The sequence below is a fragment of the Chryseobacterium sp. Leaf394 genome, assembly GCF_001424105.1.
Classification (GTDB): Bacteria; Bacteroidota; Bacteroidia; order Flavobacteriales; family Weeksellaceae; genus Chryseobacterium.
This window is the reverse complement of record NZ_LMQH01000010.1, coordinates 157,921-213,295: the sequence shown is the minus strand read 5'-3', so window position 1 is coordinate 213,295 and position 55,375 is coordinate 157,921. Positions and strand designations below refer to the sequence as shown.

Sequence of the window (55,375 nt, the reverse complement as noted above, 5' to 3'; positions counted from 1 at the left end):
CTCTTTCTCAATCTCAATAATAGTTTGATCAACTGGCTTAGGACATCCGTTGTATTCTGGAAGACCTGGAACCGTAGGACAAGCATCATCTTTATCTAGGATACCGTCGTTATCCTGATCTGGCCAAGGACAACCGTTGTTTTCTGCAGGACCTGCAACTGAAGGACAAGCATCATCTTTGTCGATTACACCGTCACCGTCAGTATCTGGCCAAGGACAACCTCCGTTTTCAACTGGACCAGCAACATCTGGACACTGATCGTCTTTATCTGGAACACCGTCACCGTCAGTATCAGGACATCCCTGGAATTCTGGTAAACCTGGTGTATCCGGACACAAATCGTCTTTGTCTAAGATACCATCTTTATCTCTGTCTCTGTTACCGAATCTGAAGTTCAATGAAGCAGAAGCTTGCCAGAAGTTTGCTACAGTAGATTTATCACCTGGAGAAGCTACATAATCACCCTGTACTCCTAAACCGAAGTTTTTGGTAACCCAGAAGTTAACACCTGCACCCCCAGCAACCATGAAATGGTTCGCTTTTCCAGTTTCATTACCGTTTTCACCGTTATTGATTACCTCAGCAGGGTTACCGTTAATGAACGACTGTCTTGGGAAAGTTAAAGATGTGTAGTCATGTCTAAGGTAGTTAGCTCCTACTCTCAAGTAAGGGTCAAACCAAGATTCTTCATCCCAAAGAAGACCTGCTGCTTTAGCCTGGAAACCAAGACCTGTCATCAACATGAATTCTTTACCCATGTTGAATCTTTTGTTTTCAACATTACCAACCGTTGTCTGCCAGTCGATTACCAAACCTTTACCGATGTTTCTCGCAACAGTAAGTTTAGATAGTGGTGGTGTTACTGAGAAATTGTTCATGTTGAACATATTCTTTCCTACATTAGAAGCAGATAGCGTGTTACTGAAGTTACCACGCTGTGCGGTATGGTTTTCCGCATGAGCACCAACTCCGATCAACCACGGATTGTTGGTAGTCTGGGCGAAAACAGTAGAGGCAACAGTAAGTGCCAATGCTGAAATTCCTAATTTTAGATTTTTCATAGAATTAAATGATTAAATAATTGATATTGCAAAATAAATATAATTTTTCTTTATAAACAAAGTTTTGAGTATGATTTTTAACTTTTCTTTAATATTCTGTCGAGGTTTCTTTTGTTTTCTCTATCCTTAATAGACTCTCTTTTATCAAAGAGTTTTTTACCTCTTGCCAAAGCAATCTTTACTTTAGCTCTGCCTCTGTCATTGATGTAAAGCTTCAAAGGCACTATCGTATTTCCTGCATCTTTGAGCTTTTTTTCAAGCTTTGCCAATTCTTTTTTGTGCAACAGCAATTTCCGTTCCCTTTTTGTTTTATGATTATAGAAGGTTCCCAACTTGTATTCATCGATCATCATATTAATGATATACAATTCACCACCGATAAACTGACAGAAAGATTCTGTAATAGAAGCTTTTGACGAACGCAGTGACTTGATTTCAGTTCCCGTGAGGACCATTCCGGCTTCAAGTTCATCAAGGATTTCGTACTCGAATCTTGCCTTTCTGTTTAATATATTGACTGTCTTTTCAATTTTCATTCTTCAAATTTTTCAGTTGACTATACAAATTTGATGCACTTGCCCAACTTGTATACTATTATATAAGAAAATACCGAAATTCTTTTTGTATTTTTGTGCCCAAATTTACAAACTTATATGTTAACAGTATCTAACTTATCTTTACAATTCGGAAAGAGAGTACTTTTCGACGAAGTGAACATCATGTTTACGAAAGGTAACTGCTACGGAATCATTGGAGCAAATGGCGCAGGAAAATCTACGTTTCTAAAAATATTAACCGGAAAACAGGATCCTACTACAGGACACGTATCACTGGAGCCAGGCAAAAGGATGTCTGTTCTTGAGCAGGATCACTTTGCTTACGATCAATATAACGTTCTTGAGGCAGTTTTAAGAGGAAACAAAAAATTATTCGAGATAAAAGAAGAGATGGACGCCCTTTATGCAAAGGAAGACTTCTCAGACGAAGACGGAATCAAAGCTGGGGAACTCGGTGTTGTTTACGACGAAATGGGCGGTTGGAACTCAGAATCTGATGCACAGACCATGCTTTCAAACGTTGGCATCAAAGATGACATGCACTGGCAGATGATGAGTGAGCTTGAGAACAAAGACAAAGTAAAAGTTCTGTTGGCTCAGGCCCTTTTCGGAAATCCTGACGTATTGATTCTTGATGAACCTACCAATGACCTTGATATCGACACTATCGCATGGCTGGAAGATTTCCTTGCAGATTATGAAAACACAGTAATTGTAGTATCTCACGACCGTCACTTCCTCGACACAGTCTGTACACACATCGGCGATTTAGATTATGCTAAATTGAATCTTTACACAGGTAACTACTCTTTCTGGTATCAGGCTTCTCAGTTAGCTACAAGACAGAGAGCTCAGGCTAATAAAAAAGCGGAAGAAAAGAAGAAAGAACTTCAGGATTTCATCGCAAGATTCAGTTCAAACGTTGCGAAAGCTAAACAGGCTACTGCAAGAAAGAAAATGATCGATAAACTGAACATCGATGATATTAAACCATCTTCAAGAAGATATCCTGCCATTATTTTCGAAATGGAAAGAGAGGTCGGAGATCAGATTTTAGATATCAAAGGTTTAGAAAAAACAAAAGACGGCGAACTACTATTTTCAAATATCGACCTTAACCTTAAAAAAGGAGATAAAGTAGCTGTGATTTCTAAAAACTCTTTGGCTATCACAGAATTTTTTGAAATATTAGCAGGAAATAACCAGCCTGACAAAGGAACTGTTGCCTGGGGAGTTACTACAAACCAATCTCACATGCCTTTAGATAATACAGATTTCTTCCAGGAAGACATTAACCTGGTTGACTGGTTGAGACAGTTCACTAAAAATGATGAGGAGCGTCACGAAGAATTCATGAGAGGATTCTTGGGAAGAATGCTTTTCTCTGGTGATGAAGCGTTGAAATCCTGTAAAGTACTTTCAGGAGGTGAAAAGATGAGATGTATGTTCAGCAGAATGATGCTTCAGAAGGCGAATGTTTTGCTTCTTGATGAACCTACAAACCACTTGGATCTTGAAAGTATTACAACATTAAACAACTCTTTATCAAACTTTAAAGGTAATCTGTTGCTTTCATCTCATGACCACGAAATGCTTCAGACAGTCTGTAACAGAATCATCGAACTGACTCCAAAAGGAATCATCGACAGAGAAACAACTTACGACGAATATCTTGCTGATAAAAAGATTAAAGAATTAAGAGAAAAAATGTATTCTTAATCTGAGAATCGTATTCAATACAGAAAAGTCTTCAAATTCAGTTTTGAAGGCTTTTTTTATTTAACTTAGATTTCCAAAATTATCCAGAAATGACACAAAAATATTTTTCTTTACTCCTGCTGATGCTTTTTATCAGTTTATTTTCTCAGAAACAGGATTTGAGATATGTTTCGAAGCCTTATGTAGAACTTCAACATCCTGAATGGTCGAAAAACGCAACCATTTACGAAGTCAATATCAGACAGTATTCCAAAGAAGGAACCTTTAAAGCCTTTGAAAAAGATCTGCCGAGAATACAAAAACTTGGAATTGATATCATCTGGCTAATGCCGATTCATCCGATAGGCGTGGAAAAAAGAAAAGGCAGTTTGGGAAGCTATTATTCTGTGAAAGATTTCCGTGGAGTAAATCCGGAATTTGGAGATATGCAGGATTTTAAAAGACTGGTTGATAAAATTCACTCGATGGGAATGTACATTATTATCGACTGGGTCGGAAACCATTCTGCGTGGGATAATCCTTTATCAAAAGAGCATCCCGACTGGTATACGAAAACCAGAGAAGGAAATTTTCAGCCCACACCATGGTATGACTGGGATGATGTAATTGATTTTGATTATGAGAATCCTAAACTTCGGGAATACATGACGGAATCTCTGAAATTCTGGGTGACGGAAGCCAATATTGACGGTTACCGGGCAGATACTGCAGGATTTATTCCGGTAGATTTCTGGGATGAGGCAAGAAAACAACTGGATGCTATAAAACCTGTTTTTATGCTGGGCGAATGGGAATCGCGGGATTTATTAAAAAATGCGTTTGACATGGAATATTCGTGGAGTCTCTTTGAGAAAATGAAAGACGCAACAACAAGAAATAAAGGAATTGGAAATCTTGTGGAATATCTGGCGCACGACGTCAATACTTTCCCAAGAGATGCTTACAGAATGACGTTTGTAGAAAATCACGATATGAATTCCTGGAACGGAACGCCACAGAAAAACTTTGGGGCAGGTCTGGAAACTTCAATGGTTTTCGCAGCCGTGATCAATGGAATGCCGCTCGTTTACAACGGACAGGAAGCCGGCTTAGACCGGAGTTTAAACTTTTTTGAAAAAGACCCAATTGTCTGGAAGGAAAGTCCGTATTTCGGGATGTATCAGAAATTATTTAAATTAAAACATGAAAATCGTGCACTGTGGAATGGTAAATTGGGTGGCGAAATGATTCGTGTAGTAAATAGTAAGCAGGATAAGATTATTTCTTTCTACCGCGAAAGCTCTGGCGATGCGGTTTTACCCATTTTCAACTTTTCAGGAGAGGATGTTCCTGTAAATCTCGACACGAAGTATTATAAAGGAAAATATGTAGAACTTTTTTCCGGAAAAGTGTATAATTTAAACGATCAGACTCCGCTTAAAATGAAGCCATGGGAATATCTGGTTCTTGTGAAATCCAAATAAAAAACCGGTCTGCATGCAGACCGGTTTTTGTTTATTTTGTAAGTTTTGTTGTCGGAATAGAAACTGTTCCGGGATCTTTCCATAAACCGTCTTTCTCTGCTTTTTTCTTTATAGCTTCAGCTCTTTTGTTGCTGTCGGGATGAGAATTAAACATTTTCTGAAATTTAGACTGAGCCGTACCGCCTACTGAAAGCAAAGCCAGTTTTTTGAATGCCGTATAAGCTCCTACAACATTGTATTTATTAGATTTCATGAAGTCGTATGAGTAATCATCAGCCTGATTTTCCTGTTTTTTACTGTGTGAAGCATCAAGAAATGCATTGGCCATTTTCCCAACCTGACTTTCACTCAATGTCGCAACTGCATTGGAAGCCGAAGAGGCCGCATCCATTGCAGCAGCTTTCAGATATGCTGATTTCATGGCATCTTTGGTATCTTCATTTTTAACGTGACCAATTTCGTGACCGATTACAGCCAATAATTCATCATCCGTCATGATATCCATCAGCGACGAAAAAACACGTACGCTTCCGTCTGCGCAGGCAAAGGCGTTGATATCAGCGACTTTATAAACCTTGTAATTCAGGTTTAAGCCATCCTGAGATTTGTGTTTTGCGAAGAGCTTGTTTAATCTCACCGTGTAAGGATCTTTCGGGCCTGCAACCGGATTGTTTTTATCCATGTAGTCAACCGATTCTTTGGATAATCTGATGGCATCGGCGTTGGAAAAAGTCAGTGCCTGAGCACCTTTAGAGACAACTCCAGCCGCTTTTCCTAAATTGATTTTCTGTGCATTGACTGATCCTACTGCAGCCAGAATGGCCAGCGATAAAGTAATTTTTTTCATTTTAATGTTAATTTTTCTACAGCCAAGATAAGCATTTCAAAAAACCTGAACAATATTTCTTTTCATTTTTGAAAGCTAATAATTTTCCCTATTTTTGTGAAATGAGTCATAAATGGATTTTTAAACCCGAACCCGATGAAGAAGTTGTAGACGGATTGAGCTCGTCGCTTGGTTTCGGAACTTTTGAATCTAAAATCCTCGTTATGAGAGGAATTGACAACTATCAGAAGGCGAGAGAGTTTTTTAAGCCTAACCTCAACGACATTCACAATCCTTTTCTGATGGCAGATATGCAGAAAGCTGTCGAGAGAATTGCCACTGCAATAGAAAATGGAGAAAAAATAATGGTCTATGGCGATTATGATGTCGACGGAACTACAGCCGTTGCACTAATGTACCTTTATCTCAGAAAAATTGTTCACAAAAGCTATCTTGATTACTATATTCCCGACAGAAATTCTGAAGGCTACGGCATTTCAACTGAAGGAATCGATTTCGCCAAAGAAAATGGTTTTTCCTTAATTATCGCTTTAGACTGCGGAATTAAGGCTTTGGATATGATTGATTATGCCTCAGGCAAAAATATCGATTTCATTATCTGTGACCACCACTTGCCGGGCGACGAAATTCCGAATGCTGTTGCTGTTTTGGATCCTAAAAGAGCAGATTGCCGTTATCCTTACAAAGAACTTTCAGGATGTGGTGTTGGGTTTAAATTGTGTCAGGGATTAAATACAATTTACAAAATTCCGGAAGCGGAACTGTTTGAACTGACCGACCTTTTAGCTATTTCTATCGCTGCAGATATTGTTGCAATGAACGGTGAAAACAGAGTTCTGGCAAAACAGGGTTTAAAAGTTCTGAGAAAAACCCGAAATATGGGTTTAAGACTTTTAATTCCCGAAGAAAAATTATCACATTTTGAAATTTCGAATATTGTTTTTGAAATTGCTCCGAAAATAAATGCTGCAGGAAGGATTTCTCAGGGAAAAGCTGCTGTAGAGCTTATGGTATCAGATAACCTCAAGCACGCCCATCAGATTGTTTCAGATATTATGAATCTGAATGATGAGAGACGTGAACTCGATATGCATTCTACTGAATCTGCTCTGAAACAGATCATAGAATCCCAGCAGGAAACAAAATACACCACCATCGTTTACCATCCGGAATGGAACAAAGGCGTGATCGGAATTGTAGCTTCAAGACTTATTGAAACCTATTATAAACCGACTTTGGTTTTCACAGACGGAAATAATGGCGAAATGGTCGCTTCCGCAAGATCTGTATCTGATTTTGACGTTCACGAAGCGCTGGACATCTGCTCTGAATATTTCCTCAAATTTGGAGGACACCACGCCGCAGCAGGACTTTCTATGGAGAAAGACAGGTTTGAAGAATTTAAAATTAAATTTGAACAGACGGTAGCAGAAAAAATACAGGAACATCAGAAAGAGCCTTCTATCACAATAGATTCTGTAATGGAAATTGACGAGATCAACCGTGAATTTATCAACTTCCACAGAAAGCTGGCTCCATTTGGCCCTCACAATATGAAGCCGAATCTGGTTTTAAAAAATCAGAAAATCGCCGGCTACGTCAAAACAATGGGAAAAGACAACAGCCACCTGAAATTTTACATCAGACAGGAATCTACAGGCAGAAATATAGAATGTGTAGGCTTTAAACTTGGTCAACATGCAGATGATTTCCGAACTAAAAATTTCGATATAGCTTTTACGCTTGAAGAAAATCACTGGAAAGGAAATGTGACGCATTATTTAAATATCAGGGATGTGAAGTTTCATGAAGATTGAGGTTAAGGTTGAGGCTTAGGTTGAGGTGAGTTGTGGAAAATTGTAGATTTTAGAAAAACTTAAAAAATATACAAATGATTAACGATTTTACTGAAATGCCGGTGTGGCAGAAAGCGATGGACATTGCTGAAGAATGCTTTAATCTAACTGAAAATCTACCACGAAAAGAAGATTATGCTTTAACTTCGCAGTTAAGAAGATCTGCAGAAAGTATCTCGGCGAATATTGCTGAAGGATTTGGAAGGAGAACCAGCAAAGATAAAAGCCGATTTTATGATATTTCCCGAGGTTCTGCATTTGAGACTAAAAGTCATTTAATTTATGGCGTAAGAGTAAAATATTTTCAGGAATCCGAATATCAGAAAATCAAAAAATTAATTGAAGAAGTGATTCACGAACTGAATAAAATAACCAATTTCTTAAACAAAACGCAACCTTAACCTTTACCTTAACCTCAACCTTGAAAAAAATCGGTCTCTTTTTCGGTTCCTTTAATCCCATTCACATCGGGCATTTGATTCTGGCAAATTACATTCTGGAAAATTCGGATATGGATGAGCTTTGGTTTGTGGTGAGTCCGCAGAATCCTTTCAAAGAAAAAAAATCCCTTCTGAAAGATCATAACCGTCTTGATATGGTAGAAATGGCAATAAAAAATTACCCGAAAATGCGTGCCTCGAATGTCGAATTTTCTCTGCCAACCCCCAGTTATACGATTGATACATTAACTTATCTTAAAGAAAAGCATCCTGATTATTCTTTCAGTTTAATTATGGGCGAAGACAACCTCAACGGACTTCATAAGTGGAAAAATTCTGATGTTTTAATTAAAAATCATCACATCATCGTTTATCCAAGAGTATTTGAAGGTGAGAAAAAAGATTCAGAATACCTTCAGCACGAAAACATTTCGATGATTGAAGCACCCGTGATTGAACTTTCAGCTACCGAAATCAGAAATATGATCAAAGCTGGGAAAAGTGTGAGACCGATGCTTCCGCCGGAGGTTTTTGAGTATCTGGATGGAAGTAGTTTTTACAAGTGATGGATGATGGATGATGGATACTTAAAATTAAATCTTTTTCAGGTATGAAATTTTCACTGCTTTTATTTCTCTTATTTTTCAGTGACACTTTTTTTGGTCAGACAAAAATATTGACTGTAAAATGCGATTCGGTTTATGATAAAAAAGGATATTCAGTTTCTCTGGAATTTAATCCAAAGCAGACCGTTACAGATGATGATAAAACAAATGCTGTTTTTTCATTCTCGAAATTGAACAATGGCAAAAAAACAGTTATTCATCAGGAAAAGCTATTCAGTAAAAGTAAAAACATTGAATTTATAGACTTTAATGGTGACAGAATTAAAGATATTTTAGTTGAAAACACTTCAGATGCCCGAAGTAATTTAACGTATCATCTGTTTATTTTTGATATTAAAAATCAGAAACTTCAGAAGATTAGAGGTTTCAATCAAATTAAAAATCCAAATTACATTAAGAAATATAACCTCATCGATTGCTATGTTCTGTCTGGAAGAAACTGGACAAAATTTTATAAAATCAAAGGCAGTTCCATTTATGATTTTGGATATATTCTACAGGATGGTGAAGATGAAGAAGGAAAAGACCTTAACTATGATAAAAATTATCAGCAGACACTGACAAAAATCTTACAATCAGAAAACAATAAAAAATGAATTTTCTCGAAAATCTATTTTCAAAATATCCCAAGGAAAAGGTAATAAAATGGTTTAAACAAATCTGTCTGGCAGAAGCCATTTCATGGTTTTTCCTCTTTTCAGCAATGATCTGGATCCGTACCGAACCGGAGAATATTCTGGCGATTATTTACATCAGCACCATTGGAAGTATTCATGGTTTATTTTTTACTTTATACCTTGTATTTCTACCATCTATCCGGAAAATATTTGACTGGGACGATGAAGACAGTGTTTTTGCACTGATCTCAGCATTTTTTCCTTTTGCCACCATCTGGATTGACAAGAAGCTGGCAAGATTCGACAGGGAATAATTACATTTTTTTAAATATTTTCGGTCCAGTTGTAACAAAATTGATGTTGCGGTTGTCTAATCTTTATAAAGATAGATCACCGCAATATTTTTTTTTGCACTGACTGTCAATTGTTTAAATCTTTAAAAAATTTTAATCAACTACTTTGTATTGCATAATACTAAATTTATTATATATCTTTGCAATGTAAAATAATAACCAATACCTATAACCTAACCTACCCCATTATGAAAACCTCACTATTAATCGCAGCCATCTTTTTTTCAGGGCTCAGCATGGCTCAACAGAAAAAAACAGACTCGGCAAAAACAAAAGATATTGAAGCCGTTGTTATCACCAAACAGGTTTTCAAAAAACAGTCTGACCGTTTTGTGTACGACGTCGCCGCATCGCCGGTTGCCAAAGGAAATACTACCTTTGACCTTTTAAGACAGACTCCTCTCCTTTCCACGACTGATGATAAGACCCTTAAAATTGCCGGTAAAAACAATGCATTAATTTACATCAACGGCAGAAAATCGAATATGGATGCAGAGTCTCTGGCCCAGTTTCTGAAAAACACACCTGCTGAAAATATCCAGAAAATTGAAGTGATCACCATGCCGGGAAGTGAATTTCAGGTAGAATCCTCAGACGGAATCATCAACATTGTTCTGAAAAAGAAAATGAGCGACGGCCTGAACGGAAACATGAGAATGTCTAACTCTCAGAACAAATACAACGCAAGCTCGGCAAGTTTTTCCGCAAATTACAGAAAAGATAAACTGGGAATCAGCGCCAATCTTTATGGAGGCGACAATATTCAGGCGCAGGAATATGTTTTGAAAAACGGAACGTCAATTCTTCAGAATGAATCGGTGGGGACAGTAGATGATCCCAATCAGTACATCGGTGGCTATCTCAATTTCGACTATCAGCTTAATGAGAAAAGCAACCTCGCACTGTCCTGGAATACCAATGCCACCAAAAGCTACGGTTCTTCTGTAAATCTTCTCAACACCCTGAGAACATTTGATAATAACGGAACGCTTCTCGAAACCAAGTTTAATAAATCTGATAATCTTGAAAATGCCAGAAACTACAATAATTCTGTAAACCTGAATTATGAGCTTAAAACGGATTCACTGGGAAGTAAACTTAATCTGAATGCTGCCTACCTCAATTTCAGAAGATTCCAGAATTCGGATAACCGAACGCTTGTGCCTGCTGCAGACGGAAATTTTTCTCAGCTCAGACAACAGGTTTTGCAGGATATTCCCCAGGTCATCAATAATTTTTCAGCGATGGCCGATTATATTCAGAAGTTTAAAAAAGATCTCACTATTTCCGTCGGCGGTAATTTTAACAGGACCAAGACTGATAACGACACCAAAAACTTCTTCTATTTTTATGATACAGCGGGAAATTTCGACAATCTGAGACCCGACCTGAACCACTTTATTTATGATGAAAACATCTATGGGTTCTATCTTACTGCCGAGAAAAAGTTTTCAGATAAATTTTCAGGAAAAATCGGTGCGAGATATGAAATTACCAAAAGTATGGGCACATCTGAAATTCCCGAAAAGCCGATGCAGGTTTTTGAAAGAGATTACAATAATCTGCTTCCCTACCTGAGTTTTAACTACGCCATTAATGACAAAAATAACATCTCCTACTCGTTTTCGAGCCGAATGAGAAGACCTAGTTTCTGGGAGCTGAATCCTGTGAAAAACATTCTTACCGAAGACAACTACACGCAAAATAATCCCTTCGTGAAAGCCTCAACGACGTATAATCAGGAGCTTACTTACATGTTCAAAAATTCCTATTTTTTGATTTTAAATCATTCTCTTTTCAAAGATGTGATCACTCAGGTTCCTTTGCAAAGAAATATTGAAAGGGACGGGAAAACCTACCGTCAGCTGGCGTATATCAGAACCAACTTCGGCGACAAACAGGAAATGTCTGCAATGATCGGAATGCAGAAAACGTTTTTCAAAAAGGCTTTGACAACCAATTTCAATATCGGAATACAGCATAACATCAACGACGGAATGTTAAGTACAGATCCTACCACAGGAATTGTTTTTGACACCTACATCAATAAAAACAAATCTTCAAGCCTTATCATCCAAACCAACAATACGCTGGCTTTAGACAAAAAGAAAACATGGTTTCTCGGCGTAAATTATTTCTACGTAGACAAACAGCAGATTGAACTGGGAATGCTGAAAGATCTGATGAGTTTAGATCTGAGCCTCAAGAAAAACTGGAACGACTGGACTTTTGCCTTAAATGTAACCGATGTTCTCAGAACCAATATTGTTGAGATTGAAGATTTTCAGGATAATGGAAATTACAATTATGTAAAAAACGACCAGTTCAGAAGAGGCGGAACGCTCAGCATCACGTACAACTTTGGAAACCAAAAAGTGAAAAAAGTGAGAGATATCGAAGGTGCTTCAGATGCCATAAAGAGCAGAACGAGATAAAATTTCATTACTTCATATTTCAATTATTATTGTTACAGGCTTGCCGGAAATGGCAGGCTTTTTTGTTGTCCGAAATAAAATGTGAATCATTAATTTTAATTTTAATAAAGTTAAATCGTAAAATCCATCAACAATTTTAGAATTATACACTTCAATAGCTCATCGTTTTTTTAATTTAGAGGAATGAATAAATTTGCTGTACTTCTATTACTTGCCATCACTCTTTTCTCATGTACTGAAAAAATAATTAAGTTTGAAAAAGGCATTTCATTTGAGCAACAGATCAACATTTCCTATGGTGACGATGCTGAACAGAAAATGGATCTGTATATTCCTGAAAAACGGGATTCAGTAAAAACAGTGTTTATTGTGATTCACGGTGGCGGATGGAAAGCGGGAAAGAAATCTGATCTTACCTATTTCACAACACAGATGATGAAAAAATTCCCACATTCTGCTTTCGCAAATATGAACTACCGGCTTGCTGACCAAACACAGTATGGACTTCCCAATCAGACCGAAGACATCAGAAAGGTGATTGATTATCTGGCAGGAATCGTTCCGGTAAAAACTAAATTTATTCTCCTCGGAAACAGTGCAGGCGGACACTTGTCTATGCTGTATTCTTATCGTTTTGACAAAGCAGAAAGGATAAAAGCTGTGGTAAATATTGTGGGTCCTTCAGATTTATCTGATCCCAATTTTAAAAATTATTCCGATTATTCATTCGTGGAAAATAGACTCGTTGATCCTTCATTTGTGCAAAATAATCTCAGCAAAGAGAAATTTGCCAGCCCTGTTGAATGGATTACCGAAAAATCTCCACCCACTATTTCTTTCTATGGAAATAATGATCTGGTGATTCCACTTTCGCAGAAAAAAATTTTAGATTCAGCTTTACATAAAAACAATGTTCTGAATGCATCTTACGAATTTCCCGGTGGACATCTGGACTGGGATAAAGATAAAGTCTCTCCTTTTGTCCTTGAAAAAACTGATGCTTTTCTGAAGCAGATTCAATAGAAAACGCCCTGAAAATTTCAAGGCGTTTATCTATTTTTTTTCTATTCTGCAGGATTCACAGCAATTTAAAATTCTGCTTAGATTCTACGGAATGACTAACTTGTTTTTGACTGTCATAAAAATCATTCCGACTTCACCACTTCCGTTCTCTCAGAAATTCCATTCGCATTGAACGCTTCGATCTGGAAATAATAAGAATCAACCCTATCGGCTCCGGTAAAGAAATATTCATTTTTTCCGTAAACCATAATGCTTCCGTACAATTTATCAGGAGATTTCCCCCAGTAAATAACATAACCGTCAGCTTCTAAATTCTGTTGCCACTTCATCCAAATGCTTCTTCTTTCACCATATTTTTTTGCATCAGCTCTTAATGGTACAAAATTCTGAACTTTTGCAGGCTTTGCTCCCGTTCCTTTTCCGAAGACTCTGAAACCGCTCAAAGCGAATTTTCCTGTCGGCATCTTCAGGTTTTCCATTTTTAAATATCTTGCTGAGGCAGGTTTTTCAAGTTCGATATAATCGTGAGGAACGTCTTTGGTATTTTTGCTTTTATCGACAATTACTTTCCATTTTTTACCGTCGTTTGAACCGTAGATTTTATACTGATGCATTTTGCCTTCGGTTTTTCCCATAAATTCTACATCCTGATCAGCATAATTAACCTGAATGGCATTAATGGTAGAAACCTCACCTAAATCCGTCTGAAACCATTCACCAGAATTTCCTGTTTTTGCACTCCAGTACGTTTTAATATCTTCATCCACCGCATTATTTGAATGATAACCACCTAAAGTTGAAGAAACCTGAACGGGTTTATTGTAATTCAGCAACATCCAATTGGTGAACAATCCTTTTGAGAAATCCTTGCCCTGAGCGAACTGCGGAAGTAAAGTCGGATAATCGCCGTAAGCGGTATTCGTGTACATCACATCATCCTTGTCGAAACCTGCAGGCCAAATCCCTAAACGTCTTTCAAAATTATTTTTAGTGGAAATAAAAATCGTTGAAATGTGCCACCAGTTTTTAAAATTATCTTCAAAAGTAGCTCCGTGCCCTGCCCCTCTCGCAAAACCGCCGGGCTTGTAGGAAAACGGATTGTGCTGTTGGTATTCATATCCTTCCAAAGGATTTTTTGAAACATAAACACCGTCAGAATATCCACTGAATTCCGTTGCCGGAGCACCGTACTGCATATAATATTTGTCTTTATACTTCGTCACCCAAGCTCCTTCCACAAAGGGCTGAAGGAAAACATTGTCATTGTATTCCCCGAATCTTTCCCAACCGTGATCTTCAGGTTTCAGTCTTAAAATCGGTTTTACAAAACCTTCGGACTGTAAATTTTTAACCTTCACCTCAGTTCCCAAAAGCGGCCATTCGTTGCTTGAGCCCCAGTAGAGATAGAGTTTGTTTTTATCTTCGTCATAATGAAAAGCAGGATCCCATGCGCCAACTTTCAGCGTATCCACCGCAATTTTCCAGTCGTCTACTGTAGGATTGGTAGATTTCCAGATTGGGAAATCAGATTCCCAGGTTGAGCCGTAAACGTATAGAGTATCTTTCATTGCCCAGACTGCGGGAGCGTTCAGATCGTGGGTATATTTGTTGTCTCTGAGGAATTTTCTTTTGACAAATTTCCAGTGGAGCATATTGTCGCTGTGCCAGTAGCCTTCCTGATTGGTTGAAAAAAGAAACAGTTTTTTCTGAAAATTAACGATCACCGGATCGGCTGTTGCGCGGTGTTTCCCCTGTTTTGAAAAAACTTCAAAAGGTGTATAACCATAATCGATGTTGATGGGGTTACAGAAGGTTTTCTGCTGGGCCTGAATGTAAAAGCCTAACAGAACCGCTAATAAAAAAATGTGTTTTTGCATTGGAATAATTTCTTGAAGACAAATTTAATTAAACATTTTGGGTTAAGTCTCAAGATGAGAAAATAATCGTGATATATAGCTAAAAGTAGGGAGAGAAATTCAAAATTTGAGGTGAGCACGAAGCGGTGGATTGGTAAAGAGGTGTAAAATTTTAATATTTTGTTGAAAAATAATATTACGAAATCATCTGTGAGCTAGTTGATTTTGTTTAAAAACTCTGTAAACCGTTTACAACAAAAGGTTTGTTAAATTAATAAAAAAGTTTTCCACATTTTACGGTGTAGTATTACAAAATATTCTAAATTTGACAAAAGAAAACCACCCCAAACTTGAGGTGGATAACTTAAAAAAAACCTAAAAAATTAGTTTTATTAACTCTGTTGCAAGCTTTGTTAATTCGACTATTGGTTTCAAAAGTTTAACTAGAAATTTTAGCTTGTTCATCGCTGCAAATTTTAATGTTAAACTGGATCAATATTAATCCAAGGACATGCAACTTGAATAAGACCTGCATATTCTTGGATTTATTGTTTTGTAAAGGTACTCTACTATATTTATTTTTGAAATAGCTAAAGCTTTTTTCTTTGAATTGCACACGGAAAAGTTTTCCACAATGACCCGAAACTTGCTTCAGTAAAGGATTACAAAGGTTTCGCAATTTTATTTGCAGTCCACCAAGCAATTACAACTTAAACACATTACACAAGCTATTCATAATCAGAATCATACAATTAAACATTGAAGATTTTTAAAATTTCATTACGAATTTATTTTTTAAAAAAATCCAACAGTTGCGGTACGAATTCTTTGTGTAGTCAGTCATCTTAGATATGATTTAATATAAAGTGATGTCAAACTAACCATTTTTAGGTTTACGCCAAATAAAACCATCTAATAAATAATGGGTAAGCTGAGGAACAACCAGTAAAGGAATTAACAATTGAAACCAAAATTCGGAAAGCTTAAAATCCCAGGATAAATGTTCACGCCAAACTAAAATCTCCCAAAGGAACTCTTCGAAAAAGGCGAATGTGAAAATGACAGCGATGAAAAGTAAAACTCCAAAAGTAGATTTAAAAACCGATAAATGATTTAACTGAGTCGGTTCTTTCTGCTTAATTTCTCTGATGTAGACTAATGCAACATAAGGAATTCCGTGCGAAATAACATTCAGAAGTGTAAAAACCACATCATTATTAAAGTAAACAATTCCAAAGTACCAGGACAGATAAGTCCCAATAATCAAAGCATTTTTAGGGAGATTAATTTGTTTGGTTTCACTGATTTCAATAACAGTTTTAAATATCCAGACTGAAAGGATAATGAAATATAAAATCCTGAGGAGAGGAACATAATCGGGTATATTCTCAAACCACTGAAATTCATTTTTAACAAACCAATTGAAATCTCTTTCTGTTTTAAACCAGTACAGCATCGGGAAAACTGTCGCTGAATAGATGGCTACTTCATCTGTTTTTTTGCTCCAGTTATTTCTTTCAGATCGGGCATAAATTCTCATGAAACCATACTGCTGTCTGATGAAATGAAAAACAGCAATCAACGCCAGAACCGACCAGAAAGTAAGACTTCCCAACTGGTATAATATTAATCCTAAAATCCAGCTCAGCAGAGGAATACCGTAGTATAGAAGTTTTCTTTTTTGAATTTCTGCTTTTACGAAATACGTTTTAAACAATGTTGAATAGACGTGTGCAACATCCACAAAAACAATCAGAAAAAGCCATGTGTAAAATGAATAATGATTTTCCAGTCCCTGAATCTGTTTCTGAAAAACGAAAATAACCAGTAAAATAATAAATGGTGGTGACAGAATGAACCAACCGTCTGTTTTCGCATTATGTATCCAAGGCTGTTTCATTGTATGTTATCGAATGGTTAAAAAAAGTTTCTATTGATCAAAATCACAACATTTCTTTTGCAGTTCTGATTCCCTGATAAAAGGCTTCCTCAAAAATTGAAATTCCTGATAAATCTGAATGTGCAAAGAAAATCCTGTTGTCAATAGACATTTTTGCTTTTTCGGTTTCTCTACCAAAAATCTGATTCGGAACTGGAGCAATCATCGCATGACCGATTTTGTGAAACTGTATTTCTACAATATATTCTTCGATTAAAGGATGTGCTTTTTTTAAATCTTCCAAAACCATATTCCGGAGCTGTTCTTCTTTCATAGAATACAGTTTCTTCCTTGCTTTTCTGCAATCGTCCGAAGAAAAACTTTTATAATAGGTGATGACTTTTTCGCCCGTAATCTGACCAATATTCTGATGCTGATCGTAAATGTATCCTAACCCTTCAGAACCGTAAATCACATTATCCCAGGCTAATTCTTCATCTCCGCCAAAATCATTTTTCAGCGTGATGGTGGTTAAAAGCCATGGAACATAACTGAAAGATTCCGTATTTCTATTTTTAAAAATTCTGCCGTTGACGAACTGAGGTGTTGCAAAAAGAACTTTTTCGGCAATAATCTTTTTTGTTTTATTCTGAACAGTATCGAAACTTAGAACCTCAACGTGATTCTCTTTTAACTGAACATCAAAAACTAAATTCTGAGTCATTTTTTTGCCCTCAACGTGTTTTGAAAAATGGGTAACCAATCTTGCATTTCCTTCAGGCCAGGTAAAAATCTGATCTTTATATTTTTTGCTCCAGTTATTTTTTCTTCCGGCGAAATAGTGAATTCCGGACCATGCCGAAACGTATTCAATACCTAATCCGTAATCATCTCTGCAGGAATAATCCAGAACCCAGAGCAGTTCTTCAGATTTAAAATCATTTCGACTCAGCCAATCCTTAAAAACGATTTTTTCAAGTTTTAAAACCTCTTCTTCCCTACCCGAATCCTCAACAGGAATGGCAAACCAATATTTATTCTGTTGATCTTTTTTCAAACGAAATTCATTCATCAATGCAAAAAACCGCTTCAGTTCATCCTGGACATCAGTGGAGATTCCTTTTTGAGGAACGAGATCATTTTGCCACGAATTTTTATAAAACAACCTTTCCTGCTGCGGAAAAGTCATTTGATATTCGTCTAAAATAGGCTCGCCTGTTTCATCTTCTCCCAAACATATTTTACATTCTTTCAGGAAGTCGATAATTTCTGTATTTTCTCTATTGGGTAAAGGCAAATAATGCGCTCCCATAGGAAATTTTGAAAACTTATTCTGTCCGCCGGAAGAGTTTCCACCGAGATGATTTTCCATTTCCAAAAGAAGATAGTTGCTTTCTTTATTCTGATTTAAAAACCGACAGGCCGAAAGACCAGAAATTCCTCCACCGACAATCAGATATTTAGTATGAATTTCTTCCGAAACCTCAGGAAAATCTTTGGCCCAGAGCCTGTGACCGAGAACATGATTGGTTCCTGTAATTTTAAGCAAAAAAGATTTGCCCTTCTTACCGCAATATTGCAGAAAAGGAAGAAAAAGGCTGCCTAAAACGATGGTTCTGAGGAAATCTTTTCTACTGTATTTTGCCCCACTCTTCATCAAAATAGCGTACTAAAATTTGATTATCCAAACGGTTGACTTCCACAGAATCTGCTTTCATATCTTTTGTGAAATAAGACATCTGCGGAAAGTTGTAGTCATAAAATTTAAGATTAGGAATCTTTCTGTAAATCTTGTTATTTATCGGTTCAAAAGATGCCATGGAAAATCCCCATTCTCCAAAAGACGGAACATAAGTGTGATAAGCGTTTGTAAAAGGAAAAATCTGATTCACCGTTTTTTCTATGCACCAAAAAGATTTCGGCGCAAAGTAAGGTGAAGTGGTCTGAACCACAATTTTTGTATCTGCAGTTGCTGCTTTTTCAAGCTCATGATAAAACTGTAATGAATAAAGTTTCCCTAAACTGTAATTGGACGGATCGGGAAAATCAATAATAATGACATCAAATTTTGCCTTGTTTTCTTTAATCCAGATATACGCATCTTTATTGATGACTTTCACTTTTTTATCAGACAATGAGCTCTGATTGAGTTGGCGCATTGTTTCATTGGTTTTAAAGAAATCCGTCATTTCACCGTCTAAATCTACGAGCGTGATATTTTTAACGTCCTTATATTTTAAAACTTCACGAACCGCAAAACCGTCACCTCCACCAAGAATTAAAACATGATCAATTTTCTTCGCCATTGACATTGCCGGATGAACCAAAGCTTCGTGATAACGGTATTCGTCGGTGGAAGAAAACTGAAGATTGTTGTTTAAATATAATCTGAACTCTTTATCATTTCTCGTTAAAACAATTCTCTGATAAGGCGAATTGTTGGTATAAACTACATTTTCACCATATAATTTCTCTTCAGAAAACGATAAAATTCTGTCTGAAAAAATGAATAATACCAAAAGCAAGAGGAAAGCTCCGATAGATTTTATTTTAAGCGAAAAAGGATTTTTTAAGTCTTTTTTCAAGTAAAAACATAAAAATATCGCAATCGAAATATTAATTAACCCGAAGAAAAGAGGTGTTTTAATAATTCCAAGGTTCGGAATCAAAATCAACGGAAATAAAATGGATGCCAGTAAAGCTCCTACATAATCGAAGGCAAAAACATTTGAAACTAAATCTTTAAACTGAACTTTATCTTTCAGAATGTTCATCAGCAAAGGGATTTCAAGCCCAACTAAACATCCCGTTGAAAAAACAAAAGTATATAAGGCCCATTCAAAATTTCCAATTGTATTGAATAACAGAAACAGAACGACAGAGCTTATTCCACCGACAATTCCGACCAGAATTTCAATTTCTATGAATTTATCTATTAAACTTCCTTTGATGAATTTCGCCAGATAAGAACCCACTCCCATCGAAAAAAGATAGACGCCGATAATGAAAGAAAACTGCTTCACAGAATCTCCCAAAAGATAGCTAGCCAATGCTCCCGCAACCAATTCGTAGATCAACCCGCAGGTGGCAATTACGAATACTGAAGACAGTAAAAGAAGTTCTAAAGACAGTCTTTTTTTATCCATGAACCGCCGAACCGATGATGATAGAAATCCCGATAATAAACGAACCGAAAATAATTGCTAACGCTACATTTTTGTTCTGTGCAATCTCATGCCACGTTTTTTCGGGAGTCAGTTTTTCGATGATAACGTAACAGACCAACAGAATAGCAATTCCTAAAAATGAATAAATTACTGAATTGATTACTGGTAAAAAGTTTATGTTTTCCATGATGTTTTATTTTTTATTTGTGATAATATCTGTAAAATCCGTGTGCTCTGCCTGTTCTGTGAGTTCTTGTTGTTCCGTCCCGGTACTTTTCTGTTTTTTCGCAGTCGCACAGTTGGTTTCCATCATACGTCAGGTAGGCGAATAGCCCCAGAAAAAAGCTCCCCAAAAGAAGAATGATAAAATGCTTCCTGATATAATTAATAATGTTTTCCATGATTTATGAACTTTGAGGATATGGTGAATTGGAACTGTTCTTCCATTTAGAAACATTGAAAAGATATCTTCCCCAGTAAATGATACTGAAAATGATGATCATTGTAATTATAATAATGATAAAATTCCAAAAAGAAACCGGGAGCCAGATTGCTTTTACAGTAACTGAATTATTGATGGGAGTTGTAGATAAATTAACCGCCTCGGCATTAATTAAAGAATCCAGTTTCTGATGGCCGAAAGATTCCCTTGCCAATTTTGAAACGGCCGAAGTGTCTTTCTCTAAAGCTTTTCCATCGCTGAAAGTTGTAATATTTCCTAAAGCTGTTTCGGTAACAGTCACTAATCCCGTTTTATCTCTGGATATTTCTACACGGGAATCCGGAGATCTTAAATGATCCAAAGGAGTGATTACAGAACCATCTTTTTCGGCAGAAACAGCAAAATGATATTTCCCGGATGTTACTCCACAAATATTAAAATCTGCAGACTTTTTTCCTTCGCTCCAGCTTTCTCCGTCTTCATAACCATGATATTCTTCAATATCTTTTGAAGCATACGTGATCTCATTCGTTTGCTCATTGACCAGACTCAACTGAAAATTTGCCCATGAATTATCTACGTCCGAATGCGACTCAATCCTCAATGGAGCAGCCCCGCCGGAAAGTGTAAAACTTTTGGAAATCATCTCCTTGTTTTTTACCTCTTCAAATTTTATAGCTTCCTGAAAAACCGTATTATTCGTTCTTGAGGTATATACATAAAACTGTAAAAGACAAATTAAAATTGCGGCAATTCCAAAAATATTGATCATCTGTTTAATATCGAAATAATAAGGCTGAACAATCCCTATTCCCGAATAATTGGGCATTTGAGAAATTCCGAAAGATTTTTTAACGGTAAATTTAGAAATATGTTTTCCAAAAAAATAGTGGTTCGTATTTCCAGACTGTTCCTGAGAAATTATTTCGGTTCCGTTGACGTATTCTTTGTATTTTGCCAATTTAAAACTCAGTTTGTCTTCGAAAAAACCGGTTGCAGAATCTATTGAACACGGCGTAGTTTCGTACCAACGGTAATTTTTTGTATTCAAAACAGCTATTCTGTCATTCTGTTCCTTTTTTACATCTTCAGAATGAACCGACTTCAAAAAAATCCAGTGACCATCACTTTCGCTGAGAAAAGCATCGTTATTTTTGTAATCTTTGAGGAAATATTCTCTCCAGAAAATATCTGAACCGTATTTTCTGACGATAATTGCGATGACGGTGTATTCAACATGTTCGATCACACCTTTCTGACCGACTTCCAAAACAACGTTTTCGGTTGGTTTTTTGACAACTTTTTGAGATGAATTTCTGTTTACATCAATAAGTTTACTGCAGGACTTACAAATATATTCTGTGATATTGAAAGTAAGCTCTGATTTATTTTCTGTATTACAAGAGGGACAAATGTAATGCATCTTTTTATCTGTAAATCTTGTGTTCCTGTAAAATTTCAGCACCAAAATACCTGATGACGCCGTCAGCAATCTGCTCGACTTTATCTGTATTGTCCTGTGTATAATTACAAAGAAAAACATCAAAAGTAAGCTGCTTAAACTCCGGCCAGGTATGAATGCAGAGGTGAGACTCTTTCAGACAGACTGCGGAGGTAAAGCTTTGGTTTTCAAAATTATGATTCGTGACACCCACAATTTCCACTTCTTTACTTTCTAAAATATTGGTTATATATTCCAGAAACTGCACACTGTCTAATAACAAATCTTCTAACTCTGTTTCCAAAGTTAGAAGAATGTGTAAACCTTTATTTGATAATGGCTTCAATTAAATAATTTTTGACAAATATATCATTTTTTCGGGAGAAAAACCTCAGCCAACATACAACGTGCGCTTCCACCCCCATTTACTTCAATGGTATTCAAATCTGAATAGATAATTTCGCAGTACTTTTCAATATTTGAAACCTGAGTTTCATTTAAAGACCTGTAAGCCGTCTGGCTCATCACCAAAAACTTTTTGCCGTCTTTATTCTGAACCTGAAGCATGTTTCCGGCGAACTGCTGCATCTGCGCTTCAGAGATTTCAATGATTTCCTTTCCTGAATTTCTGATGGTTTTGACAACATTGTTTCTTTCAGCTTCATCATCGATACAGTCAAGACAAATTACCACAAACTGATCGGCAACACACATCATTACGTTGGTATGGTAAATCGGAAGTCGCTCCTCTCCCACAGTTTGAAACGAATGGAAAACGACAGGAGTAAAATCATATTTTTCACAGAATTCTCTGAACAGATTTTCATCCAATCTTAAAGAAACTGAACCGTAAGCGATCTTTTTATCGTGGTCGAAAATCATGCTTCCCGTACCTTCCAGATAGTGACCGTGAATTTCCGGTAGTGACCAGTCGTCTGTTTCGGTTACTGTATAACCTTGGTTTTTGATGCTTTCGATGATGTCTTCACGACGCTCCACTCTTCTATTGGCAGCGAACATTGGGTATAAAACTACTTTTCCATCTTTATGAAAACTCACCCAATTGTTGGGAAAAATAGAATCCGGCGTGTGCGGCTCGATGGTGTCTTTGATGGTAATGACATTGATGCCTTTACTCTCCAGTTTTCCGACGAAATTTTTAAATTCCGCCAAAGCTTTAGACTGAATATCTGCGCCTTTCTGCTCTATCTGAAAGTAGTTGTTCTCTGCTGTTTCTGCGTTGTAGCCGAATGCTACTGGCTCTATCATTAATACTGTATCTGTTGTCTGCATTTTTTATGGGTTTTAAAAGGTTGGAGGGTTGGAGAGTCGGAGGGTTGGGGAGTTTGAGCGTGGGAGAGTTTGAGTGTAGGAGCGTGTGGGTGTGTCAGAAATAAGTGCTTTTGTTGTTTGACATTGATCAGAAAACCCTACAGCTCTCTGACCCTCAAACTCTAATACTCTCCCACTCTCAAACCCTACTTCTATCAATTCACATTCTATTTCTTTTCAAAATTGCACCATTTCTCCGAGTGTGCCATCATGATGACCAACATTCCTATTATTTGATTATACTTATTATTTAAATTATTAAATTTTTCCTGGCTGATATATTCACAGGCAAATGAGAATTGTAGCCAAGTCTGTGTTTCTCTTGCTTCGCCTTCAGAATCTGTAAGCTTTGCAACAAAAGATTTTTCATATTTTCTTTTTCCCCAAGCTTCGCTGATATTGGCAGAAACTGAGCGGGATGATCTTCTTATTTGATCTGTAAGTGAATAGCGCTCGTCTTTTGGAAGTGTTTTGCAAAGCTCATTGATTTCCATTGCTGCATCGAACGATTTTTGATAAACTTTTAAGTCCTGATGAAATTTAATTGTTGACATCTCTGTATTTTTTAATAAAAATAAAAAAAATACTTAAATCACTCCAACCCTAAAACTCTCAAATCCTCAAACCCTCAAACCCATCACTCTCTTACCAAAGGCATTGTAGAACATCTCAGCAAACCTCCCATTTTAGAAATTTCTCTGTATGGAATTTCCTCAACAGTTATTCCCCATTCGTTTCTGAGGTGGTCATTCATTCTTGTAAATGCTTTGTCTGAAACCACAACTTCCGGAGAGATTGAAAAAACATTGGGTACCATTTCAAACATTTCTTCGTCCGTAACATGGAAGCAATTTTCTTCCCCGAAAATATCGATGATTAAATTGTAATCGCTTTCGTCTACAAAACCGTTTTTGTAAATAATGCATTTGTCTTTGCCAATCGGGTTAAAAGTACAGTCCAAATGCAGAATTCCCTTGTAAGGCTCTCTGTCGTTTTTCTTCAGTTCAAGATCGATAATTCTCTTCTTTGGAAAGTACTCTTTCAGAATTTCGATAGCGTACTCATTAGTTCTGGCAGTTTTATAGCTTCTGTAGTCTTCACTGAAACACGTTCCGATGAAAAGGAAATCATTCCATACAATCACGTCGCCTCCTTCGATGTGGGCAGTTTCGGGAAGATTGATGATTTTCCGCCAAGCTACTTCTTCAAACACTGTTTTATAAGCTTCCTGCTCATCAGCTCTGTCGGCGATGACGTTAGAAATAATCATTTTATCATCAATGACGAAAGCAACATCTCTGGCAAAAACCTGGTTGTAGTCTTCAATAATATCAGGACGGAAAACCTGAACATCATACTTTTTGAGAACTGCTTCAAAAGCATTCATTTCACTGATGATATCTTCCTCCGTCGGGTAAATATTGTGTTCTATCGTGTGGTAAGATTTGGCATCGTAGCTTTCTTCCAGAGAGGGAACTCCACCCATCGATTTGGGCTGTCCCAAAACCACCGACCTCAGCCTTCCGGTTTCGTTTTTTATATTTAATTCCATAAACAATACTTCTGATGTATATGCTTTAACAAAGCATTTTTCATATAGCGTCTGCCACAAATATAATCAAACGGCTGTGATGTGGAAAGGTTTTTATTCCAGACATTCTGCCGGCTGATTCAATAGTTTTGAGTATCTCATATTCTTCAATAAAAACATCTTAAAAACCAATATTAAACAGATAAATATTGCCTGCTTTACGCAATTTTCACGCACAATATCTTTGTTAAATTTTTAATTACCCTCTCTCTGAATATTTCTGATATATTCTGAAGGAGTGCTCCCTGTCTGCTCTTTAAAAATCCTGTTGAAAGTAGATTGCTGAGAAAAACCCGCGTTGGTGTAGATATGTTCTATTGTAAATTTATGATGCAGATCATTTTTTAATTCATCCACTATCTGTGCAATTCTGTACTCGTTGATCAGTTGATTGAATTTTCTATCTCCGATATGATTGAGCGCCCTTGAAACATAAGTACTGTTTGAATTGACCATTTCTGCCAGCTTTCTGATGTTAAAATCCGCGTCCTGAAAAGGTTTGTCAACATTCAGGCAATTGATGATGCGGTCGTAAAGAATCTGGTATTTGTCTGGATTGGACTCCTCGGTTTCTGCTGTATTGAGTACTTTTTCCTCTTCAAGATTTATCTTTGGAATTTCAAGAAATTTCTGTTTCAGTTCTATTCTGAAGAATTCGTTTTTGTAGTAGAGTCCTAAAAATGAAAAGTAAATAGCAATTGTGTAAGTTAAATACTCCTGAAACTTCAATACAACTGGATCATAATATTTAAAATCAACTTTAATCGCAAAGTTGAACTGTGCAGCGATTTCTGTAATAAAATAAGAGAGAATAAGTAAGACTAACGTGAGGAAAAGTGATGTTCTGAATGAGAACAGGATCTGCGTCATGATGACTACAGGAATAAATAAAAAAAATATGGCACCTGATATATTTGACAGCAGAATACACATATAAAGTATGAATAACAGGAGAGCAAGAATGATGATTCTGAAAATGATCAGAAAATCAAACTTGGTTTTTGAAATCAGAAAACCTGTGTATGTGGTGAGAAAAAAAGCGAATATTAAAACTTCTTTTGCAACGATTACAACATTAGTTGTCAAAAGGCTGAGAAGTAAGTAGAAACCGAATACAGCTGCTATCGAATAAAAGAAAATCTTACCGAATTCTTTTTTCGCAGCAACCAATTCTTCATTTGTGTTGAACATAGTTACAGTGTGTTTTTTTGAAGAGGGCAAAAGTAAACGATTTCTAACAACAAATCAAATGGTTAAGATCACATTATGCCCAACAAACCGCTTAATTATCATAAAACTATAAAGTATTGAATAAATTATTTTCTGATTCAAACAATCACGAGGTGTCAATTGTAAGTTATTTAAAATAAAAATAAGTTATTTCGTAAAAATAAAATACGTAAATAACTGTTTATCAATCTATAAAACAGAAAACTCATTCAATAAACCAATTAACTCAACAACGAAAATATTCCAAGACTTAAAAACACAATATTTGTAATCGAAAACACACCCGAAAAATCAAATAATACTTCAGTCACAAACTGAAGTTTTTTGGGCTTACAAAAAATGATGATTACAATACAAAATCTTTTACGATTTAGGATACTGTTCCCAGCTGTAAAGAAAGGATCAATCTTTCTGATCTTTTTGCTGTGTCAGTCCTGTATTGTAGTCTTGGCAGGATCTCCTGATTCTGCAGATTCATTTTCAGATCATGATTCTTTAGCTTCGGTACAACCATCTTTTCAGGGTGAAATCACTCTTAAAGGCGGTGCATTATTAGTGGAAGATAATGACAGAACCTCCGTTTTGCATCCAAAAAAGATTAACGAAAAAAAACAGACCTTAAAACGGGAAGATGAATCCCATCAACCACAGGTTCCTGAGAAGGCTCAATCTGGAAAAGCTAAGCGCAGTGATATAAAACTAAGTCCGTCATCATCGTCGGGAGTTTCATTTTCAAATAGATATCAAACTGAGAGTCTAATCTTACAAAACAGTTCCGGAAAGGTAATTTTCTTGAAAACTGAAGACACCACTTCACTCATCTATAATTTTCCAATGGCGCGGAACAGAGTTTCAGGATCAACCAATGACTTTGAGCTCAGCTGTTCCGTAAATATCCACTGCGTGCGGCCTCCACCCAGCCTGTAATTCCATCAGTGAATACTTACGTTTTATAAGTCTTTATAAGAAGGACGTCCTGTATTCTCAAATTTCAGCTTTTCACATAAAAATGCCTGACAGATCAGATACAGATCTGTTACAGCAGTGATTAAATTTATTCTAAATACGATGAAAAAAAACAATATGATTAAAAATCTTACAACGTGGTGTTTAATGGCAGGCTTCTCTGTCTTCGCCGGCAGCAGTGCTTTTGCACAATCCACAATATCTTCTGTATCATGCTCCAACAACGGAACTTTCGAAGATGCTGCAGATGATTTTATGGTGTTTCAGCTCACGCCGGACGTTCCGTCCAATTATAGCGTCACAGCAACATTTGCCGGAAATCCCGCAACCGTTACCCTGATGAATAATGCTGCAGCCACAAATCTTAACAATAAGGTTCCTGCTTACTTCAAAATAGCAAACGGCGGCCTGGGAGCCGGAAATTTTACACTTACCATCACTCCAGTTTCAGATTATCCTGAAATTTTGACTATCGCCAATACAGGAACTTGCTCTTCAGCCTGCGCTACGTCTTCTACAAACAATGTGGTTACTCATTACTATGCAACTCCCTACACAACTACGGATCTTTCTAATGTGCAGTTACCACTGCCTAAATTTGATGCAGGAACTACAAGACAGCTTACAAAAGTAAAAGTAGATTATGGTGTGAATTATTTTGCAAGTTTAAGCATCCCAAACAACGGATCCGGACCGATGATGGCGAATTACCGTTCAACTTCATCTCCCACATTCAGTCTGGCAGGAAGCAACTACAATGGTAATTATACACTATTTCAAAATGCTTCTTATCCGGGTTTTGACCCAATCCCAGTTGGTGGTGTAAATCTTACGAATAATTTCAACGGCTTTTCCGGTTCAAATACTTATACCACGCCGTCTGAAATAAATAATTTTGTTGGAACCGGCACGCTACCATATAGCATGAGCACAACAAGTAGCTGGAGCGCAGGTGGTTTCGGCAGCAATATACAACAGACACTTGCATCTGTTTATTACAGGATAGAATATACTTACGACTGTATCATTCCACCTGCAACCTGTACGTCAGAAACGTCTATGCTCAATTCTTCTGCGGTAACAGTAACATCAAGCGCAGGAACAGGAGCGGCAAACGTTATCGATAACGATCTGACAGCAGGAAACTACTGGCAAACCAGTGGTGCCAACAATCACTTAACAATTGATTACGGACAAAACTACGTTCTCAATGGCTTTACTTACTACCCATCTACCAATGGAAATACGGCTTTAGCCTATACTGTGCAGACAAGCGCAGATGGCGTAAATTTCACAACCTCTGCTACCGGAAGCTTCCCCAGTTACAATACCACAACGCACCTGCAGGCAAAAGGAACTCCCACAACAGTAAGATTTTCAGGCCCTGTAAATGCGAGATATCTCCGAATGATTGTAGCTGCAGACGGTAAACGTGTAGCTGAAATCATCCCTATTGTCTGCGGAGTAACACCGCTCAACATGACATGCGCGGATGTAAACAAGATAAGCAGCGGAACAAATTCTTTAGGGAACGGAAAAAAAGCAGTAAGAAATCTTGACAACAACTGGACTGTCACTCACTTCCCTGCCGGTACGGCCTCTCCTGCCACAAGCCCATACAATTACAACAGTATTGCAAATTCACTATTCTACCCTGCTATAGTTGTAGGAAAGGCAATTAATACTCCTCCATTTGTATGGGCATCCAGTCCGTTCGGTAATTCTGAATGGATCTCGGCAACACAAAATGGTCAGGATATTAACAGTCAGGGATTGATAACCGGTGCAGATAATACGCTTCCAAATACTTATTTCTACAAGTATAAATTCAACATCAGTGATCCGTTACTGGCTGCCTCATTAAAATTGAGATTAGATTATTATGTTGATAACCAGATTGTACGGGTGTATGTAAACGGAGTTAATCAAAACATTAATTCGACAGACGCACAGGGTTATGCGGATGGTCACGAAAAATCAACTTTGCTTGACAGTGATTTCCAGGTTGGGACCAATGAGCTGGTTGTACAGATGTTTTCCACTCCAGGTTTTGCGGGATTACTTGTACAGGGAATACCTTCTTGCTACTGTCTGAAAGATCCTAATACTACAGGACTAGGAAGCGATACAAAACATGGCATCACCCTGCTCAACAGAGCAGGAGCAGAGGACGGAAACAACTGGCCAATGATCAGAAAATCAGCGCACACAGTTTTAGAATCCAACTCGAAAGGTTTTGTGCCTACAAGAATGACAACTGCAAATTTAAGTAATATCACAACTCCGGTAGAAGGAATGATGGTTTTTGATACTACAGTAAGTTGTCTGAAAATCTATGATGGAACTTCTTGGAAATGTTTTACAACACCTACCTGTCCTCAGTAAAAATATGTTAAAAAAACCTGACGGACTTTTAATAGCTGTCAGGTTTACAACTCCTTAATTAAAATCAAATGAAAAAAATATTTATAACAATGCTTTTTATATGGGCTACCTCCATGGGGGCCCAGGTGATTATTGGAGATGCTGCAGGCACAGCTCCGGCCAATAAAAAACAATCGGTACTGCTTGAGTTCGCCAACAGCGGCGACAAAGGAATAATCTTACCTTATGTAAGAACGCTTCCGGCTAACCCGGCTCCCGGAACTATTCTGTTGGACAGTACAGTTCTTACCTCTGCCAAGGTAAAATTATACAACGGCAGCTCCTGGGTAGTTTTAAGCGGAGACTCGGATATCAGTTCATCTTTGGTTAATCAACCTGCAACAGCAGATGGTATAAATGCAAAAGCCATTATCGGTAGTACAACGAGTGCTGCTGATGGTGTTTTGGTATTGGAATCGACGACGAAGGCTATGGTACTTCCTACAGTAACCAATATTGAAAATATCGTGAATCCAAGTCCCGGAATGATGGTCTACGTAAAGGGAAGTAAAAAATACCTTGCTTTTTTCGATGGCAGCAAATGGGCATTCTGGATTCCTTAAACTAATTTCAAATACCACCGGCGAATTCGCTACAGCAGTGTAATACAATATTCAGCGCCGGCGGTATTAATTTGAAAGATATTGAACCGAATAATTTTAATGTTGTAGACATCCTTAATTACATTTTCATCAGTATCTGATAGAACTTGTTTTAAATTGTGTTTAAAAGACAGATGGCAGAAAAGCGCAGCGCTCATACCCTTTCAAGTTTGCAACGGATTATTTAATATCTGCCTATGTTATCATCTTAGGTGTCTTCGGCCGGTACAGCTGGCCGAAGTTTTTTTTTAGAAAAGTTTACTCTCAGCTTTCATAAAATTAAGCTCTGACAGCACCAGAATAACCGTTATTATACCAAACACAAATGTAATAATAGCCATTGGGCAAGCTTTAAAATTCCGGTGAATCAGTAAGACAGGCTTATATAATAATTTGTGAATGTCTGATTATGGGAGATCTGAAAAGGTCTCCTTTTTTATGTTTAAATTTCAACTGAAAACTATTAGTATAATGAAATCTAAGACTGTAGCAATTTTTACAGATTAAAGAAAAAAAATCCCAAAGCAAAAACTTTGGGATTTTAAATTTATATGATAAACCAATATTATCTGTTTGTAATATCGATATAATCTCTTTTTTGAGCGCCCTGGTAAACCTGTCTTGGTCTTCCGATAGGGTCTCCTTTTAATCTCATTTCTTTCCACTGAGCGATCCATCCAGGAAGTCTTCCCAATGCGAACATTACTGTAAACATTTCTGTAGGAACTCCCAATGCTCTGTAGATAATTCCTGAATAGAAATCTACGTTTGGATATAGTTTTCTTTCGATGAAGTATTCGTCTTCAAGAGCTACTTTCTCTAACTGCATTGCAATATCAAGTGCTTTATCTTCAATTCCTAGAGCAGCTAATAAGTCATCAGCAGCTTTCTTGATGATTTTTGCTCTTGGATCGAAGTTTTTGTACACTCTGTGACCAAAGCCCATTAAACGGAAGCTGTCGTTCTTATCTTTTGCTTTAGCAACCCATTTGTTTACATCACCTCCGTCTTTTTCAATCAATTCAAGCATTTCGATAACTGCTTGGTTTGCACCACCGTGAAGTGGTCCCCAAAGAGCAGAAATACCGGCAGAAACTGATGCAAAAAGACCTGTGTGAGCAGAACCTACCATTCTTACAGTAGATGTAGAACAGTTTTGCTCGTGGTCAGCGTGAAGGATTAATAATTTATCTAAAGCTTCAGTTACCACAGGATTGATTTCAAACTCTTCATTTGGTAATCTGAATGCCATTTTGTAGAAGTTTTCTACATAGTTTAAGCTGTTATCTCCGTGGTTTAACGGTAAACCTAAAGTTTTTCTGTAGGTCCACGCACAAAGGTGAGCGAATTTAGCAATAAGAAGTTCAGCAGCTAGATCCATTTCTTCTTTAGACTGTACATTCACCGCTTTAGGGTTAAATGCCGTTAAAGCAGATGTCAATGTAGATAAAACTCCCATTGGGTGCGCAGAACGAGGGAAAGCATCGATGATTTTTTTCATCTCCTCTGCTACGAAGTTATATTTTTTGATATTACCGTTGAAGGTATTGAACTGCTCTTCAGTCGGTAATTCACCGTGTAACAAAAGGTACATTACTTCTGTAAAGTTTGACTTTTCAGCGATTTGCTCAATAGGATAACCTCTGTAGAACAATTCTCCCTGATCACCGTCAAGATACGTGATGTCGCTAAGCGTAGCACCCGTATTTTTGTATCCTAAATCTAAGGTAATAAGACCTGTCTGGTCTCTTAATTTTGAAATATCTATTCCTCTGTCTCCGATTGTACTATCTACGATAGGATATTCATACGAATTACCGTCGTAATTCAATATAACTTTGTTGTCTGACATTATTATAATATTTTATTTTAAATTTCTTAAAAATACACAAAAAAACAGCAACCAAAAAATAGTATTCTGTTTTTTTTAGATTTTATTATCTGTTAATTTTAAATGCGTCTAATCCAGGGAAATAAGCTGTATCACCCAAAGCTTCCTCAATTCTTAAAAGCTGGTTGTATTTCGCCATTCTGTCTGATCTTGAAGCAGAACCCGTTTTGATCTGACCACAGTTCATAGCAACCGCTAAATCAGCAATTGTAGAATCTTCAGTTTCACCTGATCTGTGAGACATTACTGATGTAAACTTGTTATGCTGAGCCATTTGTACAGCAGCCATTGTTTCAGAAAGAGAACCGATTTGGTTTACTTTAACCAAAATTGAATTTGCAATTCCTTCTTTCACACCTCTTGCCAGTCTCTCAACATTGGTTACGAATAAATCGTCACCAACCAACTGTACTCTGTCACCGATTTTATCAGTTAACATTTTCCAGCCTTCCCAGTCATTTTCCTGCATACCGTCTTCGATAGAGATGATTGGATATTTGTTTGCCAATTCAGCCAAATACGAAACCTGCTCGCTGCTTGAGAACTGAGCTGCATCCGGAGTCTGGAATTTTCTGTAATCGTAAACTCCGTCTTTGTAAAATTCTGAAGCTGCACAATCCAATGCAATCATTACATCATCACCAGGCTTATAACCTGCTTTTTCAATTGCCTGAAGCAAAGTATCCAAAGCATCTTCCGTTCCAGCAAAAGTTGGTGCAAAACCACCTTCGTCACCTACCGCAGTAGAAAGACCTCTTGAGTGAAGAATAGCTTTCAGGTTGTGGAAAATTTCAGTTCCTTTTCTCAAAGCATGAGAGAATGAATCTGCTTTTACCGGCATTACCATAAACTCCTGGAAAGCAATCGGCGCATCTGAGTGAGAACCACCGTTAATTACATTCATCATCGGAACAGGAAGTGTGTTTGCGTTTACACCACCTACGTATTTGTACAACGGCATTTTCAGTTCAGCAGCAGCAGCTTTTGCAGCAGCCAATGAAACACCAAGAATAGCATTTGCTCCTAAGCTTCCTTTATTGCTTGTACCGTCTAATTCAATCATGATCTGATCGATCAAATTCTGATCAAAAACCGGAAGACCTACCAACTCTGGAGAAATCACTTCTCTTACATTTTCTACAGCTTTTGAAACACCTTTCCCCATCCATTCAGAACCACCATCACGCAATTCCACTGCTTCATGCTCACCAGTAGATGCTCCGGAAGGAACGGCAGCACGACCCATCGCGCCACTTTCTGTAAATACATCAACTTCAACTGTAGGATTCCCTCTGGAATCTAAAATCTGTCTCGCTTCTATGTAAGAAATGTAACTCATTTTATTTATTTTTTATAGTTTCAGACAAATTTACTGAAATTTTAAATCTTTGAGTTACGGGAGTGTTATTTTGTGGTGGTTTTTTGAGTTAAATTTTAGTTAATGTTAAAAATTCAGCAATATCTGTTTTGATGTTACCTGTAAAAAAACAAAGAACCTTCCCATGAAAAATTCAAGAAAAGGCTCAATCATTAAGATTATTATTTAGCTATTCTTTTTTTACTGCATCAAAGTTGAAACTGACGTTGAGAAATCCGAAAAGGTTTCCTTTCTTAACGTCATACTTCAGTATAAGCGGAAGCCATACGTCTTTGTAAATTCTTATCCTGATATCCGTATTGGCGAAAAAATTTTCATTCTCATCAAGAATCATACTTTTCATCAGGTTTCTCCTAAATTCAAATGAGGGCTTCATTTCCAAGAAGGATTTTTCTTTGCTCAAAACTGCTATATTGAGTCCTAATTGGGAAATAAAATTTTTATTTGTTTCGGGGGTATCACTTACGAGATCTTTTGTGATAACGAAAGAGTTTCTAAAGTCTATCTCCATTTTTAAACGACTGGTCTTAATTCCACGTAAGTAGACAGTTTCTATTTTGTAATTGTCTAAAAATTTGGTATTATTACTGATGGAACCGTTGAATCCTATGAAAAAGTATGGCTGTCTTTCTATTTCTTCAATATCTTGTCTGCTGAGTTTCATAAACTTTTCTGGATAACTTTCGTAGTGATCTGATAAATATTTTCTGAAATCTTCTGGAAAATCTTTGAGGGGAATCATATTGATAACATTTTCATTGGATCTATACTTTTTTTCGATTTCCGATATTTTGTTTATTTTTATATCTGTTTCGGTATCTCCTGCTTCTATAAGATCATTACTGTACTTGGCCTTAGCATCCATCAGATCATTTATATATTGATCAAAAATCACTGAAGATTTTGAATTAAACAGCGTTTTTATGCTTCTATCTCTTTCATTGTATGCCCACCCTAAGCCATAATTAAATCCTTTGATACTATAATCATCCTTGAGTGAAAGACCTGCCTCTATCTGGAAGTTTCGCGCAAAGTTTTCTTTTTCGTAGTTATAATCAATCCAAAGTTCATTATTTGCCTGGGCTTTCAAGTTGAATAATGTGGTCTTCAATTCGAATCTCTGATCTTCTCCTCCCAAATCTTTTAGGGCCAATTGATAGTAATTCGTAATAACGTCTTTCCAATTAGCTGATTTTCTTTCTTCAACTTCTTCCAAAACGTCTTTCTTTGTTCTGTCTTCCACTAAGCTATCAACTTTTTTATTCTGGCAAAAAGCAGAACAGTATAAAAATAAGCAGATACCTATGATAATTTTAGTTTTCATCTTATCGTGTTTTAAAATAATAATCTGCTCCTATCTCATATGTGATTTCTTCGATAGGATTTTCCGTAGAAATATTATCTAAAAGATCTATCTCCGAATCATCATAAATGAGCTCAATTCTAACTTTTTTCTCCTCTGTGGCCGGCCCAGTTCCCTTGATGTACAGCATATACATTCCGTCTAAGTTTGTGAATTTCTTTTCAAAACTTTTTTCTTTTTTCTCAGCAGAAATTATGTCTCCTTTCTTGTGTAGCTTATAGGTAATTCCGTAATCTGCCAAACCTCCCGAGATGGTTACTTTTAATTTTAAAGTTTTCATGATTATTAGTATTTGTTTTATACATCAAATTTCTATTTAAAAACATCGCAAATCAATTACCCAAACGGGTACTTTAAGCACAAAAAAACAGCACCATTAAAATGATGCTGTTTTTAGATGTTTACGATTCTTGCTTACAAATCTATCTTGAAAAACAAATGAGTTCCATTCTCTGTCGTCACTTCGCATTGTCCTTTTTGTTCCTGCATTCTGCGTTTCATATTTCGGAGACCATTTCCTTCTGAGTTTGTTTCATGAAGACCGATACCATTATCAGAAATTTTCATCATGAATTCTTTATCTTTTTGGATAAACGATAATTTTAGTTGATTGGATTGACTGTGTTTATACGCATTGTTTAAGGCTTCTTTCAAACAGAGAAAAAGATTTCTTCTCTGTTCTGTTGTAATGACTGTTTCTGAATTTACATTTTGTTCTTCTGAAACCAATTGAATTTTTGTTTTCTTTAAAAAATTAAATGCATACATTTTAGCATACTCCACAAAACTTCCGATGGTATCATTTCCGGAGTTCAGACTCCAAAGCATTTCCCTCATGGAAAGGTTCATTTCTTCAGAGGTTTTTAAAAGTTCATCGATATCGCTGATCAGATCGCCGTTATCTGCTTTTTGCTTTAAAAATTCTGCCTGCAATTTTAATGCTGAAATACCTGCACCAAGATCGTCGTGCATATCGTGGGAAATGCGTTCACGTTCCTGTTCTATGAGTTTTTGTTTTTCTAATTCTTTTTGGAGGAGCTGGTTTTGATGTTCGGAATTTTGCTGCTTTTCTTTAAGATAGAGTATTTGCTTTTTATTATACATCATAATCACAAAGACAATAAATGCCACAAAAAGTAACATGATTAAAACTGCAATTATATATGCCAATTTCAATTTATCTAAATGACTCATATATGATAAGTAATTAAATTAGTATTTACTTTACTGAAAATATACCTTTTAAGAATATGCCATAACAAATGATTGTAATCCATTGATAAAAAAAATTAATATCTCGAAAAAAAGAATCATCGTTACTGGCAAAAAATATGGACGGTACAATTCGCATTAAAAAAATGGAACTCCACAATAGCAATCCTACACTAAACCAAAATTCTTGCTTATCGCTAATTGAAATTTCATTTACATTATTAATTTCTTGTCTCATCCACTCTAAAGCTAAAAAAACATAAATAAAACTTTGGATGACAGCCAATAAATTTTCTTGTCCGATTATCTTAACACTTAAAAAACAAATTGCAACAATAAAAATTAGTATGCAGACATTATGAACAGTTTTGAAGATTTTTTTATAATAAAATATAATATATAATATATAAAAATATTTTGTAAATTCATAAACGTTGCCATCTATGATACCACAATATATTAATGTTTCTGAAAGAAATACAACAACAAAATATATATACAAAAACCTATGCCTTGCTTTCTTTATATTAATAGAAAAAGCAAGACATAGAAAAATGACTACTAAATATAGTTCATGCATAGATTAACATCCTGGAGGCTTTAAACAAAAATCATCATAGTAAATTGTAGGTGCGGGAGAATCAATACTGTAAATTGCCATTATTAAAGTAAAATGGAACTTTTTACTTTTTCCCGTTGAATTAGTTTTCTGGTCACTTATAATGCCTGGAAATAAAGTTAAAGCAGAATCACCATTATTTGGAACATAACTTTTAAAAGTATCATATGGTATTATTATGTCTGTTGTATTGCCATAAGAGCTGTCACCTTGATGTTGGGGATCACTTCCTACAAGGTTCATCTTTATTCTATTCATCTTTGCATATATATTCTTCTTAAAGATACTATCTCTAATTATAAAATCTGACTCGGTAACTTTTGTTAATTTTGATACCTCAGTTATCACATACTTGTCTCCATCAGGAGACATATACAATATGTCTAACTTATTATCTGTACTACTTAAAATAAAGTGAAATGGATTTTTCCCATTTTTTACGTCTAGTTCGGTCGCAACTTTATCTTGGATTTTAAAGAAAAATGGATACTCGCCTTTATTTGTCAACGAGGGCGAAAGTTCTTTTACATATAAGTTAAAATAACTATCTGCTGATGTATCAGGTATATTTCTAAGTTGTTTCTTGATATTTGAGATTGTTAAGTATTGGATTAATACACTATCAATCCTATTTATAACAATTGCTGAATCACTAATATCACCATTATTGGTAGTGACGTTATTTTTCTTACAGGCTGTTAATAAGAACAACAACATGGTAGTTAGTATAACAGTTAATAATTTTCTTGTTCTCATAATTTCTAGTTTTTAAAATAGTTAAATTTATTAATAGCCTCCACTTTGTTATTGACGTGGAGTTTTCTGTAAATATTTCCGACGTGCTTTTTCACCGTGTCGATGCTGATGAAAATCTTGTCGGCTATCTCTTTGTATAAAAGGCCAGCTGAAAGCAGTTCGACAATTTCAGTTTCGCGTTTTGTGAGTTCTTCGCAATCGTTTTGATCAGTGTTTTTTCTTTCAAAATGACTCAGGACTTTTCGGGCAATTGAAAAACTCATTGGTGCGCCGCCACTGTAGACATCGCGAATGGAGGAAAGTATTTTATCCATGCTTTCACCTTTTACGAGATAGCCTGTAGCTCCGGCTTTCAGGGAACTGAAGACTTTTTCGTCATCTTCAAAGCTGGTACACATAATGAACTGTGTTTTGGGCAGGTCTTTTTTGATTTTTGAGATGACGTCGATGCCGAGCATATCCTGAAGCTGAATATCCATCATCACTACGTCTGGACTGTATAATGAGAGATCATCCAGGGCGTTTTTACCATTGAAAAACTGGGCAATCACTTTCATGTCGTCCTGATAATCGATTACCTTCTTCAACGCATTGTTGTAGTTTTTCTCGTCTTCTACTATGGCTATGGAAATACTCATGCTGCTAATATTTAAAGACAAATTTCGACAGAATCCGAAACAGGGGCAATTACACTTTCGGGTAATTTTAAAGTTTTGAGTTTCCGTGGAATGGTTTAGTTTTTGTTTCTTAAATTTAGTTAAAATTTAAACACAAAAAAGAGAATTAACAGAATTTTTTTAATTAAATAATATACTATGAAAAATATAGCTTTCGCAATCATTATTTTCTCAGCATTATTAGGCAGTTGCGGTAAAGAAGGAAATAAAAATATTCTAAAGACCGATAGCAACGGAACTGTTTTGGCCGATAACGGAAAAGAAGATGAGAATGTTTCTTACAATACCGGTGTAAACGGTAAAAAGATGATCAGAACCAATTATCTGTATAAAGCAACCGACGGCTCACAGGTAAAAGTTATTTTTGATTATGATCCGGGAACAAGTGATGTGGAAATAAGCAGCAACGGCAAGACTTTTAAACTTGACAAAATAAAATCAGACGGAAAGGTTACCACTTATGAAAAGGGCGATATGAAAGCCACTGTAAAAGGAGACAGTCTGATTCTTCATCAGGGAAGCAATGTTATTGNNNTTTTTTTTATATATCTGTAAGAATATTATTCTCCAGCTTTCTCTTCAGTAGAATCTGTTGATTCAGCCTTTGGCTCTTCAACTTTTTCTTCTGCTACAGGAGCAGCTTCAACAGCTACTTTTGCAGTAGTAGATCTTCTACTTCTTCTTGTCGTCTTTTTCTCCTCAGCATTAGGATTGTAAAGTTCGTTGAAATCAACAAGCTCGATAAGAGCCATGTCAGCAGCATCACCTTTTCTGAAACCAGTTTTGATGATTCTTGTGTAACCTCCGTTTCTTTCTGCGATTTTAGGAGCTACTGATCTGAAAAGTTCAGTAACAGCCTCTTTACTTTGAAGATATGAAAAAACAATTCTTCTATTGTGTGTAGTATCTTCTTTTGCCTTTGTTAACAGAGGCTCAACATATACTCTTAAAGCTTTCGCTTTAGCTACAGTAGTGTTGATTCTCTTATGCTCAATTAGAGAACAAGCCATATTAGAAAGTAAAGCGCTTCTGTGTGAAGACGTTCTTCCTAAGTGATTGAATTTTTTACCGTGTCTCATTATTATTTAATTATCAGCGTCTAATTTATATTTTGCAACGTCAAAACCGAAGTTAAGACCTTTTGAATGCACCAATTCTTCTAGTTCTGTCAAAGATTTTTTACCAAAATTTCTGAATTTCATCAAATCAGACTTACTGTAAGAAACCAATTCTCCAAGAGTTTCTACTTCAGCTGCTTTCAGACAGTTTAGGGCTCTTACAGAAAGATCCATATCTGCTAATTTAGACTTAAGTAACTGTCTTGTGTGAAGCGTTTCTTCATCGTATTGGATAGATGCTTTCACAGCTTCAGTCTCCAGAGTGATTCTCTCATCAGAGAACAACATGAAGTGATAAATTAATATCTTAGAAGCTTCAGTTAAAGCATTCTGAGGGCTGATAGAGCCATCAGTTTCTATATCTAATACAAGTTTTTCGTAGTCTGTTTTTTGCTCTACACGGTAATTTTCAATACTATACTGTACTTTCTTGATTGGTGTAAAGATTGAATCAATAGCAATGGTACCGATTGGTGCATTGTTTGATTTGTTTTGCTCTGAAGGAACATAACCTCTACCTTTATCAACATTGATAGTAATTTCGAAAGAAACATCAGAATTAAGGTTACAGATCACCAATTCCGGGTTTAAAACCTCGAAACCAGTCATTGATTTACCTAAATCTCCTGCTGTAATAACCGTTTGCCCCGAAACTTTAGCAACTACCTGCTCATTAGCCTGGTTTTCTGCTGAAGCTTTCAATCTCACCTGTTTAAGGTTAAGAATAATTTCGGTAACATCTTCGATTACTCCCGGAATAGTTGAAAATTCGTGCTCTACACCTTCTATTTTGATAGATGAAATAGCGTATCCTTCCAGAGAAGAAAGCAACACTCTTCTCAAAGCATTACCGATTGTAAGCCCGAAACCTGGTTCTAAAGGACGAAATTCGAATTGACCTTTAAATTCATCAGAGTTAAGTAGGATTACTTTATCGGGTTTTATGAATTGTAAAATTGCCATATTGTTGGGTTGAGCAAAAATTTGATTAAAAAATTATTTAGAGTAAAGTTCGACGATAAGCTGTTCCTTGATGTCTTCCGGAATCTGGATTCTTTCAGGAGCAGTGATGAAGGTACCTTCTTTCTTCTCATCGTTGAATTGTAACCACTCGTAGTTTGATTTAGCTGCCAAAGCGTCAGCTACAACTTCAAGAGATTTAGATTTTTCTCTAATAGCGATTACATCACCAGCTTTCACCAAATAAGATGGAATGTTCAGGATTTCACCATTCACAGTTACGTGTCTGTGTGAAGTCAACTGTCTAGCTCCTGATCTTGTTTTAGCAAAACCTAATCTGTAAACAACGTTATCAAGTCTTGATTCGCAAAGCTGTAACAGAACTTCACCTGTAACACCTTTACTTCTGTGTGCTTTTTCGAAAAGGTTGGCAAACTGTCTTTCTAAAATACCGTAAGTATATTTAGCTTTTTGCTTTTCCATTAACTGAACAGCATATTCAGATTTCTTTGCTCCTCTTCTTTTGTTAGGACCGTGTTGTCCTGGCGGTTGGTTTTTTCTTTTCTCGAAGTTTTTATCATCTCCGTAGATTGCAGCACCAAACTTTCTAGCAATCTTAGTTTTAGGTCCAATATATCTTGCCATAATGGGTAAATTCTAAAAATTAAACTCTTCTTCTTTTTGGTGGTCTGCATCCGTTGTGTGGCATAGGCGTCACATCAACGATTTCGCTTACTTCAATTCCTGAATTGTGAATAGATCTGATAGCAGATTCTCTACCTGCACCAGGACCTTTCACAAACACCTTTACTCTTCTTAAACCAGCTTCGTGAGCTACAGCAGAGCAATTTTCAGCTGCCATTTGAGCAGCAAAAGGAGTATTCTTTTTAGAACCTCTGAAACCCATTTTACCGGCAGAAGCCCAAGAGATCACCTCTCCGTTTTTATTTGTTAAAGAAATGATGATGTTATTGAAAGACGCCTGAATGTGCGCTTCACCAATAGCCTCAACTTTTACTTTTCTTTTTTTAACTACTTTAGTTTGTTTTGCCATAATTCCTAACGATTATTTACTAGCTTTTTTCTTGTTAGCAACAGTTTTTCTCTTTCCTTTACGTGTTCTAGAGTTGTTTTTCGTTCTCTGGCCTCTTAAAGGTAATCCAAGTCTGTGACGTATTCCTCGTTGGCATCCTATGTCCATTAATCGCTTAATGTTCAATTGCACTTCAGATCTAAGCTCTCCTTCTACTTTGATGTTTTCTGAGATATAATTTCTGATTGCAGCCAATTCATCGTCATTCCATTCGTTGACTTTTTTGTCTTCGCTGATACCGGCGTTCTTAAGGATTTCGGAAGATGTACTTCTTCCAACTCCGTAGATGTAAGTTAAACCGATAACTCCTCTTTTGTTTTTTGGTAAATCAATACCTGAAATTCTCGCCATAATTTAATGTTAACCTTGTCTTTGTTTAAATTTTGGGTTTTTCTTGTTGATTACAAACAGTACACCTTTTCTGCGTACGATTTTGCAATCAGCACTTCTTTTTTTAATTGATGCTCTAACTTTCATTTTGAAAATTTTTGTTTTTCTTTATTTACCAAATGGAATCTGCGATCTCATTTGAAATATTTATACTTTAACAATAGCCAAACGGAATATTGCATCCATTTGGCATTTGTTTAATATCTAAATGTAATTCTCCCTTTTGAAAGATCATAAGGAGACATTTCCAGTTTTACCTTATCACCAGGTAAGAGTTTAATATAGTGCATTCTCATCTTCCCTGAAATATGAGCAATAAGAATATGCCCGTTTTCCAGTTCTACACGAAACTGTGCATTGGATAGCGCTTCTGTAATCACACCGTCCTGTTCAATATGTTTTTGTTTTGCCATAAATTAATATCCGGTTGTTCTTGACAATTTAGACTGCATCAAGCCATCATAATGATGATTTAGCAGATAAGTATTGATCTGTTGAACAGTATCTAATATTACTCCCACCATGATTAACAGCGATGTACCACCGAAAAACAGGGCAAAAGCGTCTGTCTGAACAAAGCTTCCATGCACAATTGCCGGAAGGACTGCAAAGATAGCTAAAAATATTGAACCGGGCAAAGTAATTTTTGATAATATATCATCCAAATAATCAGCAGTCTCTTTCCCTGGTCTTACCTTTGGTACCAAACCACCCTGTCTCTTCAGATCATCGGCCATTTGGTTTACCGGAATTGTGATTGCTGTATAGAAAAATGAAAAGATAATAATCAATAACGCAAACAATACATTGTACTGCCAGCTGAATACATTTTTAAAACCTGCAAGGAAAGTATTAGACTCGTCTACTTTTGTAAGCAAACCAGGTACGAACATCAATGCCTGAGCAAAGATAATCGGCATTACACCGGCTGCGTTTACTTTCAACGGAATCCACTGTCTTGCACCCTGCATTAGATTTTTATTTACACCTCCTCTTGCCTGAGCTCTGCTTACATACTGAATAGGAATTTTTCTTACAGCCACCGATAATACAACAGCTAAAAGAACCACTATCATCCAGAATAGAACTTCAACCATGATCATGATAGAACCTAAACCTCCTTTACCGTTCTGAACAGCGATTTCCTGTACGAATGCTTCCGGTAATCTTGAAAGGATTCCCACCATAATAAGGATAGAAATACCGTTCCCGATACCTTTGTCGGTGATTTTCTCACCCAACCACATTGCAAATACGGAACCGCCTACCAGGATTACAATACTTGGTAACCAGAACATAATTGAATTAGGATCTACGAAATACGCAGACTGGAACTGAGCGTAAGGTAAGAACAACTGAGTGATCGAAGTTAAATAAGAAGGCGCCTGTACAAGACAAACTCCGATAGTTAACCATCTTGTGATCTGATTCAGTGTGTTTCTGCCAGACTCTCCGTCTTTCTGTAATTTCTGAAGATAAGGAATTGCCATCCCCATCAGCTGAACAATAATTGATGCAGAAATATAAGGCATGATACCTAACGCCATCACAGAAGCGTGGCTGAACGCCCCTCCTGTAAATGACGAAAGCAAGCCAAGGAGACCTGCTCCCTGCTTGTTTCCGCCTTGATTTTTATAATGCTCTAAGAGATCTCCTACTTCTGCAAGGTTGATCGCAGGTAAGGAGATGAAAGATGCGAATCTATACACAAGGATGATAAATAAAGTAAAGAGAATTTTTTCTCTTAACTCTTTTAAGCTCCAAATATTTTTGAGGGTCTGTATAAATTCTTTCATTAGTAATATTATAAGGTAATTGCTTTTCCTCCCGCTTTAGAGATCAACTCCTCAGCAGATTTAGTGAATTTGTCAGCAGAGATTGAAACCGCAGATTTCAATTCTCCTCTACCCATAATTTTCACTAATTCGTTTTTAGTAATTAAACCGTTTTCAATCAATACTTCTCTCGTGATCTCTCCAGTGATAGATTTGTTCTCGATTAAAGTTTGGATAGTATCAAGGTTAATTCCTCTAAACTCTTTTCTGTTTACATTTTTGAAACCGAATTTCGGTAATCTTCTCTGCAAAGGCATCTGTCCACCTTCGAAACCGATTTTCTGAGAATAACCAGCTCTTGCTTTCTGACCTTTGTGACCTTTTGTAGAAGTACCTCCTTTACCGGTACCCTGACCTCTACCAATTCTCTTTGAATTGAAAGTAGATCCTGCAGCTGGTTTTATGTTGTTTAAATTCATTGTATTAAAATTTGATATTTGAAATTTGATATTTGAAATTTTACAATTTCAAGTGAAAATAAGAAATTTGAACAGAGATCTGCATCTCAAATTTCAAACTTCTAATTTCAAATCAATTTATTTTTGAACTTCAAGTAAGTGACTCACTGCAGCGATCATTCCTAAGATAGAAGGCGTAGCTTCGTGCTCTACAACTTGGTGAAGTTTCTTAAATCCTAATGCTTCAAGCGTTCTCTTTTGGGTTTTTGTTCTACCAATAGCGCTTCTTACTTGCTTTACTTTAATTGTTGCCATTGTTTATTTATTAACCGTTAAACACTTTAGTTAGAGAAACCCCTCTCATTCTTGCGATCTCTTCTGGTCTTCTGATGTCTAACAACGCTTTGAAAGTTGCCTTTACTACGTTGTGAGGGTTTGAAGATCCTTTAGATTTTGAAAGGATATCGTGAATACCAGCAGATTCCAATACCGCTCTTACCGCACCACCGGCGATAAGTCCTGTACCGTGAGAAGCAGGTCTCATGAAGATATCAGCACCACCGTATCTTGCAGAAGTCTGGTGAGGAATCGTATGGTTCATTACAGGAACTTTTACTAAGTTTTTCTTAGCATCTTCTACAGCCTTAGCGATAGCAGAAGCAACTTCCTTGGATTTTCCTAAACCAAAACCGATAGTTCCAGCTTCGTCACCTACTACAACAATTGCAGAAAATCCGAAAGCTCTACCTCCTTTGGTTACTTTTGTTACTCTATTTACAGCAACGAGACGATCTTTAAGTTCTAATCCTCCCGGTTTTACTCTTTCTATATTATCTAGTCCTAACATATTTCCGAAATTTAATGATTAGAATTTAAGTCCACCTTCTCTCGCACCGTCAGCAAGAGCTTTCACTCTACCGTGGTATACGAAACCGTTTCTATCAAATACAATATTTTCAATTCCTGCAGCGATTGCTTTAGCAGCGATAGCTTTACCTACTGCGGCAGAAATTTCACTTTTTGTTCCGGTAGCTGCACCCTTCTCTCTTGAAGAAGCTGATGCTAAAGTTTTACCGTCTTTATCGTCGATTAACTGAGCGTAAATTTCCTTATTACTCTTGTATACAGATAATCTTGGCAAATCAGCAGATCCAGAGATTTTTCCTCTTACTCTTCTTTTGATTCTTATTCTTTTTTCTAATTTACTTAGTGCCATTTTCTTAAAATTTATTAAGCAGATTTACCAGCTTTACGTCTAACAATTTCTCCTACGAATCTTACACCTTTTCCTTTGTACGGTTCAGGTTTTCTGAAAGATCTGATCTTTGCAGCAACCATTCCTAAAAGTTGGTTGTCGTGAGAAGTTAAAGTAATAATTGGGTTTTTACCTTTTTCAGTCAATGTATCGATGATTACTTCCTTTGGAACTTCTAAAACGATACCGTGAGAGAATCCTAAAGCTAACTCAAGTTTTTGACCTGCGTGTGAAGCTCTGTATCCTACCCCTACCAGTTCTAATTTTTTTGTGAAACCTTCTGTAGTTCCCAAAACCATGTTGTTGATCAACGCGCGGTACAAACCGTGCAATGCTCTGTGTTGTTTAGCGTCAGATGGTCTGCTTACAGTAAGCTGACCGTCGTTTTGCTCAATAGTAACTCCACCAGTAAGCTCCTGAGAAAGTTCTCCTTTTGGACCTTTTACAGTTACTACACCTTCTTTCTCAGTGATTGTAACTCCTGCTGGAATTGTTATAATTGCTTTACCAATTCTTGACATTTTCCTTTGATTAAAAATTAATAAACATAGCAGATTACCTCACCGCCTACTTTTTCTTCTCTAGCTTTCTTATCAGTCATTACTCCTTTAGAAGTAGAGATGATAGAAATACCCAAACCGTTTAGTACTCTTGGAAGTTCACCTGAACCTTTGTACTGTCTCAAACCTGGTCTTGAAGCTCTTTGAATGCTCTTGATTGCCGGTTTGCTGGTTTGCTTGTCGTACTTCAAAGCGATTTTGATCGTTCCCTGAACAGCGCTCTCCTCAAACTTGTAGTTTAAGATATAACCCTGATCAAATAAGATCTTAGTAATCTCCTTTTTGATTTTCGATGCAGGAATTTCCACCACTTTGTGGCCTGCGCTTTGTGCGTTCCTTACTCTAGTCAGGAAATCTGAAATTGGATCTGTTACCATTTCTTTGTTTTAAATTATTGGTTAATGACAGTCAGTATTGAAAAGACTTGAAGATTAAAGACTGTATGGCTCCGAAAGTTTCTTCGCCAAATCTCTTTACCCTCAGTATCTTAACAACTTAATTGTCACTTTGATTTTTTTAATTTCATTTAATTCTAATAAACATAGCCAAAACGAAGATTAGTCCCCAGAGAAACAATAATTTCCCTGAGCGGGTGCAAAAGTACAAAAAAAATTAATACTATTTATTTTTTTTCTCTGACTCTAAGCGACTTAATTCTGTGCTCTATTTATTAAAATACAGCTGACTTATAAAATATAGAAGTCAGCTGTAAAAATTTTTATTGCTTACCAACTAGCTTTCTTAACCCCTGGGATAAGACCGTTGTTTGCCATTTCTCTGAAAGTTACTCTGGAAATACCGAACGTTCTCATGTATCCTCTTGGTCTGCCTGTCAGTTTACATCTGTTGTGTAATCTTACAGGAGAAGCATTTTTAGGCAATTTCTGAAGTCCTTCGTAATCACCAGCTTCTTTAAGAGCTTTTCTTTTCTCAGCGTATTTCGCTACAGTAGCTTCTCTTTTGCGCTCACGCGCTTTCATTGATTCTTTAGCCATTTCTTAGTTCTTTTTGAACGGTAAACCGAAGTGAGTTAATAATGCTTTAGCTTCTTTATCTGTTTTCGCTGTAGTAACGAAAGTGATGTCCATCCCCTGGATTTTTTTCACTTTGTCGATTACGATCTCAGGGAAAATGATTTGCTCAGTAATACCTAAGTTATAGTTTCCTCTACCATCGAAACCTTCAGCTTTGATACCAGAGAAATCTCTGATACGTGGTAAAGCGGAAGAAGTAAGTCTGTCTAAGAATTCGTACATTCTTGTAGCTCTAAGAGTAACCTTAGCACCTACAGGCATACCTTTTCTTAATTTGAAAGCAGCCTCATCTTTCTTAGAGATAGTACCAACAGCTTTCTGACCTGTGATGTTTGTAAGTTCTTCCACAGCATAATCGATGATTTTCTTATCTGCTGTAGCATCACCTAAACCTTGAGAGATAACAATTTTCTCTAATCTAGGTACCTGCATTACTGATTTGTAGCCAAATTCTTCCATCATTGCAGGAACAATTTTCTCTTTGTAAGCTACTATGGGTCTTGCTATATATTCCATGTGTTATTTAAAATTATAAAGTTTCACCCGTTTGCTTGTTGATTCTCACTTTCTTATCTCCGTCGATTTTGTAACCGATTTTGATAGCTTTACCGTCTTTACCAACTAAAGCTACGTTTGAGATATGAATTGAAGCTTCTTTTTCAGTAATTCCTCCTTGAGGATTAGAAGCTGAAGGCTTAACGTGTTTTTTAACGATGTTAAGACCTGCAACGATAACTCTAGGGTCTCTTCCTTCTTTTTTGATCACTTCAATAACTTCACCTGTTTTCCCTTTAAGATCTTTCTTTCCGGTAGTTACGATTACGTTATCTCCTCTTTTTATTTTTAACTTTGACATTTTTTTAAAATTTTAAATATTAAAGTACTTCAGGAGCTAATGAAATGATTTTCATATATTCTTTGTCTCTCAACTCACGGGCAACGGGTCCGAAAACACGTGTACCTCTCATTTCTCCTGCTGCGTTTAGCAATACACAAGCGTTGTCGTCGAATTTGATGTATGAACCATCTTTTCTTCTTACTGCTTTTTTAGTTCTTACTACTACAGCTTTAGATACCTGACCTTTTTTAGCGTTTCCTGATGGTGTAGAATCTTTGATTGTAACAACGATTTTATCACCAACTGAAGCATATCTTCTTCTGGTTCCTCCCAGAACTCTGATAACTAGTACTTCTTTTGCACCTGTATTATCAGCAACTTTTAATCTTGATTCTGTTTGTAACATTATTACTTAGCTTTTTCAATGATTCTTACTAATCTCCATCTCTTGCTCTTGCTCAAAGGTCTTGTTTCAGAAATAAGAACTGTATCTCCTTCGTTGCATTCGTTGTTTTCGTCGTGTGCAGTATATTTTTTCGTTTTCAAAACGAATTTACCGTACATCGGGTGCTTTACTCTTGTAGTTTCGCTAACAACAATAGTTTTTTCCATTTTATTGCTGGAAACCACTCCGATTCTTTCTTTTCTTAAATTTCTATCCATTGTAAAAAGGATTATTGTTTGTTAGTTAACTCCGTGTTTAGTCTAGCGATTGTCTTTCTCAAATCTTTGATTTGAATCGGGTTTTCAATCGGGCTGATTGCGTGAGCCAATTTCAGTTTTGAATATTGAGCTTTTGCTTCAGTTAATTGATTTTGAATATCACCCGCGCTTAAATTTTTAATATCAGCTTTTTTCATTGTATACAAAGATTAAAGAGGTTTAACAAAATCGTTAGCAACGATAAATTTAGTAACGATAGGTAATTTCTGAGCTGCAAGTCTAAGAGCTTCCTTAGCGATATCGTAAGGTACACCTCCAACTTCGAACATGATTTTACCTGGTTTTACTACAGCTACCCAATATTCCACGGCACCTTTACCTTTACCCATACGTACTTCGGCTGGTTTTTTGGTAATTGGTTTATCCGGGAAGATTTTGATCCATAGTTGACCTTCTCTCTTCATATATCTTGTAGCAGCGATACGCGCAGCTTCAATCTGTCTTGCCGTGATCCAAGCGCCTTCTGTAGCTTTGATCCCGAAAGTTCCATAAGCAAGTTGATTACCTCTCTGAGCAATCCCCTTCATTTTCATCTTATGTACTCTACGGAACTTGGTTCTTTTTGGTTGTAACATAATTTCTAAATTTTAGATTTTAGATTTTAGATTTTAGATGTTTTTTATTTTAAAAAAGTAACGGTAATTTAAAATGCAAAATTTCTAATCTAAAATTTTAATTATTATTGTTATTGTTGTTGTTTCTTCTAGGTCTTCTGTTGTCTCTGTCTCCACCGTTTCCACGGTTTTCTCTTCTGTCTCCAGACTGACCTCCTTTTTTCTGTTGTCCCACTAGAGGAGAAAGTTCTCTTTTACCGTAAACTTCGCCTTTCATGATCCAAACTTTCACACCTAATTTTCCGTACTGAGTCAATGCTTCACCGATGTGGTAATCGATATCTGCTCTGAAAGTAGACAATGGAATTCTTCCGTCTTTGAAAGATTCTGATCTTGCCATTTCAGCACCGTTCAATCTACCAGAGATCTGAACTTTGATACCTTCTGCACCCATTCTCATTGTACCTGCGATAGCCATCTTAACTGCTCTTCTGTAAGAGATTCTGTTTTCGATCTGCTTTGCAATGCTGTCTGCAACTAATACTGCATCAAGCTCAGGTCTTTTGATTTCGAAGATGTTGATCTGAATATCCTTTTTAGTCAATTTTTTCAACTCTTCTTTCAGTTTGTCAACCTCCTGTCCACCTTTCCCGATGATTAATCCCGGTCTGGCAGTAGTGATTGTAACTGTAACTAACTTTAATGTTCTTTCAATATAAATTCTTGAAATTCCACCTTTAGATAATCTAGCTTCAAGGTATCTTCTGATTTTGTAGTCTTCAGCGATTCTGTCTCCATAATTCTTTCCGCCAAACCAGTTAGAATCCCATCCTCTGATGATACCTAATCTGTTACCAATTGGATTTGTCTTCTGTCCCATACCTTGATTAATTTTCTTTTGTACCTAAGATTAGTGTAATGTGGTTTGATCTCTTTCTGATTCTATACCCTCTACCTTGTGGAGCAGGTCTAAGTCTCTTCAATTGTCTTGCACTGTCTACAAAAATTTCTTTAACGATAAGGTTTGCCTCTTCAATATCAGCACCTTCGTTTTTAGACTGCCAGTTTGCCATTGCAGAAAGTAAAACTTTCTCCAATTTGTTTGACGCGTCTTTTTTAGAATATTTTAGAATGCTTAAAGCTTTTTCAACCTCTACTCCTCTGATGATATCAGCTACTAATCTCATTTTTCTTGGAGAAGAAGGGCAATCGTTGTGTAACGCTTTCGCTACATCCTGATTAGTTAATTTACGTGCTAATGCACTTTCTCTTTTTCTTGATCCCATGATTATCTGCTACCTTTGTTTTTGTTACCACCATGACCTCTGAAAGATCTTGTTGGAGAAAATTCGCCTAACTTGTGACCTACCATGTTTTCTGTAACATATACAGGGATAAATGCTTTCCCGTTGTGCACAGCAATAGTTTGCCCTACGAAGTCCGGAGAGATCATCGATGCTCTAGACCAAGTTTTGATAACTGTTTTCTTATTAGCTTCTATATTTGTCTGAACCTTCTTATCTAAAGTATGATGAATGAATGGTCCTTTTTTAAGTGATCTTGCCATAATTATTTACGTTTAGATATGATATGACGGTTAGACGCTTTGTTTTTCTTTCTGGTTTTGTAACCTTTAGCAGGCATACCGTTTCTAGATCTTGGGTGACCTCCTGAAGAACGACCTTCACCACCTCCCATTGGGTGATCTACAGGGTTCATTACAACCGGTCTTGTTCTTGGTCTTCTACCTAACCATCTGCTTCTACCAGCCTTACCTGATACAGTTAACTGATGATCTCCGTTTGAAACAGATCCAACCATTGCATAACATTCAGTAAGGATCATTCTTGATTCTCCTGAAGGCAATTTCACGATTGCATATTTACCGTCTCTTGAAGTTAATTGAGCTGAAGAACCAGCACTTCTTGCTAAGATTGCACCTTGACCAGGCTTCATCTCGATACAAGAAATCACAGTTCCCAAAGGAATGTTTTTCAGTTTCATTGCGTTACCGATGTTCGGCTCTACGCTTTCTCCTGAAATGATCTTCTGATCTACTTTGATCCCGTTTGGAGCGATGATGTATCTCTTCTCTCCGTCTGCATATTCCACCAAAGCGATGAAAGCAGTTCTGTTTGGATCGTACTCTACAGTTTTTACCGTTGCTTCAACATCATGCTTGTTTCTTTTGAAGTCGATAATTCTGTATTTCTTTTTGTGTCCACCTCCGGTGTAACGCATGGTCATTTTACCAGTTTGGTTACGTCCACCTGACTTACTAATACCAACTGTAAGAGATTTCTCCGGTTTGTTGGTAGTAATTTCCTCAAAATTGTTTACAACTCTGAATCTCTGTCCTGGGGTGATAGGTTTTAATTTTCTAACAGACATTACTATTATTTATAATTAATAATTAATTTACAGCGAAAATATCGATAACGTCACCTTCTACAAGCTTGATTACCGCTTTTTTCAATTTGTTTGTCTTTCCTACTTGAAGACCTTTCTTAGTGTATTTCGAAGAAACCTTCGGAGCATAAATCATTGTGTTAATGTCTGCTACTTTTACACCGTAAGCCGCTTCCACAGCTTTTTTTATCTGGATCTTATTCGCCTTTGGGTTTACCAAGAAAGAATAAGTACCTCTTAAATCTGTAAGGTAATTAGCCTTTTCTGAGATAACTGGTTTAATAATTAGTGACATGATTTATTTCTTTAAATTTTCCTGGAATTTTTCTACTGCACCTTCTAAGAAAACGATCTCACCTGCATTCATAAGGTCATAAGAAGAAATTTCGTTGAATTTCATCACCTTAGTTTTAGGTAAATTTCTTGAAGATAAATACACATTCTTGTTTGTATCAGGAAGAATGAATAAAGACTTCTTGTCATTCAATGCCAAAGCATTCAATACTGTAACGAAATCTTTAGTTTTAGGAGCAGCAATGCTCAGTCCTTCAACAATTCTGATGCTGTTGTCTCTCATTTTCTGAGAAAGAACAGATTTTTTAGCTAATCTCTTAAGAGCTTTGTTCAATTTGAATCTGTAGTCTCTTGGCTTAGGACCGAATACTCTACCTCCACCTCTGAAAGTAGGAGATTTAATATCACCGTATCTGGCAGAACCAGATCCTTTTTGCTTCTTAAGTTTCTTAGTAGAAGCTGTAATTTCGCTTCTTTCTTTTGATTTATGAGTACCTTGACGCTGTGCAGCAAGATATTGTTTTACTTCTAAGTAAACCGCGTGCTTATTTGGCTCAATTCCGAATACTGTTTCGTCTAGAGTTACTTTTTTTCCGGTTTCTTTTCCTGATGTATTTAATACTACTAGTTCCATTTTCTGATAATTACATAAGAATTTTTAGCTCCCGGAACAGCACCTTTTACTACTAAAAGATTTTGTTCTTGATCCACTTTTAATACCTGAAGGTTTTGTACAGTTACCTGCTTACCTCCCATTCTTCCAGCCATTCTCATCCCCTTGAATACTCTTGAAGGATCTGATCCAGCACCGATAGAACCTGGAGCTCTAAGTCTGTTGTGCTGACCGTGAGTTGCCTGCATTACACCTCCAAAGCCATGTCTTTTAACAACACCCTGGAAACCTTTACCTTTTGAAGTTCCTGTAACGTCTACAAATTCACCTTCAGCGAATAAATCTACTTTTACTTCATCTCCTACGCTTACAGTATCAACGAATTCTCTGTAGAATTCTACCAACTTAGCTTTAGGAGCAGAACCAGCCTTTTTAAAATGGCCGGCTAACGCTTTACCAACGTTCTTTTCACTCTTGTCATCGAAACCTAACTGAACAGATTTGTATCCGTCCTTTTCAATGGTTCTGACCTGTAAAACCGAGCAAGGACCAGCCTGAATAACGGTACACGGCATATTTTTGCCGTTTTCGTCAAACAGAGAAGTCATCCCGATTTTTTTTCCAATAATACCTGACATTATTTATATAATATGTTATAAAATTTTCTTGTATCTATAATCATTTCCGGGTTCTCAAGTAATTTCCAAGTTTGAATTGGGCATACTCCTCCCCTAAAATGAGTGTGCAAATTTAGGAATAATTTTCAAATCACCAAACATTTATTACAAAATATTTTGATTTTTAGTGATTTACGTTTTTTAGTGAAAATTCAAAGAAAAAAAAGAGCCCTTATCAGAGTAATTGAATTTGTGGAAGCGGTGAAAACGGAGAGTGACTGACAGAAAATTTCAAAAACAATTATAAATTATTCGCTGCTAAGTATTTAAAACTTTTTTATGAATTACAATAAAAAACACTTACCCGGGAACGAATAAGTGTAGCAATTTTCATCATTTGTATCAGTAGAATCTACATGCGTAAAAAATAAACGTGGTTATTAGTTCATTAATTTTAGCAGGATTAACATCTTTTATTATATTTAATTTGTTTAAATTAAACTATCAAAGAAAGATATTCTACTCCTTTAAGCTGTTACAAAATTATGTTAACTTTACTGCCAGCGCAAAACTGTTGGGTGGACAAATGGGTGGACATTTAGTACAACTTTGATTTACAGCGTATTATATGTTGAAAATTATAATATTCGCCTGATCAAAGACTGATGTTCATGAGAATAAACGATGCCGGCAACAATAATGCTGATAAAAATAAAGGTATGACCAAAGCTTTAACTGTTCTGTTTTTCGTTATTCTCGGAGCCATCGCAAGTGGAAATACATTTGTGCATGACAGCTATTCACCCTCAGACAAAAAAGCAATTGAAAAAATTGCAGAAAACAGGAATGCTTTTTCAGATAAAAGCACGAAGGATTTTAAGTTATATCTCAACTCTGCAATTGCCGGCCATGGTCTTTCAGGCAAAAATGCAGAGACAGTGGTAAACAATGTTTTTTCTGCTTTGAAATATGCAGACGAAAAAGACAAACTTAATAATGTCAGCACCACTCTATTTGAAAATGCCCTCAGAATCTCCAAATCTGAAAAAAGATCAGATCTTACCATTTGGGTTTCGCTTAATTACGCGTTTTATTTTTACACTTACCGGAGGTACGAGAAATGCTTTCCCCTATTTATGTACTGTATCGAAGCTTTGGAAAAAGGTAATGATGAGCAGGTGATCCAGGTCAGCGAAACCTACAAAAAAATCGCCTATTTTCTTACAACAACCAACGATAATGAGAAAGCGGAAGAATTTTTAAAAAAAGCTCTTCAGTACGCAAATCCCGGAAAAGATGACGTAGCCGGCATCCTCAACAATCTCGGATTCTGCAGTCTGAAAAAGAAAAATTATAACGAAGCGGAAAACTATTTCAGAAAAACGCTCTCAACCGCTCAAAAAGCCAGTGACCACGTTCGTTATGCCAAAGCTCTCGGAAGTCTTGCAGATCTTGAACTGAAGCGTAAAAATTATGATAAAGCCATTACTCTACTTGAGAAGGATATTGCAATTTCGGAGAAACATCAGAGTGATCAGAATACAATGTTTGCTTTAAACTTATTAAGTAATGTATACTTTGAAAAAGGCGATATCAAAAATGCAGAAAAGCATCTTGAAGAAGCAAAGAAATATGCCACATCAAAATCTCATTTCAGAAGTTTCGAATATGAGATCAACGAAACGGTTTTGAAAATTGCCAAAATAAAAGGTGACGATCAGCAGGAACTCACGGCAAGACGAAGACTCGAAAAACTGAAAGATTCACTGATGGATTTTGATGCAAAAGAAACCGTGCTGCGGGTTGGCTGGGAGTCGCAAAAGAAGCAACTTCAAATGAAGGCTGAAATGGATGAAGCAGAACTGGAGAAAGAATCCTATTTAAAGATTTCCGCAATTGTGCTTTCCTGCATGCTGCTTATTCTTATGGTATTTATTATCCGGTCTTACCGCCACAAGATGACAAGTAAAAAAGGAGAGTACGAAAAAAAAGTGCTTACCCTGATGATTGAAAAAATAAAATCTGAAAATAAACTCAGCGAAACCCACAAAACACTGCAGTCTTACCAAGTGTATCTTTCTGAGAAAAACAAACAGATTGAAGAACTGGAAACGGAAATGCAAAATGTAAAAAACTCTTCCTATTCTGAACTTGAAGAAGAGTCCGGTAATCTGCAGAAACTTTTAGAATCCCATTTGATGACGGATGAAAACTGGAAAAACTTCAGAAATGCTTTCATCCAAAAATATCCTTCCCATTACAGGGAGCTCAACAGGCAGTTTCCCGACCTTACCGATTCGAATCTCCGGATCATTATTCTTATCAAATTAAATATGAACAACACCGAAATTTCCCGTCTTCTCGGTGTTACTATTGATGCTGTGAAAAAGGCCAAGCACAGACTAAGAAAGAAATATGAAAATGACCACGAAAGTCTTTTTGAGCAGATTTAAAAAAACTTTCCAGCCTGAAATTAACTTTTGTGGTTAAACCGATTTTTTGATTTAATCTTTTTTAGATTCATCAACAAAAACAAACTGGACATATTCACCTGAAACAAAAAACTCAGAGATAATTCTCTGAGCCTTATTTTATTTTCTGGAATAAACTGTTCTTAAAAAATCACCGTACGAACTTTCGAGCCCTACGAGATCTCCGGATTTTAAATTCAAACCTCCCACTCCCGATTCATCGGCCTTCACTTTTGAAGATGAAGCCTGAAAATAATAAGAAGAATTTTGGTCTTTCACCTGAAATTTAAGCGTTGATCCTAAAAGTTTTTTGGTAGAAATGGTATAAATCTCTCCTGCTATCACAGGAATTGAAAGATAGGAACGGGGCTCAAGTACATAATCTTTTC

At 36.5% G+C, this 55,375-nt stretch carries 63 protein-coding genes and 1 pseudogene; 13 read left to right on the top strand and 51 right to left on the bottom strand.

Annotated features, from left to right (window positions below; translation table 11 throughout):
- Both ASG21_RS03775 and smpB read right to left on the bottom strand, forming a co-directional pair.
- Positions 1–1,062: thrombospondin type 3 repeat-containing protein (locus ASG21_RS03775; protein WP_082482344.1), on the bottom strand; the 1,062-nt coding region annotated here is incomplete at its 3' end.
- Positions 1,063–1,139: 77 nt separating this feature from the next.
- On the bottom strand, positions 1,140–1,598 hold the full coding sequence (gene smpB, locus ASG21_RS03770; RefSeq protein WP_056076090.1) for an SsrA-binding protein SmpB: 459 nt from the start codon (positions 1,596–1,598) through the stop codon (positions 1,140–1,142).
- Positions 1,599–1,715: 117 nt separating this feature from the next.
- Here smpB and ASG21_RS03765 point away from each other — a divergent pair, with 117 nt between their 5' ends.
- Together ASG21_RS03765 and ASG21_RS03760 are read left to right on the top strand one after the other, a co-directional pair.
- Positions 1,716–3,338, top strand: a complete 1,623-nt coding sequence (locus tag ASG21_RS03765) for an ATP-binding cassette domain-containing protein (RefSeq protein ID WP_056076086.1) — start codon at positions 1,716–1,718, stop codon at positions 3,336–3,338.
- A gap of 89 nt (positions 3,339–3,427) precedes the next feature.
- On the top strand, positions 3,428–4,801 hold the full coding sequence (locus ASG21_RS03760) for an alpha-amylase family glycosyl hydrolase (protein ID WP_082482343.1): 1,374 nt from the start codon (positions 3,428–3,430) through the stop codon (positions 4,799–4,801).
- Between the two features lie 31 nt (positions 4,802–4,832).
- Here the strand turns inward: ASG21_RS03760 and ASG21_RS03755 are convergent, their stop codons facing one another.
- Positions 4,833–5,648 (bottom strand): M48 family metalloprotease, encoded by an 816-nt coding sequence (locus ASG21_RS03755; RefSeq protein WP_056076083.1) that lies wholly within the window; start codon positions 5,646–5,648, stop codon positions 4,833–4,835.
- A 101-nt stretch (positions 5,649–5,749) separates the two neighbouring features.
- Here ASG21_RS03755 and recJ point away from each other — a divergent pair, with 101 nt between their 5' ends.
- From recJ to ASG21_RS03720, 7 genes are all read left to right on the top strand, one after another.
- Entirely contained in the window at positions 5,750–7,465 is a 1,716-nt protein-coding gene (gene recJ / locus ASG21_RS03750) for a single-stranded-DNA-specific exonuclease RecJ (protein WP_056076080.1), read from the top strand.
- A 74-nt stretch (positions 7,466–7,539) separates the two neighbouring features.
- Positions 7,540–7,905, top strand: a complete 366-nt coding sequence (locus ASG21_RS03745; RefSeq protein ID WP_056076078.1) for a four helix bundle protein — start codon at positions 7,540–7,542, stop codon at positions 7,903–7,905.
- Positions 7,906–7,925: 20 nt separating this feature from the next.
- Positions 7,926–8,510, top strand: coding sequence for a nicotinate (nicotinamide) nucleotide adenylyltransferase (gene nadD / locus ASG21_RS03740; protein ID WP_056076075.1), 585 nt, complete (start codon positions 7,926–7,928; stop codon positions 8,508–8,510).
- 44 nt (positions 8,511–8,554) lie between these two features.
- A complete protein-coding gene (locus tag ASG21_RS03735; protein ID WP_056076073.1) occupies positions 8,555–9,166 on the top strand; it encodes a hypothetical protein in 612 nt (203 codons plus the stop codon).
- Entirely contained in the window at positions 9,163–9,501 is a 339-nt protein-coding gene (locus ASG21_RS03730) for a DUF3817 domain-containing protein (RefSeq protein ID WP_056076070.1), read from the top strand. The genes ASG21_RS03735 and ASG21_RS03730 overlap by 4 nt, the downstream gene beginning before the upstream one ends.
- Positions 9,502–9,728: 227 nt before the next feature.
- A complete protein-coding gene (locus ASG21_RS03725) occupies positions 9,729–11,975 on the top strand; it encodes a TonB-dependent receptor (protein WP_056076067.1) in 2,247 nt (748 codons plus the stop codon).
- 183 nt (positions 11,976–12,158) lie between these two features.
- Positions 12,159–12,998 carry an alpha/beta hydrolase gene (locus ASG21_RS03720; protein WP_056076064.1) on the top strand — a complete coding sequence of 280 codons (840 nt, stop codon included), beginning with the start codon at positions 12,159–12,161 and terminating at the stop codon, positions 12,996–12,998.
- Between the two features lie 122 nt (positions 12,999–13,120).
- Here the strand turns inward: ASG21_RS03720 and ASG21_RS03715 are convergent, their stop codons facing one another.
- The 12 genes from ASG21_RS03715 to ASG21_RS03665 all read right to left on the bottom strand — a co-directional run bounded on the left by ASG21_RS03715 (position 13,121) and on the right by ASG21_RS03665 (position 25,897).
- Positions 13,121–14,875: a discoidin domain-containing protein gene (locus ASG21_RS03715; protein WP_056076063.1), complete on the bottom strand. Its 1,755-nt coding sequence runs from the start codon at positions 14,873–14,875 to the stop codon at positions 13,121–13,123.
- Between the two features lie 856 nt (positions 14,876–15,731).
- Complete coding sequence (locus tag ASG21_RS03710) at positions 15,732–16,754, bottom strand: hypothetical protein (RefSeq protein ID WP_056076060.1); 1,023 nt, start codon at positions 16,752–16,754, stop codon at positions 15,732–15,734.
- Positions 16,755–16,797: 43 nt separating this feature from the next.
- Positions 16,798–18,390, bottom strand: coding sequence for an NAD(P)/FAD-dependent oxidoreductase (locus ASG21_RS03705; protein ID WP_056076057.1), 1,593 nt, complete (start codon positions 18,388–18,390; stop codon positions 16,798–16,800).
- The gene (locus ASG21_RS03700) at positions 18,365–19,879 is read right to left on the bottom strand and encodes a polyamine aminopropyltransferase (RefSeq protein ID WP_056076054.1); all 1,515 of its coding nucleotides are present in this window, start codon (positions 19,877–19,879) and stop codon (positions 18,365–18,367) included. Before ASG21_RS03700 ends, ASG21_RS03705 begins: the two co-directional genes overlap by 26 nt.
- Positions 19,872–20,087, bottom strand: a complete 216-nt coding sequence (locus tag ASG21_RS03695) for a DUF350 domain-containing protein (protein ID WP_056076051.1) — start codon at positions 20,085–20,087, stop codon at positions 19,872–19,874. Before ASG21_RS03695 ends, ASG21_RS03700 begins: the two co-directional genes overlap by 8 nt.
- A gap of 13 nt (positions 20,088–20,100) precedes the next feature.
- Entirely contained in the window at positions 20,101–20,301 is a 201-nt protein-coding gene (locus ASG21_RS19840; protein ID WP_241773448.1) for a hypothetical protein, read from the bottom strand.
- A gap of 3 nt (positions 20,302–20,304) precedes the next feature.
- Complete coding sequence (locus ASG21_RS03690) at positions 20,305–21,765, bottom strand: DUF4178 domain-containing protein (protein WP_056076048.1); 1,461 nt, start codon at positions 21,763–21,765, stop codon at positions 20,305–20,307.
- A gap of 4 nt (positions 21,766–21,769) precedes the next feature.
- Positions 21,770–22,129, bottom strand: a complete 360-nt coding sequence (locus ASG21_RS03685; protein ID WP_056076045.1) for an S-adenosylmethionine decarboxylase — start codon at positions 22,127–22,129, stop codon at positions 21,770–21,772.
- Positions 22,130–22,152: 23 nt separating this feature from the next.
- Positions 22,153–23,076, bottom strand: a complete 924-nt coding sequence (locus ASG21_RS03680) for an arginine deiminase-related protein (protein ID WP_056076042.1) — start codon at positions 23,074–23,076, stop codon at positions 22,153–22,155.
- Between the two features lie 206 nt (positions 23,077–23,282).
- Complete coding sequence (locus ASG21_RS03675) at positions 23,283–23,669, bottom strand: four helix bundle protein (protein WP_056076039.1); 387 nt, start codon at positions 23,667–23,669, stop codon at positions 23,283–23,285.
- Positions 23,670–23,752: 83 nt separating this feature from the next.
- Positions 23,753–24,667, bottom strand: coding sequence for an arginine deiminase family protein (locus ASG21_RS03670; protein ID WP_056076036.1), 915 nt, complete (start codon positions 24,665–24,667; stop codon positions 23,753–23,755).
- 234 nt (positions 24,668–24,901) lie between these two features.
- On the bottom strand, positions 24,902–25,897 hold the full coding sequence (locus ASG21_RS03665) for an AraC family transcriptional regulator (protein ID WP_056076034.1): 996 nt from the start codon (positions 25,895–25,897) through the stop codon (positions 24,902–24,904).
- A 378-nt stretch (positions 25,898–26,275) separates the two neighbouring features.
- Here ASG21_RS03665 and ASG21_RS03660 point away from each other — a divergent pair, with 378 nt between their 5' ends.
- From ASG21_RS03660 to ASG21_RS03650, 3 genes are all read left to right on the top strand, one after another.
- A complete protein-coding gene (locus ASG21_RS03660) occupies positions 26,276–26,863 on the top strand; it encodes a hypothetical protein (RefSeq protein ID WP_128414208.1) in 588 nt (195 codons plus the stop codon).
- Positions 26,864–27,004: 141 nt separating this feature from the next.
- Positions 27,005–29,287: a discoidin domain-containing protein gene (locus ASG21_RS03655; protein ID WP_056076027.1), complete on the top strand. Its 2,283-nt coding sequence runs from the start codon at positions 27,005–27,007 to the stop codon at positions 29,285–29,287.
- Positions 29,288–29,355: 68 nt separating this feature from the next.
- The gene (locus ASG21_RS03650; protein WP_082482342.1) at positions 29,356–29,889 is read left to right on the top strand and encodes a hypothetical protein; all 534 of its coding nucleotides are present in this window, start codon (positions 29,356–29,358) and stop codon (positions 29,887–29,889) included.
- A gap of 604 nt (positions 29,890–30,493) precedes the next feature.
- Here ASG21_RS03650 and ASG21_RS03645 read toward each other — a convergent pair.
- The 35 genes from ASG21_RS03645 to rplC form a co-directional block, all read right to left on the bottom strand.
- Positions 30,494–31,780, bottom strand: a complete 1,287-nt coding sequence (locus ASG21_RS03645) for a citrate synthase (RefSeq protein ID WP_056076020.1) — start codon at positions 31,778–31,780, stop codon at positions 30,494–30,496.
- Positions 31,781–31,865: 85 nt separating this feature from the next.
- Complete coding sequence (gene eno, locus ASG21_RS03640) at positions 31,866–33,158, bottom strand: phosphopyruvate hydratase (protein WP_056076019.1); 1,293 nt, start codon at positions 33,156–33,158, stop codon at positions 31,866–31,868.
- Between the two features lie 208 nt (positions 33,159–33,366).
- Positions 33,367–34,521 carry a hypothetical protein gene (locus tag ASG21_RS03635; RefSeq protein WP_056076017.1) on the bottom strand — a complete coding sequence of 385 codons (1,155 nt, stop codon included), beginning with the start codon at positions 34,519–34,521 and terminating at the stop codon, positions 33,367–33,369.
- A 1-nt stretch (position 34,522) separates the two neighbouring features.
- Entirely contained in the window at positions 34,523–34,840 is a 318-nt protein-coding gene (locus ASG21_RS03630; protein WP_056076015.1) for a hypothetical protein, read from the bottom strand.
- 134 nt (positions 34,841–34,974) lie between these two features.
- Positions 34,975–35,754 carry a histidine kinase gene (locus ASG21_RS03625; RefSeq protein WP_056076014.1) on the bottom strand — a complete coding sequence of 260 codons (780 nt, stop codon included), beginning with the start codon at positions 35,752–35,754 and terminating at the stop codon, positions 34,975–34,977.
- A 601-nt stretch (positions 35,755–36,355) separates the two neighbouring features.
- Positions 36,356–37,147, bottom strand: a complete 792-nt coding sequence (locus tag ASG21_RS03615; protein ID WP_056076008.1) for a hypothetical protein — start codon at positions 37,145–37,147, stop codon at positions 36,356–36,358.
- Between the two features lie 5 nt (positions 37,148–37,152).
- Positions 37,153–37,785, bottom strand: coding sequence for a response regulator transcription factor (locus ASG21_RS03610; RefSeq protein ID WP_056076006.1), 633 nt, complete (start codon positions 37,783–37,785; stop codon positions 37,153–37,155).
- Between the two features lie 599 nt (positions 37,786–38,384).
- Entirely contained in the window at positions 38,385–38,903 is a 519-nt protein-coding gene (gene rplQ / locus ASG21_RS03600) for a 50S ribosomal protein L17 (RefSeq protein WP_056076000.1), read from the bottom strand.
- Between the two features lie 6 nt (positions 38,904–38,909).
- The gene (locus tag ASG21_RS03595; protein ID WP_056075998.1) at positions 38,910–39,905 is read right to left on the bottom strand and encodes a DNA-directed RNA polymerase subunit alpha; all 996 of its coding nucleotides are present in this window, start codon (positions 39,903–39,905) and stop codon (positions 38,910–38,912) included.
- A gap of 33 nt (positions 39,906–39,938) precedes the next feature.
- Positions 39,939–40,547, bottom strand: coding sequence for a 30S ribosomal protein S4 (gene rpsD / locus ASG21_RS03590; protein ID WP_056075995.1), 609 nt, complete (start codon positions 40,545–40,547; stop codon positions 39,939–39,941).
- Positions 40,548–40,566: 19 nt separating this feature from the next.
- Positions 40,567–40,956, bottom strand: coding sequence for a 30S ribosomal protein S11 (rpsK, locus tag ASG21_RS03585; protein WP_034694697.1), 390 nt, complete (start codon positions 40,954–40,956; stop codon positions 40,567–40,569).
- Between the two features lie 12 nt (positions 40,957–40,968).
- Entirely contained in the window at positions 40,969–41,346 is a 378-nt protein-coding gene (gene rpsM, locus ASG21_RS03580; RefSeq protein ID WP_056026795.1) for a 30S ribosomal protein S13, read from the bottom strand.
- A gap of 9 nt (positions 41,347–41,355) precedes the next feature.
- Positions 41,356–41,472 carry a 50S ribosomal protein L36 gene (rpmJ, locus tag ASG21_RS19835; protein ID WP_007839480.1) on the bottom strand — a complete coding sequence of 39 codons (117 nt, stop codon included), beginning with the start codon at positions 41,470–41,472 and terminating at the stop codon, positions 41,356–41,358.
- Positions 41,473–41,582: 110 nt separating this feature from the next.
- A complete protein-coding gene (gene infA, locus ASG21_RS03575; RefSeq protein ID WP_027381317.1) occupies positions 41,583–41,798 on the bottom strand; it encodes a translation initiation factor IF-1 in 216 nt (71 codons plus the stop codon).
- A 3-nt stretch (positions 41,799–41,801) separates the two neighbouring features.
- On the bottom strand, positions 41,802–43,181 hold the full coding sequence (gene secY / locus ASG21_RS03570; RefSeq protein WP_056075992.1) for a preprotein translocase subunit SecY: 1,380 nt from the start codon (positions 43,179–43,181) through the stop codon (positions 41,802–41,804).
- An 8-nt stretch (positions 43,182–43,189) separates the two neighbouring features.
- Positions 43,190–43,639, bottom strand: a complete 450-nt coding sequence (gene rplO / locus ASG21_RS03565; protein ID WP_056075989.1) for a 50S ribosomal protein L15 — start codon at positions 43,637–43,639, stop codon at positions 43,190–43,192.
- 117 nt (positions 43,640–43,756) lie between these two features.
- Positions 43,757–43,933 carry a 50S ribosomal protein L30 gene (rpmD, locus tag ASG21_RS03560; protein WP_007839493.1) on the bottom strand — a complete coding sequence of 59 codons (177 nt, stop codon included), beginning with the start codon at positions 43,931–43,933 and terminating at the stop codon, positions 43,757–43,759.
- 10 nt (positions 43,934–43,943) lie between these two features.
- Positions 43,944–44,465 (bottom strand): 30S ribosomal protein S5, encoded by a 522-nt coding sequence (gene rpsE, locus ASG21_RS03555; RefSeq protein WP_056075986.1) that lies wholly within the window; start codon positions 44,463–44,465, stop codon positions 43,944–43,946.
- Positions 44,466–44,483: 18 nt separating this feature from the next.
- Positions 44,484–44,834, bottom strand: a complete 351-nt coding sequence (gene rplR / locus ASG21_RS03550; RefSeq protein WP_056075982.1) for a 50S ribosomal protein L18 — start codon at positions 44,832–44,834, stop codon at positions 44,484–44,486.
- A 14-nt stretch (positions 44,835–44,848) separates the two neighbouring features.
- Positions 44,849–45,394, bottom strand: coding sequence for a 50S ribosomal protein L6 (gene rplF / locus ASG21_RS03545; protein WP_056075980.1), 546 nt, complete (start codon positions 45,392–45,394; stop codon positions 44,849–44,851).
- Between the two features lie 17 nt (positions 45,395–45,411).
- Positions 45,412–45,810 (bottom strand): 30S ribosomal protein S8, encoded by a 399-nt coding sequence (gene rpsH, locus ASG21_RS03540; protein ID WP_056026813.1) that lies wholly within the window; start codon positions 45,808–45,810, stop codon positions 45,412–45,414.
- Between the two features lie 348 nt (positions 45,811–46,158).
- Positions 46,159–46,428: a 30S ribosomal protein S14 gene (rpsN, locus tag ASG21_RS03535; protein ID WP_047442254.1), complete on the bottom strand. Its 270-nt coding sequence runs from the start codon at positions 46,426–46,428 to the stop codon at positions 46,159–46,161.
- Between the two features lie 3 nt (positions 46,429–46,431).
- On the bottom strand, positions 46,432–46,983 hold the full coding sequence (gene rplE, locus ASG21_RS03530) for a 50S ribosomal protein L5 (RefSeq protein ID WP_056026816.1): 552 nt from the start codon (positions 46,981–46,983) through the stop codon (positions 46,432–46,434).
- A 13-nt stretch (positions 46,984–46,996) separates the two neighbouring features.
- Positions 46,997–47,323, bottom strand: a complete 327-nt coding sequence (rplX, locus tag ASG21_RS03525) for a 50S ribosomal protein L24 (RefSeq protein WP_056075978.1) — start codon at positions 47,321–47,323, stop codon at positions 46,997–46,999.
- 19 nt (positions 47,324–47,342) lie between these two features.
- Positions 47,343–47,711 carry a 50S ribosomal protein L14 gene (rplN, locus tag ASG21_RS03520; protein WP_002983226.1) on the bottom strand — a complete coding sequence of 123 codons (369 nt, stop codon included), beginning with the start codon at positions 47,709–47,711 and terminating at the stop codon, positions 47,343–47,345.
- 2 nt (positions 47,712–47,713) lie between these two features.
- Positions 47,714–47,968: a 30S ribosomal protein S17 gene (gene rpsQ / locus ASG21_RS03515; protein WP_034678021.1), complete on the bottom strand. Its 255-nt coding sequence runs from the start codon at positions 47,966–47,968 to the stop codon at positions 47,714–47,716.
- 11 nt (positions 47,969–47,979) lie between these two features.
- The gene (rpmC, locus tag ASG21_RS03510; protein WP_056075976.1) at positions 47,980–48,165 is read right to left on the bottom strand and encodes a 50S ribosomal protein L29; all 186 of its coding nucleotides are present in this window, start codon (positions 48,163–48,165) and stop codon (positions 47,980–47,982) included.
- A gap of 12 nt (positions 48,166–48,177) precedes the next feature.
- A complete protein-coding gene (gene rplP / locus ASG21_RS03505) occupies positions 48,178–48,603 on the bottom strand; it encodes a 50S ribosomal protein L16 (RefSeq protein ID WP_056075973.1) in 426 nt (141 codons plus the stop codon).
- Positions 48,604–48,700: 97 nt separating this feature from the next.
- A complete protein-coding gene (gene rpsC / locus ASG21_RS03500; RefSeq protein WP_056075970.1) occupies positions 48,701–49,462 on the bottom strand; it encodes a 30S ribosomal protein S3 in 762 nt (253 codons plus the stop codon).
- Positions 49,463–49,469: 7 nt separating this feature from the next.
- Positions 49,470–49,868: a 50S ribosomal protein L22 gene (gene rplV, locus ASG21_RS03495; RefSeq protein ID WP_056075966.1), complete on the bottom strand. Its 399-nt coding sequence runs from the start codon at positions 49,866–49,868 to the stop codon at positions 49,470–49,472.
- Between the two features lie 2 nt (positions 49,869–49,870).
- On the bottom strand, positions 49,871–50,149 hold the full coding sequence (rpsS, locus tag ASG21_RS03490) for a 30S ribosomal protein S19 (RefSeq protein WP_056075962.1): 279 nt from the start codon (positions 50,147–50,149) through the stop codon (positions 49,871–49,873).
- 2 nt (positions 50,150–50,151) lie between these two features.
- Positions 50,152–50,973, bottom strand: coding sequence for a 50S ribosomal protein L2 (gene rplB, locus ASG21_RS03485; RefSeq protein WP_056075959.1), 822 nt, complete (start codon positions 50,971–50,973; stop codon positions 50,152–50,154).
- A 22-nt stretch (positions 50,974–50,995) separates the two neighbouring features.
- Positions 50,996–51,286 carry a 50S ribosomal protein L23 gene (rplW, locus tag ASG21_RS03480; protein ID WP_056026836.1) on the bottom strand — a complete coding sequence of 97 codons (291 nt, stop codon included), beginning with the start codon at positions 51,284–51,286 and terminating at the stop codon, positions 50,996–50,998.
- Between the two features lie 3 nt (positions 51,287–51,289).
- Positions 51,290–51,919: a 50S ribosomal protein L4 gene (gene rplD / locus ASG21_RS03475; protein ID WP_056075955.1), complete on the bottom strand. Its 630-nt coding sequence runs from the start codon at positions 51,917–51,919 to the stop codon at positions 51,290–51,292.
- Positions 51,910–52,536 (bottom strand): 50S ribosomal protein L3, encoded by a 627-nt coding sequence (rplC, locus tag ASG21_RS03470; RefSeq protein ID WP_056075952.1) that lies wholly within the window; start codon positions 52,534–52,536, stop codon positions 51,910–51,912. The genes rplD and rplC overlap by 10 nt, the downstream gene beginning before the upstream one ends.
- 650 nt (positions 52,537–53,186) lie before the next feature.
- Here rplC and ASG21_RS03465 point away from each other — a divergent pair.
- A complete protein-coding gene (locus ASG21_RS03465; protein ID WP_056075949.1) occupies positions 53,187–54,968 on the top strand; it encodes a tetratricopeptide repeat protein in 1,782 nt (593 codons plus the stop codon).
- 138 nt (positions 54,969–55,106) lie between these two features.
- On the opposite strand, the pseudogene ASG21_RS20545 reads toward ASG21_RS03465, so the two are convergent.
- Positions 55,107–55,375 (bottom strand): annotated as a pseudogene (locus ASG21_RS20545) (hypothetical protein); the annotation flags it as partial.

Coding starts and splice junctions, on each gene's coding strand:
- rplW (WP_056026836.1), bottom strand. CDS start 51,286: ATGTCACTAATTATTAAACCAGTTATCTCAGAAAAGGCTAATTACCTT.
- ASG21_RS03765 (WP_056076086.1), top strand. CDS start 1,716: ATGTTAACAGTATCTAACTTATCTTTACAATTCGGAAAGAGAGTACTT.
- rplO (WP_056075989.1), bottom strand. CDS start 43,639: ATGAATTTAAACAACATAAAACCAGCTGCAGGATCTACTTTCAATTCA.
- ASG21_RS03630 (WP_056076015.1), bottom strand. CDS start 34,840: ATGAAAACTTTAAAATTAAAAGTAACCATCTCGGGAGGTTTGGCAGAT.
- ASG21_RS03710 (WP_056076060.1), bottom strand. CDS start 16,754: ATGAAACAGCCTTGGATACATAATGCGAAAACAGACGGTTGGTTCATT.
- ASG21_RS03670 (WP_056076036.1), bottom strand. CDS start 24,667: ATGGAATTAAATATAAAAAACGAAACCGGAAGGCTGAGGTCGGTGGTT.
- ASG21_RS03725 (WP_056076067.1), top strand. CDS start 9,729: ATGAAAACCTCACTATTAATCGCAGCCATCTTTTTTTCAGGGCTCAGC.
- rplD (WP_056075955.1), bottom strand. CDS start 51,919: ATGGAACTAGTAGTATTAAATACATCAGGAAAAGAAACCGGAAAAAAA.
- rplE (WP_056026816.1), bottom strand. CDS start 46,983: ATGGAATATATAGCAAGACCCATAGTAGCTTACAAAGAGAAAATTGTT.
- rpmJ (WP_007839480.1), bottom strand. CDS start 41,472: ATGAAAGTTAGAGCATCAATTAAAAAAAGAAGTGCTGATTGCAAAATC.
- recJ (WP_056076080.1), top strand. CDS start 5,750: ATGAGTCATAAATGGATTTTTAAACCCGAACCCGATGAAGAAGTTGTA.
- infA (WP_027381317.1), bottom strand. CDS start 41,798: ATGGCAAAACAAAAACATATTGAACAGGACGGTGTGATTACAGAAGCG.
- rplF (WP_056075980.1), bottom strand. CDS start 45,394: ATGTCAAGAATTGGTAAAGCAATTATAACAATTCCAGCAGGAGTTACA.
- rplB (WP_056075959.1), bottom strand. CDS start 50,973: ATGTCTGTTAGAAAATTAAAACCTATCACCCCAGGACAGAGATTCAGA.
- rplR (WP_056075982.1), bottom strand. CDS start 44,834: ATGGCACTAAGTAAATTAGAAAAAAGAATAAGAATCAAAAGAAGAGTA.
- rpsC (WP_056075970.1), bottom strand. CDS start 49,462: ATGGGACAGAAGACAAATCCAATTGGTAACAGATTAGGTATCATCAGA.
- ASG21_RS03610 (WP_056076006.1), bottom strand. CDS start 37,785: ATGAGTATTTCCATAGCCATAGTAGAAGACGAGAAAAACTACAACAAT.
- rplN (WP_002983226.1), bottom strand. CDS start 47,711: ATGTTACAAACAGAATCAAGATTAAAAGTTGCTGATAATACAGGTGCA.
- secY (WP_056075992.1), bottom strand. CDS start 43,181: ATGAAAGAATTTATACAGACCCTCAAAAATATTTGGAGCTTAAAAGAG.
- ASG21_RS03730 (WP_056076070.1), top strand. CDS start 9,163: ATGAATTTTCTCGAAAATCTATTTTCAAAATATCCCAAGGAAAAGGTA.
- rpsQ (WP_034678021.1), bottom strand. CDS start 47,968: ATGGATAGAAATTTAAGAAAAGAAAGAATCGGAGTGGTTTCCAGCAAT.
- ASG21_RS03645 (WP_056076020.1), bottom strand. CDS start 31,780: ATGTCAGACAACAAAGTTATATTGAATTACGACGGTAATTCGTATGAA.
- ASG21_RS03705 (WP_056076057.1), bottom strand. CDS start 18,390: ATGAAGAGTGGGGCAAAATACAGTAGAAAAGATTTCCTCAGAACCATC.
- eno (WP_056076019.1), bottom strand. CDS start 33,158: ATGAGTTACATTTCTTACATAGAAGCGAGACAGATTTTAGATTCCAGA.
- rpsH (WP_056026813.1), bottom strand. CDS start 45,810: ATGGTAACAGATCCAATTTCAGATTTCCTGACTAGAGTAAGGAACGCA.
- smpB (WP_056076090.1), bottom strand. CDS start 1,598: ATGAAAATTGAAAAGACAGTCAATATATTAAACAGAAAGGCAAGATTC.
- ASG21_RS03615 (WP_056076008.1), bottom strand. CDS start 37,147: ATGAGAACAAGAAAATTATTAACTGTTATACTAACTACCATGTTGTTG.
- ASG21_RS19840 (WP_241773448.1), bottom strand. CDS start 20,301: ATGGAAAACATTATTAATTATATCAGGAAGCATTTTATCATTCTTCTT.
- ASG21_RS03680 (WP_056076042.1), bottom strand. CDS start 23,076: ATGCAGACAACAGATACAGTATTAATGATAGAGCCAGTAGCATTCGGC.
- rplC (WP_056075952.1), bottom strand. CDS start 52,536: ATGTCAGGTATTATTGGAAAAAAAATCGGGATGACTTCTCTGTTTGAC.
- rpsK (WP_034694697.1), bottom strand. CDS start 40,956: ATGGCAAAACAAACTAAAGTAGTTAAAAAAAGAAAAGTAAAAGTTGAG.
- ASG21_RS03760 (WP_082482343.1), top strand. CDS start 3,428: ATGACACAAAAATATTTTTCTTTACTCCTGCTGATGCTTTTTATCAGT.
- ASG21_RS03595 (WP_056075998.1), bottom strand. CDS start 39,905: ATGGCAATTTTACAATTCATAAAACCCGATAAAGTAATCCTACTTAAC.
- ASG21_RS03635 (WP_056076017.1), bottom strand. CDS start 34,521: ATGAAAACTAAAATTATCATAGGTATCTGCTTATTTTTATACTGTTCT.
- rpsM (WP_056026795.1), bottom strand. CDS start 41,346: ATGGCGAGAATTTCAGGTATTGATTTACCAAAAAACAAAAGAGGAGTT.
- ASG21_RS03465 (WP_056075949.1), top strand. CDS start 53,187: ATGAGAATAAACGATGCCGGCAACAATAATGCTGATAAAAATAAAGGT.
- ASG21_RS03755 (WP_056076083.1), bottom strand. CDS start 5,648: ATGAAAAAAATTACTTTATCGCTGGCCATTCTGGCTGCAGTAGGATCA.
- ASG21_RS03675 (WP_056076039.1), bottom strand. CDS start 23,669: ATGTCAACAATTAAATTTCATCAGGACTTAAAAGTTTATCAAAAATCG.
- ASG21_RS03745 (WP_056076078.1), top strand. CDS start 7,540: ATGATTAACGATTTTACTGAAATGCCGGTGTGGCAGAAAGCGATGGAC.
- ASG21_RS03700 (WP_056076054.1), bottom strand. CDS start 19,879: ATGGATAAAAAAAGACTGTCTTTAGAACTTCTTTTACTGTCTTCAGTA.
- rplQ (WP_056076000.1), bottom strand. CDS start 38,903: ATGAGACACGGTAAAAAATTCAATCACTTAGGAAGAACGTCTTCACAC.
- ASG21_RS03655 (WP_056076027.1), top strand. CDS start 27,005: ATGAAAAAAAACAATATGATTAAAAATCTTACAACGTGGTGTTTAATG.
- rpsN (WP_047442254.1), bottom strand. CDS start 46,428: ATGGCTAAAGAATCAATGAAAGCGCGTGAGCGCAAAAGAGAAGCTACT.
- rplX (WP_056075978.1), bottom strand. CDS start 47,323: ATGTCAAAGTTAAAAATAAAAAGAGGAGATAACGTAATCGTAACTACC.
- rpsD (WP_056075995.1), bottom strand. CDS start 40,547: ATGGCAAGATATATTGGACCTAAAACTAAGATTGCTAGAAAGTTTGGT.
- ASG21_RS03625 (WP_056076014.1), bottom strand. CDS start 35,754: ATGAGTCATTTAGATAAATTGAAATTGGCATATATAATTGCAGTTTTA.
- ASG21_RS03695 (WP_056076051.1), bottom strand. CDS start 20,087: ATGGAAAACATAAACTTTTTACCAGTAATCAATTCAGTAATTTATTCA.
- ASG21_RS03735 (WP_056076073.1), top strand. CDS start 8,555: ATGAAATTTTCACTGCTTTTATTTCTCTTATTTTTCAGTGACACTTTT.
- ASG21_RS03715 (WP_056076063.1), bottom strand. CDS start 14,875: ATGCAAAAACACATTTTTTTATTAGCGGTTCTGTTAGGCTTTTACATT.
- ASG21_RS03720 (WP_056076064.1), top strand. CDS start 12,159: ATGAATAAATTTGCTGTACTTCTATTACTTGCCATCACTCTTTTCTCA.
- ASG21_RS03650 (WP_082482342.1), top strand. CDS start 29,356: ATGAAAAAAATATTTATAACAATGCTTTTTATATGGGCTACCTCCATG.
- rplV (WP_056075966.1), bottom strand. CDS start 49,868: ATGGGATCAAGAAAAAGAGAAAGTGCATTAGCACGTAAATTAACTAAT.
- rpsE (WP_056075986.1), bottom strand. CDS start 44,465: ATGTTAGGACTAGATAATATAGAAAGAGTAAAACCGGGAGGATTAGAA.
- rplP (WP_056075973.1), bottom strand. CDS start 48,603: ATGTTACAACCAAAAAGAACCAAGTTCCGTAGAGTACATAAGATGAAA.
- ASG21_RS03660 (WP_128414208.1), top strand. CDS start 26,276: ATGATGATTACAATACAAAATCTTTTACGATTTAGGATACTGTTCCCA.
- rpsS (WP_056075962.1), bottom strand. CDS start 50,149: ATGGCAAGATCACTTAAAAAAGGACCATTCATTCATCATACTTTAGAT.
- rpmC (WP_056075976.1), bottom strand. CDS start 48,165: ATGAAAAAAGCTGATATTAAAAATTTAAGCGCGGGTGATATTCAAAAT.
- ASG21_RS03690 (WP_056076048.1), bottom strand. CDS start 21,765: ATGCATTACATTTGTCCCTCTTGTAATACAGAAAATAAATCAGAGCTT.
- rpmD (WP_007839493.1), bottom strand. CDS start 43,933: ATGGCAACAATTAAAGTAAAGCAAGTAAGAAGCGCTATTGGTAGAACA.
- ASG21_RS03665 (WP_056076034.1), bottom strand. CDS start 25,897: ATGTTCAACACAAATGAAGAATTGGTTGCTGCGAAAAAAGAATTCGGT.